We start from the raw sequence: 57,223 nt of genomic DNA, 5'->3' as shown, positions 1-57,223 counted from the left end.
TATTATAATTCAATGCCTATTATTTTCGCGTAAACACTTCCTATTCTTAACCGCCCATCATGGGCGGTTCTTATTTTTTCGCTCTTATTTGTATAGGAGGTTGGCAGTGAGTTCAGCTAAGTGACTCAAGCGAGATTCCGCTTCAGTGTACGACGAGCTGGCTGCCAAATCGGAGACTTAGTCCGTGATCGGAGCACGAATCAGAATCTGAAGCCTTCTTCAAGGATGGAAGTACAAATCTGGACGATCTCAGCGTCGTAGAGAACTCCTGCGTTCTTTTTGATCTCTTCTATCGCAGCTTCAAAGCCAAGCGCCGCCCTGTATGGCCTGTGAGAACTCATCGCCTCAATCACATCTGCAACGATAATGATTTTGGCTTCTAGCAAAATCTCGTCACTCTTCAAATGTCTAGGATAGCCTGAACCGTCCAGCCGCTCATGATGTTGGTAGACAATATCTGCAACGGGCCAGGGTAGGTCGACCTTTCGAAGGATTTCATATGCGGTTTCGGGATGCTTCTTGATCATCTCGAACTCGATATCGCTCAGTTTTCCTGGTTTGGATAGAATCTCTGTTGGAATATTTATCTTCCCAATATCGTGAACCATCGAAGCAACTCTTATAGACTCAATAGCAAACTCGTCAAGACCCATTCTTTCTGCTATTTCTAAGGCCAACTTCGCAACATTCTTCTCATGAAACTGAGTGTATGGATCCTTAAGGTTCAGCATATCAGAGAGAACACTGACTACAGAATTGAAGGCTCGCTTCAGAGCTTCGTTTGCCTTCTGGCGCTCAGTTACATCTCTTGCAATCCCCTCTATAGCGATCAGCCTTCCGTCATTATCGTAAACTGGAACATTAAGCTGTTCTGCCCAGACTACTTCGCCATTTTTTTTGATCCACCTAAGTACTACTGGAGAACGATCTACATGCTCCAGCAAATCTCTCAACTTTTCACGATCATCTGGATGAACCAACTCGAAGCCAAGATTTGGATTGGCATAGTGATCCTCTGGAGTGTAACCCGTAAGCTTTGTAGATGATGGGCTGACGTACGAAAACTTCTGTTCGGGATAAAGCTCTATTCTGTATATCAGGTCGCTGGCCTTTTCGGCGATTAGTCTGAACTTTCTTTCACTTTCTTCGAGAGCCCTTTCGGCAGAAGTTCTAAGCTCCTCTTCCTTTTTTCTTCTAATGGCGTCTTTAACAGCAAAGGGAAGCCTTGAGATGTGCTCCTTAATGACGTAATCTGTTGCACCGGCCTTCATGCATTCGACTGCAGTCTCCTCATTAATAGAACCTGTCAGGATAATTACCGGAATATTCGGAGCGTGTTCGAGCGTTAGTTCTATCACTTCCATACCACTGAAGCCGGGCATCATGAAGTCTGAGACTATCAGAGTGGGCTTAAAAGTGCTAATAGCGTCTAGAAATCCTTCCCAATTGTCCGTGGTAAGAAAACGCAGACTTAAATCCCAATCCGCCAGCCCTCTAGTTATTTCCAGCTTTGCCAGTTCGGCATCACTTACTAAATCCTCTACAAAAAGTATACTCACTACTGGAGAAGAAGGCTCTTGATCAGATATTGTTCGAACCATAGACACCTCCTGAAACCACTTGATGATAGCACGAAAGAACCTTCCTTAAGAAGTACGAACAACACTCATTGATCAGAAACCCAACAGAAATCATCGGGCATTGTCTTTCTGTGGTGCTTATTCAACAGGAGCGAAGACTATAATTCTTGTAGAAGTAATTAAGGCAGACTGGCAGGAGGATTTTCTATGGGAAGAGAAGCACTTATAGCTTTGATAAATAACGCAGCGTTACTCATAACTCTTGCGGTTGTTTATGGGCTCTTCTATGCCCGATCTTCGCCGAGCAGACAATTCTCAAGTCAAGTGATCTCAGCTTTGTTTCTCGGTATGATCACTCTTGCCGTAATGCTCAACTCATGGCAGCTAGCTCCTGGAGTAGTTTTCGATACAAGATCCGTTGTCCTTGGGCTTATAGGCCTCTACTTCGGTCTCGTGCCTTCTTTGATCGCGGCTTCCATGAGCATTGCTATGAGAATGTTCATGGGAGGAGGGGGTACGCTCGCCGGCATAAGTAGTATTATCAGCTCGGTTTCTGTCGGTCTCCTTTGGCGACACTTTTTGAAAGAGAGAAGGACACGCCACTCGATTGTTGAGTTGTACCTATTTGGAATCCTCGTACATGTTTTTATGTTGTTATGCATGCTTCTTCTCCCATCGCCAAGCCGAGAGACTTTTTACGCCGTTGCCGCACTGCCGGTTATGCTTATCTATCCAGCAGCAACTACGGTAGTTGGGTGGGCTATGACAGCGCAATCAGCCAAGCGGCGCGGAGAGATAGCGGAGAGAGTGCTGGCGGCTACAAGCAAAAGACTGGCAACAATCGTTAAGAATTCTCCGATAGCCATCGTGAGTCTTGATCTCGAATACAGAGTAAGAAGCTGGAACGAGGCGGCTGAAAAGATCTTTGGCTGGAAGAGTTCGGAGGTAATAGGCAAACCCCTGCCCTACATTCCGGAAAACATGAGAGAAGAACACGCTAGAATCAACGAAGAGACTTTGAGAGGTCTATCGGTTCACGGAAAGCGATTTGTAAGGTTCAGAAAGGATGGCAGTGAAGTTGTGGTGAAGTTATTCAGTGCTCCGATAAGGAATGAAAAGGGAGATCTCGAGGGAATGCTTGGAATCCTTGAAGACGTAACCGCACAGCACAAAGCAGAAGCCGCTCTCAAGGAAAGTGAACTCCGTTTCAGAAGGCTGTACATGAACATGAATGCTGGCATTGCCATATACAAGGTTACTAACTCAGGAGAAGATGTGGTATTTCTCGATATGAACCCCGCCGGATGCAAGATAACCGGGGTCACGAAAGAAGAGATCCTTGGAAGAAGTGTGCGGGGGGTCTTCCCGAAAGTAGTTGAACTCGGGTTGTATGACACGATGATTGAGGTTTGGAAGACCGGACGCTCCAAGCATCATCCAGTAATGAACTACCGTGACGGTAAACTGGATCTAAGAGTTGAGAACTTCGTTTACCGTAACAGGCCGGATGAAATAGTTGCTGTGTTTGAAGATGTGACGAAGCGCGAGTTAACACTTCAAGAACTTGAACGGAGAGTTTGGTGCAGAACGAAAGAGCTTGAGGAGGTAAACAAGGAGCTTGAGGCCTTTACTTACTCAATGGCCCATGATCTGAAAGCTCACCTGAGAGCAATTAATGGCTTTTCTAAGATAATCTCGGATCGTTACTCGGAACTTATTCCTGAAGAAGGCACTCGCTATCTGGGGTTCATACTCAAGGCCGGGGAGGATATGTCGGAGCTGATAACGGGCCTTCTTGAGTACTCAAAAGTAGGTAGATCTCCCCTTAACCTAGAGATCCATTCTTTGAAGGAAATAGTTGATGAATGCGTTTCTACACTGTCAAGTAGAATTGAAGAGGAGTATGCTTCGGTGCAGACCGCCTCTGAGATGCCAAATGTCTATGTAGATCGCACGCTAATGAAAAGGGCGGTTATCAACCTTCTTCAAAACTCCTTGACCTATCACAAACCAGAAGAACGAGCCGCAGTGAAGATATACTCTGAAAGAAGAGGAGAATGGGTACACCTGATTGTTGAAGATAATGGAATAGGAATAAGTCAGAAATTCCATAAGAGGATCTTCAACATATTCCAGAGGCTCCATTCTAGCGAAGACTTCCCGGGAAGCGGTATAGGTCTGGCTATTGTGAAGAAGTCGATCACTTTGATGGGTGGGGACGTTTCTGTGCAATCAGTGCCGGGAGAAGGAGCAAAGTTCATAGTGAAGATTAAGGAGGCCAGGCTTTGAAAGAAGCTTTGATACTGCTCGTCCAGGATAACCAGATGGACGTCGAACTGACACTTGACTCCTTCAGACAGGTAGGACTTACGAACCGAGTCGAGATTGTAAAGAGCGGTGAAATGGCTCTCGACTATGTGTTTGGCAGAGGGCGATACGAAGATAGAGAGGCATTCCCTGTGCCTGATCTTGTCTTGCTGGATCTCAAATTACCCGGGATTTCTGGACATGAAGTTCTTCACGAAATAAAGCATTCCGAACTCACAAGAAGGATCCCTGTCGTCGTCCTTACATCTTCTCGTGAAGAAAGAGACAGGGCAATTTGCTATGACTGCGGAGTGAACTCCTATCTTGTCAAACCGATCGATTTTGACGAATTCCTGATCGTTGCGAAAGCTATTGGAGATTACTGGCTGACGATCAATGTCGGTCCTCCAGAAACATAAGGGCCATCAAGGTACGCGGCGGGTTGAGTATTGGAAAAGAGTGAGAGTTCTTCGTTGAGCAAGGACCTGTTCTTCGTGAAGAACGGTTCTTCGTTCCGACGCTTCGCGTCCAGGTTCTTGGTTCTTCGTCTAGGATTCCGTCATTCTCGTGTATTGTCATAAGAGAGAAAGTAGAGAGTATAGAATGAGGGTAGAGGGAGTAGCAAGTCGTCATTCCAAAATGATTCAGAATCCTGCTCCTAAAAATCGCAGTACGCTTAGGAGCAAGGACCCGCTGATGGCTTTGAAGAACCGTCCTTCGTGAAGAACAGTTCTTCGTTCCGACGCTTCGCGTCCAGGTTCTTCGTTCTTCGTCTAGGATTCCGTCATTCTCGTGTATTGTCACAAGAGAGAAAGCAGAGAGTATAGAATGAGGGTAGAGGGAGTAGCCAGTCGTCATTCCAAAATGATTCAGAATCCCGCTCCTAAAAATCGCAGTACGCTTATGAGCAAGGACCCGCTGATGGCTTTGAAGAACCGTCCTTCGTGAAGAACGGTTCTTCGTTCCGACGCTTCGCGTCCAGGTTCTTCGTTCTTGGTCAAGCACATCTCGTCTGAACCTGATTCAGAATCTCGATCTAAGATCAGTTACAAGTGGAGAACCGTCCTTCGCTCAGACCCAAGCCCAGATCCTGAACAGGAGCACTTCAGGATGACGTGAAGGACTGTCATCCCGATATGAAACTGATCGGGATCTCGAATGTAAGAACCGCTGTGCGTTTAAGAACATGAACCCGCTGGTCGCTGACGAAGACAACGTTGTCCGTCAATGGTCCACCGTCCACCGAGAAGAGCATTTCAAAAGACTTATAGAGTGTATTGGCTTTTGCTCTTATAACTTGCAACTTGCAGGTTCGAAAAACCTTGAGAGCAGTATTTTGAAACAAGTTCAGCATGACGGGATGTGATGTTTTTGCTCAACAGCTTGCAACTTGGAACTGAGAACTTGCAACTGATCTTTCAGCTTACAGCGCATCATAGGACGAATAAAAGTTCCTCGCTCTGAACGAAGGGCTTCTCTTTTATTTGTCTCATACAGTCCAACCACAACCTTGCGAACATTTTGTGGCTGCTAAAGTCTCACCATGGCAGAGGGCATTAGATTCATAAATGGGCCTTTTAATCAATTTCGGTCGTTTTCTGCTGTTAGAAGTGCTCTGAAAATGTTAGAATTGTCCTGAATATCTGGAGGTGGCTTTCGTGACGAAGAATCCCCTGAATCTAAGGCTTTCAGAGATCATGTCCTTAAGAGGTTCTTTTGAGTTTTATAGAGAGAGAATTGATAGATACAACGACAAACTGAATGCATTTCTTCAGGTGAGCAACCCTTCCGATTCGCAAAAGGAAGGGTTTCCTTATGCTCTAAAGGATAATATTCTGGCGCTAGGGACTCGAACAACCTGTGCGAGTAGAATACTCGAAAACTATGAGTCTCCTTATGATGCCACTGTTACCAGCAAGCTGAACAATAAAGGCGGAATAATACTCGGCAAGACCAATATGGATGAATTCGCAATGGGTTCCTCAACTGAGAACTCCGCGTTTGGACCTTCCAGAAATCCCTGGGATCTCGACCGAATTCCTGGAGGCAGCAGTGGTGGAAGCGCAGCAGCAGTTGCTGCGGGTCTTGCCCCATTTGCATTGGGAAGTGATACCGGAGGGTCGGTAAGACAGCCGGCTTCCATGTGCGGAATCGTTGGTTTTAAACCGACTTATGGCCTTGTGTCGAGATACGGATTGGTTGCATTTGCCTCATCGCTGGATCAGATCGGGCCATTGACGCGCTGTGCACAAGACGCCGCAGAAGTGATGGCGATGATTGCAGGCCACGATCCGAAGGATTCAAATACTCTAAGGAGGAATCTAGACTTCAATGTCTCTATTGAAAGCGATGTTAAGGGGCTGAAGTTTGCTGCACCTTCAGAGATGCTTAACTACCCGGGTTTGGATTCGGGAGTCAAAGAGAGATTCCTGTCAATGATGGAAGCTATGAGGAGCGCCGGTGCAAAAGTAGAGGAGATTTCGATTCCTAGTGTCGAGTATGCTGTCGCCACATATTACTTGATCGCTCCGGCCGAGGCAAGCTCGAATCTCGCCCGTTATGACGGAATCAGATTTGGGTCGAGAAGTCCCGCAGAAGACTATGAAAGTCTCATAAACAAGAACAGAGACAGCGGTTTCGGAGAAGAAGTGAAAAGGAGGATTCTTCTTGGAACTTTCACTCTCAGCGCTACCTATTATGACGCGTACTACAGAAAAGCGTTGAAAACAAGAAGGATCATGGCCGGTGAACTCAACCGAGTACTCAATGAATATGATTACATTGTAAATCCCTCTTCGCCAGTCATTGCTCCGAGACTTGGCGAGATAACCGATCCCCTCGCCTACTATCTTATGGATATATATACTATACCCGCAAATGTAGCAGGGCTTCCGTCGATCTCAGTTCCTATAGGCCTGGTTGACGGTTTGCCTGTCGGTCTGCTTCTCACAGGGAAGAGGTTCAGTGATGTCTCACTACTGAATGCTGCCGGGGGGATTGAGGATCTCTCTCCCTCTTATGAAAACGGACTGGCGAAGATCCCTGAAAGGTGGGCGAAATAATGTATAAGACTGTGATCGGGCTGGAAATCCATGCTCAGCTCAAAACCGAGACCAAAGCATTCTGTAGCTGTCGGGCCGATGTTTTCGATCTTGAACCGAATACTGTTATTTGCCCTGTCTGCACAGGTCAACCCGGCACTTTACCGGTGTTAAACGAACGGGTAGTCGAGTTCGCCGTAATGGCCGGAATCGCTATGAACTGCACCATCAACAGGCGGTCGGTCTTTGACAGAAAGAATTACTTTTACCCGGATCTGCCGAAGGGTTATCAGATTACTCAATATTTTTTCCCGATAGCCGAGAACGGTTACCTGTATCTCGTAAACGGCGAAGAGAAGCGAAGAATTAGGATCCGCAGGATTCACATAGAAGAAGACGCGGGCAAGATGGTTCATCAGGGAACGGAATCAATAACCGGATCGTCGGGAAGTTATCTGGATCTAAATAGGTGCGGGGTTCCGCTAATTGAAATTGTTACAGAACCAGATCTAAAGAGTCCGGTCGAGGCCCGCATCTTCATGGAACTCCTCAGAGATACGCTAAGGGCCCTGGGTGTGTGTTCTGGAGACATGGAGAAGGGCGCATTGCGCTGCGATGCGAACATCTCGATGGTTGACGAGAGTGGGAGAAGCTCTAACAGGGTAGAAGTCAAGAACATCAACTCCTTCAAGTTCGTTGAGAAGGCACTGGAATTTGAACAGGAGAGGATTTCCAAGGCGTTGGCTTCAGGAGTCGATGTCGCAAAAGAAACCAGGTCCTGGAATTTCTCTTCAAAGGAAACATATTCTATGAGATCAAAGGAGGAAGAGAACGATTACCGTTATTTCCCCGAACCTGATCTCCCAGAGCTTATCATCAGCGATGATCTTATAGAGAGAATTGAGAGAAGTCTTCCGGAGCTTCCATGGGAGAAAGTAGAGAGATTCATGGAGCAATACTCGCTTCCCGGCTATGACGCCTCCGTTCTTGCTTCAGATAGTGAAATCTCTTCTTATTTTGAAGAGGTTGCGCAGGCCACCGGAAAGCCCAAAGAGAGTTCAAACTGGATTATGGGCGAGGTTATGAGGCTTATGAACGATAGGCAACTTTCCCTGGAAGAGGTGAAGGTAAGTCCGGAGAACTTCAAGGAGCTTTTCGATCTAATTGAGCAGGGCAAGATCTCAAACAAGATAGCAAAAGACATTTTTCCAGTGATCGTGGAGAACGGAAAGTCACCGACTCAATTGGTTAGAGAAAAGGGACTTCAACAGATAGACGATGACACCGTGATCGAAGATGCAGTTAGAAAGGCCATGAATGACAACCCTGCAGCCGTTCAGCAGTTTAGAGACGGTAAGGAGGGAGTCCTTGGATACTTCGTGGGAGCGGTCATGAAAGCGACCAAAGGAAAGGCAAACCCGTCCAAGGCAAATGAAATCGCAAGGAGGCTGCTTAGAGATTGAAGAAGAGACTTTGCCTGTTCTTAGTTGTTTTTCTGGGAGTTCTGATCTTCTCCGAAATTCAGATCAAGCTGAACAATGCTGGGTGGAGCGTTTCTGCGGACATACGGGCATATGAAGATATTTATCTGACACTAGCTTTGGCCTCGGGAATCCCCTACGTTGGGGTAACTTATGTGGACACTTGGGAGGAATACTCCACCGGATTTCTTAAGCTGAAGACCAAAGACGGTCTTTTCAGAGGATCGCTGCTTGCCAGCAACGAGGGGCTTTTCATGGGTGTAAGGTACGTCACCAACACAAATCAGATCCCCATCTTTTCTCACACTACTCTTGAACTCGAGCTTTCAACGGTGGGTAAGATGAAGTATCTGGCGAGGAACTGGGTACGTCTGCCGCTGGGTCAGCTCAATGGAGGCCTCAGCGTATTCCTCCATGGGGAGGACTCCTTTTCGTTCAACGATATAGGTTTGTATCTTTATGCAAAGGAATATGAGCGAAGCCTAAGGATAAAGAATGCAGAGAGTAACGTTGTCGCCACTGTGGATCTCAAGACTAACGACTCGCTCGGAGAGGTCGGTTACGGTATAGGGATAGGGATGAACTATCTTTCCTTCGATCTCGGCGTGGCTTTCGCCGGGAATTTCATAGTCCCGGCTGGCGACCTGAGACTAATGCTTTCGCCGACAGTCATGGTAAGCATGCGAGGGATCGATGCACAGATGCTTATCTCGAAGCTTGGGAGCGACGATTCGGTCTTTGCGGGTATCTCAGTCACAAACTTCAATCTTAACGGGATTTTCATGAGGCTTGTATTCTGATGGGTGTGGGAGCGTATGTGCATATTCCTTTCTGTGCTAGAAAATGCTCTTATTGCGATTTCTGCACAATCCAATTCGACAGGGAATCGGTCGAGGCCTATCATGATTCGTTGAAGAAGGAGATCGAGATGTATGAGGTCCCGGGAATCGTCGATACCTTGTACTTCGGAGGCGGATCACCTTCGCTGTATCCTATTGACCTAATGGAGGAAATCGTATCGCATATCAATCTTTCATTGGGTACAGATGTGTCCGAGGCTACCATAGAGGCCAACCCGTGGGAGCTCGATAAAGAGCATCTCCTGGCATGGAGATCTACTGGCTTCACCAGGCTTTCAGTGGGAGTCCAGTCATCCGAGCGGAGTATACTGGAGCGTTGCGATAGACCCGTTCCCGCCGATCTTATGGGCAGGTTGTTCTTGAGCAGAGATACTTTCGATAATCTGAATCTCGATTTCATTCTCGGGTTACCCGGTGAAAACAGAGAAAACGTGATTGCCAATTTAGAGCTGATCAAAGAGGTTTCCCCCGATCACATCTCATACTATATCTTTGATTCAGATCACGAAACTGAATTGATGAGGCGGGTACACGATGCTATCATTGAGTTGCCCGATTCCGAAGCAATTGCAGAACATCACGACATGGTTCTTGAATCTTTGGCCAGCATGGGATACAAGAGATATGAGATATCATCCTGGGCAAAAGATGGTAGTGAATGTCTTCATAATCTGAAGTACTGGCGAAACGAGGAGTATCTGGGTTTCGGGGTTTCTGCCGGCGGTCATCTGGATCGCAAGAGATACGTCAATACCGAAGACCTTCAACTTTACAGCAGTTTGGTCAACCAGAAGATAAAACCGATCGCCGAGTTCGCAGAAAACGATGCTGTTCAGGAGTTGTTTGAAACTCTCTTTATGGGACTGAGGTTGGCAGAAGGAGTGGATCTGTCTGATCTGGTGTACTCTCGGGAGCTTCTTTCTCTCCTGGTTTCAAAGATAAAAACCCGTATTGGAGATTATATCTCATCTGACGAAGGTACAATTAAGTTGAACGACTTCGGGATGGATGTCTCCAGAAGAGTGTTACAGCAGCTCCTGGATATAAAGGAGGAGATCGAGATTGCTTTCTCCACATGAAGTACTCGAGGTTGCATTAAGAATCGAAACTGAAGGAGAGAACTTTTACAGAGAACTGGCGGAGAGCGCGCATAACGACCGGCAGGGCTCGGTCTTTAGGTTCCTCTCTTCTCAGGAAAGAAGTCACGCCGATACCTTTCGAACTCTTCTCAGGAGATTTGAAGAGGAGGCCATAGAACTTATAAACTGGGACGATGCACGTCAGTACATGGCGGCCTTAACCGAGGCAAGTGTGTTTTCTGACGAATTGAAGGACGCGATGAGTCGCTCAGACTATAAAAAGGCTATTGAACATGCAATAGAAGTGGAAAAGAAAAGCATAGCGTTCTACGAGAGTCTTTTGAAGAACTCAAAGGCCGATACTGTCGAAGCTCTCGAAAAGGTAATCAGCGAAGAGAAGAACCATGTTGAACTTCTGGAAGGACTGAGATAATGACCGTGGAAGAGCTTTCCGACTATCTGAAGAGGTTCTCTATTCACGAACGCAGTAATGAGACCGAAAGCTGGGACTCTTACTTCATGAGACTCGCATACCAGGTTAGAGAGCGATCCAGCTGCCATCATAGAAAAGTGGGCGCTCTGATAGTGAGGGAGAATAGGATTCTTTCGACCGGCTATAATCAACCGCCTTCGGGTTTCCCTCATTGCGATGAGATAGAGTGCATAAGGGATGCTCTGGGAATACCTTCCGGCCAGAATCAGGAGATATGTTACGCCGCTCATGCTGAACAAAACGCACTGTCTCAAGCGGCGAAATTCGGAATCTCGACTAATGGATCCACTATATACGTTACTCATCGTCCTTGCTCCATCTGCGCCAGACTAATAATCAATGCGGGGATAATAAAGGTTGTCTTCTCCGAAGGTTACCCGGATCCACTTACTGAGTTTATGTTCGAAAAAACAGGTGTCACAATGACGCATTTCACAAAGTGAATGGGAGGAAATCATGGCTATCGCAAGGTTAATGAAGTACTTAAGGCAGGACAGGATGCCTCATGTTTGGTGCCCGGGTTGCGGAAACGGCGTTATTATGAAGGCTTTCATAGAAGCTGTCGATAAGGAAGAACTTGATCCCGACAGAGTTGCCGTCATCTCGGGAATCGGATGTTCTTCAAGGGTTACGGGCTACCTGAACTTCAATACGATGCACACTCTTCATGGAAGAGCAGTAGCATTCGCTACTGGAGTGAAGCTTGCCCGACCGGAATTCAATGTGGTAGTTATGGGTGGAGACGGTGATATGGTCGCCATAGGAGGGAATCACTTCATTCATGCCTGCAGGAGAAACATGGATCTCACTGCAATAATATTCAACAACAATATCTACGGTATGACCGGTGGGCAATACTCTCCTACTACTCCTTACGAGAAGATAGCATCGACTTCACCATATGGGAACGTTGAAAACTCGTTTGACATAGTTAATCTGGCAGTCTCTTCAGGCGCAACGTATGTTGCCAGAACGACAGTATTTCACTATGCTCAAATGGTTCAGTTCATTCAGAAGGCCCTCAACCATAAAGGCATGGGGATAGTAGAGATCATGACCAACTGCCATACGTACTATGGCAGGTACAACGCAATGTCGAAACCCGAAGACATGCTTGCATACTTCAAGAAAAACACGGTTCAAATAGCCAAATCAAAAACAATGACTCCCGAAGAGCTGAAAGATAAGATCGTTGCAGGTGAGTTTGTGAATATAGAAGCGGAAACATACAGCGACAGATACAAGGCAAAGAGCGAGCAGATAATCGCAGCGGAGAGAGGTGAGAAAGCATGAAGCACGCATTCTCTCAACCTCATTCGGTAAGGATTTCCGGTATTGGAGGCCAGGGAAATGTTTTGATGGGGATAATTCTCGCAGAGGCCCTTTTGATACAGGGAAGTTGGGTAGTGCAGACCCAGTCTTTCGGAGCCCAGGTGAGAGGAGGACTCTCTTACTGCGATGTTCTCTTCAACACTGAGCCCATAGATTACCCCAAGGCTCATTCCTTTGAACTGATTTACTCTATGCACCAAACCGCTGTAAATGCTCATGTCCCTCTCATTCACATGAACGGCGTCCTTATTGTCGACTCCACTCTCGTCAAGTCTATTCCAAAAGAAGGAATCAGAATGACGAGAAAGATCATATCGAAGCCAGTGACAGAACTCACTGAGAACAAGTTTGGAAGTACTCTGCCGGCCAATATGGTCGGTCTAGGGTTGATTGCCAGAGCAGGAAACTTCGTCACAACTCAGTCGTTGAAAGATGCCATGGCAAAACACATAAAAGCAAAGTACGTGGAGATGAATTCCCAGGCGATTGATTTCGGTTACTCACTAATAGAGAAATCGTATAGTATTAGAAGAGAAAGAATAGATTCTGTCGGCCGGGGATTTGAATGAAGAAGTTTGTCAAGAGTCTTGGCAACGCAACAAATGGAATCAAGCACCTTCTAAGAGAGAGAAACTTCAGAATCCAGCTTGTAATCGGGGCAGTGATCTTGACTGTCGGCGCACTGATCGGACTGGATAAGGGTGATTATTACTGGCTTCTCTTCTGTACGTTTATGGTTCTGCTTCTCGAAGGAATCAATACCCTGGTCGAGAAGATAGCAGACATATTGAGGCCCTACTATGATGAAAGAGTGCGTGTGCTTAAGGATACAGCGGCTGCTGTCGTTCTACTCGGGAGCGCGGTATCTGTTTTGATTGGGTTATCAATTATTTTACAATCAATTTTCGGTCTGCATTTTGCCGTTGGACTGCTTTTTGGTATAATAATTCTGGTTGTCTTCTTTTCTTTGGGGCTATTTGGAGGTGGCAGGGAATGAACCGTCGGGTCATTCTGTTATTCTTATTATCGTTTTTGCTATTAATGACTCGCAGTTTTGCGTATTTCCTCGTTACATACGTGGTTAGGCCGGGAGACTCGATTCATACTATTTCGAGAGATCTGAGTGTCAGCATCTCAACTATTATTGACTTCAACAATATCAAAAGTGCAAACAGCATTAAAGCAGGGGACACGCTTAAGATACCTCAACCGGACGGTTTGATCTACGAGGTTCAGTCTGGTGACACCTTCGATTACATCGCAAAGTTGTTTTTCTCTCCTGTCGATGAATTGATTGCAGCAAATAATCTCAGGCCGGATTCTGTAATCAATCCCGGTCAAAGAGTTTTTATTCCCATGTCTTTGGTCAACCTGTATCAGTACATTCCTCAGAGCACCCCTTTCAGATGGCCCATTTATGGAGTAATATCTTCTGATTACGGTTGGAGAACACATCCTGTAAGCGGGCAACCCTCATTCCATTCGGGGCTTGACATTGCGGCTCCGGAAGGAACGCCGATCTTCGCAGCTTCGAGGGGAACAGTAGTCTTTGCCGGAGTGAACGGCGGTTATGGAAATATGGTCGAAATACAGCACGACAACGGTTACGTAACCCGCTATGGCCACATGAGCAGGATCAGTGTTTATGTAGGCCAAAGAGTGGATACCGGTTCGTTGATCGGCCGGGTCGGAAGCACAGGGGTCTCGACTGGTCCTCACGTACATTTCGAAGTCAGAGATCCGAAGACCAACACGATGAATCCACTTTCAATGCTTCCAACACGTGACCTCATGTACGTCATTAGAAGAGAGGATGACGGCACCGCTGCCGGTGGTAAATGACAAAGATACTGGTTAGTGCGTGCCTGATCGGAGTTAATTGCACATATCGCGGAGATAACAACCTGTCTTTCAAGCTTCTAGAGCTGGTCGACAGGTTTGTTTTTTTGCCTGTGTGCCCCGAGCAGCTTGGCGGACTCCCCACGCCTAGGCCTCGTGCGGAGGTTACTACCTCAAAGGACTGGCTGGCAAGCAAGATAGTCCTAGATCAATTTGGAAACGATGTCACGAGCAACTATGAGAAGGGGGCCGAAGAGGTTCTGAAGATTGCAAAACTCTCAGGTTCAAGTATTGCAGTTCTCAAATCGAGAAGTCCTTCTTGTGGTTGTAGAGGTATCTACGACGGAACCTTCAGCGGAGTGATGATTGACGGAATGGGAATAACGGCAGAACTGCTCATGAAGAACGGCATCGAAGTCTATTCCGAGGAAGAAACTAGCTTCTTATACTAGGATCAAACAACTCCGTAAGAATCTGCATCTCTTCCTTCTCGTTGAGCGTAAAACCCGGACTCTTCGCAAGGATAACCCATTTACCTTTTTGCCATAGCAAGGACTGATCTTTACCTCCGAACCTGACTATTTTGGCGTAGTAGTAATCTGACTTCTTAATCCTTCCTAAATCTCTAGTCAGAACCGATCCTTCTACAAGGAAGAGCGTCTCCCATGTGTCTTTTGCAGATTCAACCGATTCCATTTTCCAGACATAGACGTTTATCACTCTTGAACTGAGATCCAGTTGCAGGCAGCGCACCGAGTTGTCATACGGAGGGTAGAACACTCTGATGCTTTCTCCGCTTTCCTGCTTAACGGAAACCCCATTCGCAAGTCCCTGATCTGGCGGAAATGGCGCTTCACCGAGAAAAGTGAAGATACTTCGATTGAAAACAAGATCGTCAAGCATAATCTCATCTCTGGGCACAACAACATCTTTCCTGTGACCAAATGCGTAGTAAGAAGCAAATGCAATCAGTCCCAACACAAAGACGACTGTGAACAACGCCCTGTTTCTATAACGCTTCACCTTAGCGCCTTTCACTTTCGCTGCTCCCATCATTCAGATAAGTTCTAGAATCTTTGCAACCTTTGCTGGATCAAGCCTGTAAGGCGACCCCTTCCCTTGATAAAAGCCATGTTCTCTAATCAGATGGATTGAAATAGGTGAGTAGTCGACTTCTTCCTTTCGAGCTATGTTCCTGACATTGATGTTGGCTTTCTTTGAAAGATGACCGTGACGAAAGGGGCAGGGTATGTAGCCACGGCTCTCCTCAACGATTACAACGAATCGGTCATCGACCTTTACAGGCGAACCGAATCCTCTCTCGCCTTGCTTCATGAACATTTCCAGTTTGTTCGCGATTATCTCGTTTGTCAAACCCAGTTCCTTTACCTTCGCCTGATCCTCACTAATAATATCTACCAGGTTTCTTTCGTCGTGACCAAGAAAACCCGGGCCGGTAATACTGCCGGCTCTCATATTTTCCTGGATCTTATCGAAGTCCGGAGTCTGTTTCACAATCTCACCTCCAAAACTATCCAAATTTGTCGTAGTAGATCTTTTCTTCAGTGATTTTGTGCTTCGTCAAAACATCTATGCAGGCGTTTATCATTCCGGGACTGCCGCAGAGATACCCTTCTCTTGCAACATCATCACCCTGTTCGGAAAGATATCTGTCGACAACATCAGTAATGAGACCTATCTCGCCTTGCCAGTTGTCTTCCTGCTGCGGATCGGACAGCGCAGGAATGAAGTGAAAATTTGGCATCTTGCTTTCGATTTCCTTCATCTCTTCAAGGTAGAAAAGATCGCTCTTACTTCTTGCTCCAAAGAAATAATACGCCTTTCTCTCAACTCCCTTTTCCATCATATCCAACAAGATTGACTTGATCGGAGCCATTCCAGAACCGCCGGCAATGAATATTATATCTGAATCGGTATCTCTTAGAAAGAAATCTCCGAATGGTCCGAGGATTTTAATCCTGTCACCCACATTGAGCAGTTTGTGGACGTAAGTGGTTACAATTCCATTTGGAACCAGTCTTATAAGGAGTTCCACTCCATTCTTCACGGACGGCTGGGAGGACATCGAGTAGGCTCTCATGGTCTCTTCTCTTGTATCCCCATAGGCAGGGACAACCAGCTGGACGTACTGACCAGCTCTGAAACTTATCTCATCTTGAATACTGAAAAAGACTTCCTTAATGTCGTGAGTAACGTCTTCTATAGAAGAGACTGTCGCCACATATTCGCGAATATTGAACAACTCTTCGGGAATCTCGATTGACATATCACCCTTAACTTTGATCTGGCACGAAAGCCTTACATTGTCCTTCTTCTCCTTAGGCGAAAGATAAGGAAGTTCAGTGGGAAGTATAGGCCCAACGTCCGTCTTCACTTTAACCTTACAGAGACCGCAGCTGCCCTTTCCCCCACAGGCAGATGGAATGAAGATCTTTTCTCCAGCAAGAGTCGAAAGAAGAGTAGATCCGCCCTTCACCTTGTGACTCTTCGAGTCGTTGATAGTGATACTTACTTCTCCATAATTGTTCACAAGAGCGTCTGCAATTGTAAGAACGGCAGCGAGTACTGCGGAGATCCCTCCAACGACCAGAGCCGTGACGATTATCTGCAAACCAAACACCACCTTACTGGACGGGCAGCATGCCCGAGAAACCCATAAAGGCCAGGGCCATGATGCCGATGATAATCATTGTTATTCCCGGGCCCACTAACTGAGGAGGCAGGTCCTTCTCTCTAAGTCTCATTCGCATTGCAGACAGAGCAACTATCGCAAGCCACCAGCCGGCTCCAGAGCCGAAACCGAAGAATAACGACTGAATCAGGCTGTACTCTCTGATAATCATGAACAGTACGCCCCCAAGGATCGCACAATTCACTGTAATTAAAGGCAGAAAGATCCCGAGATTCATGTAGAGTGTTGGAGAGAATCTGTCTATGACCATCTCCAGAAACTGAACGAATGCGGCAATGACAATAATGAACACTATGTACCTTAGATAGACTAAATTCAGCGGGACAAGAATGTAGTAATACACTATGTAATTGAGCACAGATGTCAAGGTAAGAACAAAGGTTACCGCCATGCCAAGACCATTGGCCGTCTTTATGTCCTTCGATACCGAAATGAACGAGCACATCCCCAGAAAGTTGCTAAGAACCATGTTGCTAGTAAGAGCTGCAGCGATCATTATCACAAAAGGATTAAGTGGAACTCCCATCTACATCTCCCCCCCTCACTTCTTCTTCACGATCGGAGTCCTTGCGATCCAGATTATCGCACCTAATATGAAGAAGGCACTGGGTGCCATTATCATTATTACCCATGGAGTGAAGCCTTCAGGCATGACTCTCAATCCGAACAGAGTACCGAAGCCCAGCAGTTCTCTCACAAAAGCCACGGCAAGCAGGATCAACGAATAACCTATTCCCGCAGAGATTCCATCTATGAAAGAGAGCACAGGCCCATGCGACTGTGCGAAAGCCTCTGCACGACCCATGATAATGCAGTTGGTTATTATAAGGCCCACATAAGGACCAAGTGCTTTGCTTATAGAAGGCAGATAGGCCTTCAAGACAATATCGAGAATTATGACGTAGGTGGCTATTATCAGAACCTGCACCATCATACGGACGTTCTTTGGGATATGCCTTCTCAAAGCCGAGATTGTAAACGAGGAGAAAGCGGTGGTGAAGATAAGGCCGATGCCCATTATTAGAGTGTTTGTGAGGTTGTTTGTTACAGCCAGAGCCGAGCAGATTCCCAATATCTGAACAATGACGGGGTTGTCTTTCCAGATATTTGTAAGAAAAACCGACTTTTTTGATTCAGCCATTTCTAATTCACCGCCTCAAGAACTGCAGGAAATACATCGTTGATTGCCTTATTAAGCAGAGTTTGAATCGACTCCGAAGTCCTTGTTGCTCCAGTAATCGCATCTACCTTTGAGTCGTCTTTCGAACCAGTATCCTGTCCAGACACTACGGCGATTCGGGCAGAAGAACTCGATGATATCCGTTCTCCCCTGAACTGTTCCTTGAAAGCTGTTTCGTCGATTCTCCCGCCCAGTCCTGGGGTCTCTGAGTGGTTCACAAAATCAATCCCAACTATTCTAGAACCACTCTCATCAACTGCGACAAGGGCCGTTATAGTTCCCCATAGACCTGCGCTTTGAACTGTAAATGCGATTTCTCTCTTTCCTTCATTATCAGCAATGTAGACGGTCTGCTCACCGTCGATCTCCTGTATTCTATCCAGATAGAGTTTTTGCACTTCTTCACCCGGCAGAGAACGCGCATCCTCTACAATATTGAAAACATAGATCAAAGAACGACGAAATTCAAGCTGTTCGTTCCTTTCAATAGTGTCTGAAGCAATTGCGTTGATTCCTGCAAGACAGATAACGAATACGGTTGTAAGAATGAAAGTGAATACTACAGAGTAGAGCTTTTCACTCATGCTTTCACCTTCTTTGGGGTCACCAGATAGTCAAGAAGAGATGCGAATGTGTTTGCGATAAGCACCGCAAACATCAGACCGGCACCAAAAAGTGAGAATGTGCCGATTACTATGGCTAGAGACCCGATAATAACTCCATATATCCACTTTGCTGTATCCTTCTTAGGAGCACTGATAGGATCAGTTGCCATGAACACAGCTCCGAACAGAATGCTACCCCCGATTATTGAGTAGACAGGGTTTATGCTTGAAAGTCCGAATAAGAAGAGTATTCCCGACATCGCGAAGGCCGAAACGAGAGTGGAGACTATGATCTTCCACGACGCGGTCTTGGTTAGTATCAGGTAAACGGCCGCCGCAGCAATCAGCCACTTCGCAGTCTCTCCCGCAGTGCCGGAGATGTTCCCGAAGATCATTCTCCATGCGCTAACCTCTTCTCCACTCCTGATGACATTCATAGGGGTGGCCATAGTAATAACGTCGGAGCTGATCCATCTACTGAAGCCCTGTCCCCATGACTGGACGGCCGGCGTCCAGCTCTGCTGAACTGCAGCCGGAAAACTCACGTAGACAAAGGCTCTGCCAACAAGAGCCGGATTGTACAGGTTTTTGGCAAAGCCCCCGAATGCCATTTTCGCAAAAACAATTGCAAAAGAACTGGCAACTATGACGATCCAGAACGGTACTGCAGGAGGAAGGACCAGACCCATCAAAATACCGGTGACTATAGAAGCCTCGCTCACCGATTTTCCCTTTTTCCTTTCAAAGAGCCATTCGCATAGGACTGAAACCAGAACCGAAAGCAGAACCGTGGAGAAGACTACCCAGCCGAAATTTCCAATGGAGAATACCAAGATTGGAAGTAGAGCATAGATAACCTTTCTCATCATCGGCTGTTTCTGGAAGAACTTTTTCGCCATCTCTGGCACCTCCGAAAAAAAGCTTGACTATAATTGTGGTCATACTGTATAATGGTCCCGAGGTGGTTCTCTTGTCAAAATTACACGAGCTCTCATTTTATTCTCTGGCCGAAGCAAAAGCTCACTTTTCAAAGGTTGTTGACGACTGTGAGAAAGCCGATATAATTATAACAAAAAACGGGCTTCCAAAGGCAGTTATGATGGACTACGACAAGTACGTACTCCTCAGCAGATTTCTCGAACGGGTTTACGATCTGTACTTAATGGACGCTGGCGATGAAGCTATGGATGTCGAGATAAAGGATCTTATCGTTCAGGTTGATGATGATTGACGGAGGTGCAAGATGGCAGAAGTTATCCTCGAGAAGGTAGCAAAGACTTATCCGAACGGATTCAAGGCCGTTCTCGATGCGAATCTCGAAGTACAGGACAAGGAGTTTCTGGTTCTACTCGGTCCCTCAGGCTGTGGAAAGACGACGACACTCAGAATGATCGCGGGCCTTGAGGAGATTACGGAAGGAACAATCAAGATCGGTGGAAGAGTTGTTAACGATGTCGAACCTAAGGATAGAGACATCGCCATGGTCTTTCAGAACTACGCGCTTTATCCACACATGTCTGTTTACGAAAACATGGCTTTTGGACTTAAGTTGAGAAAGACTCCAAAGCCGGAGATCGAGAAGAGGGTAACAGAAGCGGCACGTATTCTTGGAATAGAGCAGTTGCTGGATAGAAAGCCAAAGCAGCTTTCCGGTGGTCAGAGACAGAGGGTCGCAGTCGGTAGAGCGATTGTTAGAAACCCAAAAGTCTTCCTCTTCGACGAACCTCTCTCCAACCTTGACGCCAAGCTGAGGGTACAGATGAGAGCCGAACTGAAGAGGCTTCACCAGAACCTTCAAGCAACGATTATCTACGTTACTCATGACCAGGTTGAAGCAATGACAATGGCCGACAAGATCGTAATTATGAAAGACGGAATAATTCAGCAGATCGGCGATCCTTATTCAGTTTACTTCGAGCCGAAGAACAAGTTCGTTGCTGGATTCATCGGCACTCCCGCAATGAACTTCATCAGCGCGAAGCTTGTATCTGAAGGTGGAAAAGTCTGGGTAGTAAAGGAAGACATGAAGCTTCTCGTTCCTGAAGACAAGGTCGAGAGGCTCGGGCACCTTGTCGGCAAAGAAACGACTTTCGGTATAAGACCGGAAGACATCTACGACAAGATGTATGCGGTTGCGCCAAAAGACGAATTCACGGTGAAGGGCAATGTAGATGTTGTCGAACCCCTTGGAAGCGAAACTCTAATCCACGCCAATATTCACGGGGACGAAATCGTCGCAAAGGTTGATCCGAAGAGCAGAGCGTCTGCAGGCGACAAAATGGATCTGGTCTTCGATATGTCTATGATGCACCTGTTTGATCCTGAAACCGAGGAGAACGTCCTCGCCGGTACTCACCAGGAAGCTACCCCTGACAACATTTAGTTATCATGAAAAAAAGGTGGCTCAGGCCACCTTTTCTTATTTTTCGGTTCAATTAACCTCTCGCTTCGACATAAGTCTTGACTCTGGCGGTCAATCTTGCCTTTTTACGTGAAGCCGTATTCTTATGAATAGTTCCTGACTTCGCCGCCTTGTCGAGAGTAGAATATACTTCGCTAAGCATGGAAGAAACGGACTGTGGATCTTCGCCCTGTTCCATAGCCTTGTACAGCTTCTTGGAAGCATTTCTGAATTTTGTCCTGACGGCCCTGTTCATTACGGTTCTCTTGGCCGTCTGCTTTACTCTCTTCTTTGCTGATGCATTATTAGGCACTTATCACTTCTCCTCCTTTCGAGATTTACCTGTTTATTCTATCATCAATCTAATGCTTTCTTCAATTGGTCGACGGCGTTTGTTTCTTCCCACGGAAGCTCGACGTCGATCCTTCCAAAATGACCGTATGAAGCTGTCTGTCTGTAGATAGGGCGCTTCAGGTTGAGACGATCGATTATTGCTGCAGGTCTGAAATCAAAGACCTTAAGGACCGCCTTTCTGAGCTTCTCGAGGTCGACCTTCTCTGTATCGTGGGCATCGATCATGAAGGATACGGGTTTAGCAACACCTATCGCATAGGCAAGCTGAAGAGTGACTCGATCTGCAAGGCCGGCTGCCACGATATTCTTGGCAGCATATCTCGCCATGTAGTGAGCAGACCTATCTACCTTCGTAGGATCCTTTCCACTGAAGGCTCCTCCACCGTGAGGTGTCCAGCCTCCGTAAGTATCGACGATGATCTTCCTGCCAGTCAATCCCGTATCTGCAGAAGGACCTCCCCTGACGAATCTGCCCGTCGGGTTCACGAAGATTTCCACCCCTTCAAGAAGTAGCTCGTGGTCTATTTCAGGAGCAATTACGTTGTCAACTACGAGTCTTTCGATCTCCTCTGCAGTCAAGTCAGGATCATGCTGGGTCGATACAACTATCGCAGTTACGCCAACGGGCTTGCCATCCTGATACTTAACTGTGACCTGGGTCTTTCCGTCGGGTCTAAAACCACGAACAGATTGATCCTTTCTCACTTTGCTGAGCCTACGGGCCAGCCTGTGGGCAAGGACTATCGGCAACGGCATCATCTCGGCAGTTTCATTCGTTGCATAGCCGAACATCATACCCTGGTCCCCCGCGCCGATAAGCGCATATCTATCTGTATCATTCTTTTTCGCCTCAAAGGACTTATTCACTCCAAGTGCAATATCCGGCGACTGCTCATCGATACTTGTAAGAACTGCACAGGTCTCTCCGTCAAAGCCGAACTTTGCCCTGTTATAACCGATATCGAGAATTGTATCCCTTACTACCCTGGGAATATCTACGTAAGCCTTTGTGCTTACTTCTCCGGCAACTACTGCAACACCCGTTGCCAGAAGAGTCTCAACCGCGACTCTAGAATCTTCATCCTGAGTCAACATCGCATCGAGTATCGAATCTGAAATCTGATCTGCCATTTTGTCGGGATGGCCTTCGGTAACGCTTTCACTGGTGAACAACCAAGTCTTCATGACTGCCTCCTATAAACTGAATCTATTCTCCATATTCTTCCTCGGATAAGAATCTACCACCAATTATCTCGAAGGACAAGGGCCTGAATGCTCTGCTGAAATCGGCAGTGATCTGGATCTTGTTCTGACACTTGCTGCCAACAAATTCTTTATCCAGTCTATAGGCTCCCTTTCCCTTTCCGTAATTGACGCTCACATCGTAGTACTTTCTCAAGTGGCTTCTAAACTTCTCCCCGCACTTGTTGCATTCAAAATGTACGATAATTGTGTTTCCGCTGTCGTAAAACGGATTCTTGCTTATGTCACGCGGCTTCTTCTTGAAAAACATCCGAAACTACCTCCTCATGACTATTCTGAAGTCCTTCGAAGCCTCGTTGCCCCAGTGATCACGAACTACTACCCTGGCATCTCTTGGATTCGTCCAGTCTATGTCGTCCCAGATGTTTATCGGAAGCAAACTGAGAGATATCCTGGAGTTAAGGTTAAACCAGTAGTCAGACTCTGTCGATGGCGAAGAGTATATTTCGTGGACCCTGTCTGCTTCGTCCAAATCGAAAGAAACGAAGTCAATCTGATACACGAGATTGTTTTCAACATAAAGCTCGATCGTCTTCGGGCTGACCGGATGCCTCAGTTGCACCTTGGCATGGAGATCCAGAGGGGTGCTGGAGGTCATTTCAATCGTTGGCTTTCCCTGTGCGAAAGAATAGGTCTTTCCGCCTGCCCTTATGTCTAGAATCTCAACCGCAGATGTCGGATTCCCTGTGTCAAAATAGAATCCGGGATTGATTATCGTCTTCATAGTTGAATCTCTTACTTCGAGATGAAGATGAGGCGCCACATTTCCACTGTTTCCGGATTTCGCAACAACATCGCTTTTTCTAAACGGAAGCTCTCTCGGGTCGAAGGTTACTTCGATATATTGATCTCCAAACTCGGAGATCAATTGATGATAAAGATCGTTGAGTTTTCTTCCGGTGAGAGAGGAAGTGTCTCCAATCTCGTTAACGTGAGCGAATATGACATTGATTCCTTTCTCGTTTGTGAGAATGTTCGTAACCTCTGGAAGCATCAGAGCTATACCGATCCCGTATATGGGATGATTTAAGTATATCTGGTGAACATACGAGTTGTCCGGAGAAAGGAGATCTAATCCAACGATGCTTCCCGTAGAGTAATCCATTCCCATATGGAAGTGCTCGGGATAATTGATGTTTCTTGAGTTGCCACGATACTCGCCAAAGTAACCTGTTACTTCTGGAGCCCTCTTCAGCGGAAACAGCAAAGTCGCAGAAAACAGCACACCTACAAATAAGAGCACCGCTGTGACCGACAATAATCTCTTCATTTCCTTCCCTCCTCACAAATAGAAGAAATGAGCCTTTTATTTATCTCATCGGAGGACACATACTCAACCTCAATAAGATCCTTTTCGTAGTTCTCAGACAGAATTTCGACCGAACCCCTGAACCTCATGAAGCTCGAAAACTCGGTAGGTTTAAGTCTAAGTTTTCTCCGAGATCTCTTACCGTATAGCCGCGTTGATATCTCGCTCAATATACCTTCGATATTGTAACTCTTCAGAGCACTAACCATCACGGCTTCTGGAAAGATCGTCCCGAGCTCCGCAAGTCTCTCGTTCGTGCATAGATCGATCTTATTCAAGACATGGATCCTCTTGATTTCACCGGCGCCGATATCCCGCAGGGTACGATCGACGATTTCATATTTCTCTTTGACTGCCATGTCAGAGGCATCGGAAACTACAGCCAGAAGATCCGAGTATTTGACTTCATCTAACGTCGATCTGAAACTCTCCATCAATTCGTGTGGCAGTTCTCTAATGAATCCAACGGTATCTGAAATGAGAACCTGCATTCCTGCAGGTAGTCTAGCTCTCCTGACTCGAGTATCAAGAGTCGCGAACAATTTGTTCTCTACAAGAAGGTCTTCACTGCTGATTTCAGATACCAGCGACGACTTCCCAACATTCGTATATCCTACAAAGGAAACCAGCGGGATCGACGAAACGAGTCTTTTCTTCCTCGAGATCTCTCTCTGCCTGCCCATCTCTTCTATGTCTTTGCGAAGCCGAGAGATTCTCTCCTGCGCCTGCCGCCTGTCCGTTTCAAGCTTCTTCTCTCCGGGCCCTCTTGTTCCTATTCCCGCTCCAGTCTGCGAAAGTATCCTTCCGAAGCCTTTCAGCCTCGGCAACTGATACTTAAGACTGGCCATCTCAACTTCGAGTTTCCCTTCCTTGGTCGATGCGTGGTCCCCAAAGATCTTCAGGATAAGTTGCGTCCTATCCATTACGGGGACTCCAAGAAGCTTCTCCAGGTTCATTGCCTGAGATGGAGACAGCTCATGACGGGTGATAATGAGGACTGCACCAAAAGCTTCCAGTGTTCTCCTCGCAAAATCCACCTTGCCTTTGCCCAGATAGTGACGGGGATCAGGGTAATCGAGGTTCTGGACCACCGTCTCAACGATTTCGTACCCAGCAGTCCGAGCGAGCTCGTTAAGCTCGCCCAGTATTTCTGACTTGATATTCTGCTCTTCAGACGAAAAAACAGCGACAAGTAAAGTGTCTATGCTCGCTTCAGTCCTCCTTCTTGCCAGTAGTATTCGTCAATTTCACGTACTTCTGGGGAACCATCATCTTGATTGCATGCTTGTAGACCAGAGTCTGCTCCTGACCGTCCTCAAGCAGCACCGTGAAATTGTCGAACGACTTGACCAAACCCTTCGTCTGGAATCCCCCTTCAAGGTACATCTTCACTTCGATCCTGTTAACCCTAAGAAGATTCAGGAAACGATCCTGCAAATTGAACTTTTCAGCCATTCTTACCCCCCCAAATTGAGAGAACCGTATTTTCTAAAACCCGAGCAGCCTCACCTTCTAGACTGGACAGGTCAATTCTCAGAGCTTCAGAATATCTTCTAAACCATATAATCTGACGACGAGCGTATCTTCTTGTGTTCACAAGAATCCGCTCGATAGTATCCGTGAGGGATACACCACACCTAATATATTGTACCATTTCGGCGTAACCTATTGTCTTAAATGCGTTGAGCTCGGGCCCATAGCCTTTTGACAGAAGGCTCTCGGTCTCATCGGCAAGGCCTGCGCGAATCATCTCATGTAGACGACTCTCTATTCTGGCATGGAGCTCGCTCCTATCCCTTTCGAGAATGACAAGACAAAAGTCACGATTGTGATCTCTCTCGTTCTGCAACTCAGTTAGCGGTCTTCCCGTTTTGAAGAAAACCTCAAGATACCTTATAGTTCTCTTGAGATCGTTCTCGTGGAATCTTTCAAAGGCATTCTTGTCGACTCTTTCCAGGATCTTCCTCAGCGATCCTTTGTTTTCGGATTCTATCTGAAGAAGGGCCTCTCGCACCGTTTCATCTCTAGGGGGAACGTCCACCAAACCCTTCATAAGGACCTCGGCGTAAAGGCCAGTTCCACCGGCGAGAATCGGGATCTTCCCTCTAGCAGTTATGTCCGCAACACTTTCCAGAGCAAGGTTTTTGAACTCCATCACATCAAAGTCTTCATCGGGATCACGTATGTCGATCAGCCAGTGCTTAAGGACGGCTTGTTCACTCTCGGTCGGCTTGGCCGTGCCGATATTCATGAAACGGTAGATCTGACGCGAATCAACGGATACAATTTCTATCGGTAGTCTCTGAGCCAAATCCAGAAGAAGCGATGTCTTTCCCACAGCGGTCGGTCCGAGGAGAATTGGTATCATTTTTTATCAATAACCCCGTACAGGACTCCGCTCTTTTTGCTGCCCCAGAGCCTGTCGAACTCGAGATCGAGCTCTTCGAAGAGGCTGTCTCGTGTTCTGCTTTTGATAATAAACCTCTTTGATGAAATCCTGATCATTTCATCAACGTCCGATCTATTTATCCTTTCATACATCGCAAATGGCCTTAGAGGGTTAATCGAATGAGACCTCATCTGCGGGCTGTCAAACATAGGATCACAATAGACTATATCGTAGGCATTGTCTTCACAGCCTTTCACAAAGTCTCGTAAATCTCTATTGTGAAGCTCTATCCTTCTCGAAGCCTCTATTAACCATTCATCTGCATAGGGGTAGTTGCGAAGACCGTGAGAAACGATCCTGTATATGTGTTCGGACGCCTCCAGGCCTATCACTTTGCCTTCAGGCAGATAGTGCGCGATAAGAAGCGCTTCATTTCCGAGACCAAACGTTGTATCCAACACAGTTTCACTTCCGGAGAGATCCATGCTCTTTATCAAATAGTCGGAGTCCTGAATTCTCATGTTTTTGAATCTTACCTTTGACATTCCGGGGTGGAAGAAGAAAACCGTCTCCCTATTTCTAATGGTTAACTGGCCATTCTTATCGAAAACATAGTAGAAGTCGAGCGAATGCTCGCTCTCAAATTCCTTAAGCCGGCTTCTTGAAACATATTTGACACCCAGTTCTTCGGCCAGCCCTCTCGCAGAAGATACTACTTCTTTCGTCGGTTTGTATGAAGTCGTAACAACGAATTTCATCTGTTGCCTCCACCGTTGATGCCAGGAATCAACTCTCTAAGCAGATCAAGTTCAGATTCCTTGATTCTTATCTCTTTCTCGAGTGCATCATACTCTTTCTGGAGATTCTCCAGTCTTCTTTGAGCCTGTTTGTAGCTAAGGTAAGCGTTGACATTCGTTATCGCCAGGAGCGATAAGAGAAGAGCCATGAACAAGAACAACCCGAGCGGGAATCTTGACTTATCCTTCTTGCTCTTTATTTGAGACCACTCCTGGCAATTCCGGCAATGAAGTACTTCTGCGTAATCAAGAAGAGAATTACAACAGGAATTATCGAGAAAGTGGCAGCGGCCATCAAAAGGTGATAGTCGCTTCCGGTAGCCGAGCTGAAATTCTGAAGCCCGACAGGTAAAGTTCTAATCTCCGGACTTTTTGTAACAATAAGAACCCAGAGGAAAGAATTCCAGCTTCCAACGAATTTCAGTAGCGCACCAGTAATCACCGCCGGCTTTGAGAGCGGAACGAGAATCGTCCAGAGAAAACGCCACTTTGAGAGTCCATCTATCATAGCCGCATCGTAGAGTTCATTAGGAATCGTCATGAAATGCTGCCTCAGAAGGAATATCGCAAAGACGGAGACAACCCACGGAACGATTAGAGCATAGTACGAGTCCACCCAACCGAGCGCCGTAAGCGTGATATAGTTCGGGACCAACAGGACCTCGCCAGGAACCATCATCGTTGCCAAAAAGAGCGTGAACAACAGATTCTTGCCGAAGAAATCCATCTTCGCAAAGGCGAATGCGGCCATCGCCGCAAAGATTATCTCTACAAAAGTCGTAACCATCGCCACAAACACAGTGTTGAAGTAGTACCTGCCAAACGGAGCCGCATTCCAAGCCGAAACGTAATTCTGGAAGAAGTTCTTGAACGTTTCAGCAAATGTGAAATTCGCCTTGCCGGCCGGAACATCGTCTTTAAGCCAGACTGCGTGTATTCCCGCAAGCTTTATGTCAAAGGACTTCGCTCCGGAAGGAGAGATTATTCCCCTGTAATAGACCCTCTCAACCTCGACCGGCTTGATTGAAAGGTCAAGCTCGCTGAAAATGTCGGAATGTACCTTCGAGAAAGTACCGACCATAGAAGTCTCTTTCCATCTACGTCTGATGAAATCAGCGAACGGTTCTTGACCACTTATGTTCGCCTGTCTGTCAAGGTTGGCTACTATTCCTCCGACCCCTATCGTTTGACCGGCAGATGAGGCCACTTCTCTCAAAAGGGCCACAAGATCAGCATAAGTTGTGTTCTGATCCATTGCGCTTCTGACCTTCCTGTCAAGCTCCGGATTAGCGGCAACAAGTAGTGATGTCCTCAAGAAGTTCATTGCGTCGTTGACGACCTCTAGCGGTGTTTGAGTATTCGTGAAGTACTGCGAAAGGCTGTTCTTGAAATCCCTGTCGAGGTAGTCCAAAAAGATCGTAACTGCACTTCGAACATTGGATGGATTAATTGCGGAAAGCAGATAATCCTTCAGCTCCCGCTCAACATTCCAACTCTCTATGAATTGCGAAAGCAACGCATGGACCTCAGCATCGGTTCTAATTCTACCCACAATTGAAGAACCTGAAAGATTGGCGTTCTGAGATTCGTTGTAAAAGACTTTTATGTCGGAGTAAAGGTCAAGCAAATCCGACCATTGTACCAGCCCATCAGGGATGCTTTCCAATGAACGCTCCAGCTGGCGTACAGAAAGGGACATCCGAGCGTCTCCAGCAGAGACTTCTTCAGACAAAGCGATAATCTCGGAGACAGCCTTCCGAATTTCATCTGTGCTGCTTCTAAGATCGGCCACGATCCTTTTTAGTTCGCTCAGTTCGGTGACTCCTGTTGTACCGGTTCTGTAAGACTCAAGTGACTCCATTGACTTCGCAAGAGCAGCAACAGGCCCTTCAAGGAGTACAGCCGACTCTTCGCGGATTCTTGCCTTCATCTCTTTGGTTGCATCGGTATCTATTGGCAGTTCCTTCATCGCAGTCTCAACGCTTTGAGATAGCCTTTCGATCGCTCTTGAGTACTGCGCTCTTAGAGAGCTAACCAGGACTACTCTCTTCACAAACCCACCATCACTATAGACAGCTGTGTTGAAGAATCCGTCAAGAAATCTCCCTGCATCTTCTACCGGTAGATCTCTTAATGACTTTGCATGAGCATCCGGTACGTTATCCTTGATCGCGCTATATCTGTCGACCAATTCGGCAAAGAGCTGTTCATCAACTTGCGATGCGTAGTTTGCAGGAGCGCCATCTCTGCCAAGCAGCTGGATCTCTATTTCGCCTCTCCTTATGGGGTCATCGTTCAAATTAACAGAAAGGGTATCAAAACTAACTGACTCTTCCATCAACGCCGCGAAGTTCCTGAATTCGCTAAGACTCAGCGTCGCAAGATCGACAGAGGCGCTGGTGCTCTTCTGCTTAATCTGAGTCTTAAAGGTGAAGGAGTTTGCTGCATTTTTCGTGGTCCAAACAGGCGGCCAGCTAGAAACCTCGCTGGGAGCTTTGAACGACGTGGCAACCATCCATGCAAATGGAACGAGCATCAGGAATGCTCCCCCAATAATAACTACATAGAGAAGGATTTTCGAGATTATCTTAGTCGATGATGTGGTCATCTGCGCACCTCAACCCTCATAGTGAACGCGCTTCTTGCCTACGTACATCTGTACCATAGTAAGAATCAGGATTATCACGAATAGTATGTAGGCAGCTGCGCTTGCGACTCCCATTCTCTGCTGATTGTAGAAGGCATCAAATACATAGTAGACAAGTGTCAACCCACTCTTGTTGACAGGTCCGGGCAGTCCCTGGTATAGTATGAAAATCTGCGAGAAGACCTTGAATGCACCTATCATCGTTATTATCATAATGAAGAACGTCGTACCCGAAAGAAGCGGCCACGTGATGAATTTGAACTTCTGCATGCCGCTTGCTCCATCGACATCTGCAGCCTCATAATACGATCTATCTATATTCTGAAGACCGGCAAGGAAGATTACAGTGGTGTAGCCAACGTGCTGCCAAACCGAGACTATGGCGATAGTCGGAATGGTCCACACTTCTTCCTTAAGCCAGGCGATCCTCGGCAGATTGAAGATCGAGAGAACATAGTTCAGTAACCCGAACTGGTCATTGAACATCCACTGCCATACCAGAGACACGGCTACTACTGACGTGACAAAGGGTATGAAGTAGGCAGTCCTGAACAGAGAACGAAGCTTGATGTTTTTGTTGAGGAGCATCGCGATGATCAGAGCAAGACCTATCTGAGTAGGCACGGAAAGCAAGACGTAATAGACGGTGTTGTAGATAGATTTCAGAAAGTCCGAGCTCTCTTTTGCAAGAGTGAAGTACTGAACAAAGTCCGCGCTTTGCTTCAATACTACATAGGCCAGTACGTAATATAGGGCAACGAAGAGAATCATCGTAGACCACTGGCTGGACCTCATCTTAATGCTCTGAATGCTTCTTCTCCTTCGGAGAAGCACAAAGAGCCCCAAACCCATCAATCCAAGTCCAGCGAACAGTCCTGCAGCGGAAAGATCACTCGATAAGTTGCGCAGCAGGATATAGCCGATTAGCGCAACAGCGAACAACCCGTACAAAAGCGAGTGGCCTTTCTTTGTTTTTTCGTATTTGCTCATTAGCCCGAACAGATGATAGAGAATCTGAATCACCACAAGAACAATAACGACGTAGACTGCCGTGTTTATCAACGAGTTGACAAAACTCAACTGAACGGGATATGTAAGTCTGAAAAGCTCCTTATAGTTGTCAAGACCTATGAAGTACCGGGTAGTTGAAGTATAATCCCATTTGAAGAAACTCAGAACAAGAGAGAAGCCGATCGGCCAAAAGACAAACACACTCAAGATCACTATCGAAGGCAATAGAAAAAGATACGCTTGCCAAGTCTCCTTCCAATACTTCTTCGAACGCTTAGCGTAAGGCAAATCATCCCCTCCCATTTGCTATGCATGGGTTTAGCATCTTAAGTATACCAAAGATTCGACCGTGCTCCTGAACATCATGGATGCGAATTATTTCGACCCCTTTCAGATACAGGTAAGTTGAGATTGAAAGCGTCTCTTCCAATCTTTCTTCTACCTGTGTCCCCGTAATCTTGGAGATGAAACTTTTTCTTGAATGCCCTACAAGAAGAGGGAACCCCAGTTGCTTGAACTTAGAGATGTTTCTCAGTATCTCGATGCTCTGCTCCGCATTCTTGGCAAAACCTATCCCCGGATCGAGGATTATCCTCTCTCTACTTATCCCCGCTCTAATTGCGCGGTCTGCTCTTTCAACCAGCCACGCCGAAACCTCTCCGACCACATCGCGGTAATCGGTCATCGCGCTCATAGTAGCAGGGTCTCCTCTCATATGCATAATTATTACTGCCGCATTGTTCTCCGAGATGACGTGGATCATCTCCTCTGAACTAAGCCCCTTAATATCATTTACTATGTCTGCTCCTTCAGAAAGTGCGAGTCGGGCAGTTTCGCTGTTGTAAGTGTCTACAGAAATAACGGCATCCGGCCTCCTGTTGCGCAGCCGCCTTATGACCGGGACTACTCTGGAAATCTCTTCGCCGATACTTACCTTCTCCGCGCCCGGCCTTGAAGACTCTCCACCTATATCGATTATCGAAGCTCCCCAATCTAGCATCCTTATCGCGGCTTCTACGGCAGTAACTCCGCCTTGGTACCTGCTGCCCGGGAAGAAAGAATCTGGAGTCACATTGAGTACCCCCATAATAACGGGGCTGGAGAGATCGAGCTTTCTTCCACCGCAGAAGATCACTATTGATTCCTTCGCTTCTCTATGACACGCTTGACGAAGAGTTCGAACACCGGATTAGGCTTGCCCACTTTCGATCTAAACTCGGGATGATACTGAATTCCGACAAAAAAATTCTTTTCGGGAAGCTCGATGGCCTCCACGAAAGTCGCTTTTGAGGATATTGATAGTTTCTTTACATCGATTTCTCCGGGCATTCTGAAGAGCTCGGGGAAGCGATCAAGGTTGACTTCGTATCTATGCCTGTGCCTTTCATAGACTAACGGTTCGTTATAAGCTTCAAAAAGGACCGTGTTTTTCTCAATAGGAGTCTCTTGGGCACCAAGTCTCATGGTTCCGCCGAGTTTCATGATTTTCTTTTGCTCTTCCATAATGTCAATTACGGGATAAGGGGTCGACGGATCGAACTCCGTAGAATTGGCTCCCTCATATTCGGCGACGTTCCTTGCAAACTCGATAACCATAAGCTGCATCCCAAGACATATTCCAAGAATTGGAGTATCTTCTTCTCTGGCAGCCTTTATTACTGAGATCTTCCCTTCTATTCCCCTCTTTCCGAAACCGCCGGGGATGATTATCCCATCGTACTTCCTAAGCTCAGATTTTATTTGCTCTTCCGTCATGTCCTCAAAACACTGCGAGTCGATAACTTCAGGTTTGCTTGCCCCACAAAGCGTGATGCTTTCCGAAATGCTCTTGTAAGCATCATCGGTGCCCAGATATTTTCCGATCAGCGCGATTCTTGCTGGAAGGAATGATCTGGGATAATTCCAATCAAACCTTTCCTCAATTTCTATACTGAGCCAGGCGGCAATCTTTCTGTGAATCCCGTACGAGTAGACTATAAAAGGAACATCATAGACGTTTTCGGAGTCGGGCAGATTGTAGACCATCTGTCGATCAACTCCACCGAAGAGAGCGATCTTTCCAAGCTCATTCTCCTCAATAGGCTTTTCTGACCTGACAGCGATCATCTGAGGTTGAATGCCAATTCTTCTGAGAAGCTGGACAGACTGTTGAGTAGGCTTGGTCTTGAATTCGTTGGTCACTCTGAGGTAAGGAACATATGTTACATGAATAAAGAGGAAGTTCTCAGGACCTTCTTCGACCGATAGTTCGCGAACGGCTTCAAGGAAGATCTCACCTTCAATGTCACCGACGGTACCACCGATTTCTATCATTATGAGTTCACCGGGAACACTCTTGATTCGTGACTTTATTTCGTCTGTAACGTGAGGAACCATCTGTACGGTCGCCCCGAGAAATTCTCCATCTCTCTCTTTATCGATTATTGTCTTGAATACCTGGCCCGCGGTCATATTATTTTCTCTTCTCATGTTCTTTCCGAGAAATCTCTCGTAGTGTCCAAGATCGAGATCTGCCTCGTATCCGTCTTCTGTGACGAAGACTTCACCATGCTGATTAGGATTCATCGTTCCGGCGTCAAGATTTAGATAGGGATCGATCTTGAGGGTGTTAACCTCTACCCCACATTCCTTCATTACACGCGCGATGGAGGCAGAGAGTATCCCCTTGCCAATTCCGCTTATTACACCTCCGGTAACCACAACGAACTTCTTCTTCATCGATTACAGTCCTCCACTATCCGAGTAGTCTCTTAATATACTCAATTTCAGAAGCGTGATCCTCATCGTCCCCAGGCGTCTCCAGAAGCCAAGGTTTTTCCTGAATTCTCTCATTGGAAAGAAATTCTCTGAAACCATCGTTTTTTCCGATATGGCCTTCACCGATCATCTCGTGTCTGTCTTTGCCGGCACCTAGAGGAAACTTGCTATCGTTAAGATGTATCATCTTCAGTTTTTCGTAGCCCACCGTAGAATCAATCTTGTCGATTAGTCTCGAGATACCTTCCTTGTTTCTTATCTCGAAACCCGAATCAAACCCGTGACAAGTATCATACGTTATTCCGATTCTCTCTGGCTGTACGGTTCCGTCAATAATTGACTTGAGTTCCTCAAAGCTGCTGCCTATGTGATTGCCTTTCGCTGCAACGTTCTCGAGCAGCAGCATGACATCATTTTCCTGGTTCTCGCCTAGTACAATCTCTATACCTTTCAAAATCCTCGCAATTCCCTCCTCGAGACCATCTCCAAGGTGGCTCCCGGGATGGAAGTTCAAATACTTCAGACCGAGGGAAGCGGTTATTTTCATTTCAAGGGAAAGCAAAGCAACGGATTTTCCCCAAACTTCCTCGTTAGGAGAGGCGATGTTGATCAGATAACCCGAATGTACCATAGAATCAAAGGGATCCAGCGATTCCCTTTTCATTTCATCTTTAAAGCTATTCGACATCTCCTCTTTTGGAAGCGATGCTCTCCACATTCTGGGACTGTGAGGAAATATCTGGAAGGCGTTACCGCCTATCGAAACAGTTTCTTTTGGGACTCTGTCAAAGCCCTTCGATGTAGACATGTGTGCTCCAAGCTTTATCATTCGCTTCACCTCATCGCTCTTCTTCGCCAATCCTTAGAATAGCGAGGAAAGCGTTTTGCGGAATCGATACCTGCCCAATCTCTCTCATCCGCTTTTTCCCCTCTTTCTGCTTCTCAAGGAGCTTCATCTTCCTCGTCAGGTCCCCTCCATAACACTTCGCCAGCACGTCTTTTCGTAAGGCCTTTATGTCACTCCTCGCGATTATCCTACCTCTTGATTTCGCCTGTATGGGAATCTGAAACTGGTGCTGAGGTATTAATTCGCTCAGCTTGTCGACAACCTTCTTTGCAATTGGATACTCCTTATCGACATGGACGATGAACGATAGTGAGTCAACGGTTTCTCTGTTGACCAGGATTGTCACTTTCACCAGATCAGATTCTCTATAGCCGAGGATCTCGTAATCCATCGATGCATATCCCCTAGAAATAGCCTTCATCCTGTCAAAGAAATCAAACATGATTTCAGAGAGCGGGGCTTCGAATCTCAGAACGACACGGTTCTTTCCGGCATTCTCCACCGCATTGAACTCCCCTCTTTTCTCTGAAGTTATGAAACCGATGAGGTTCCCCATATACTCGGAGGGGGTGATAATAGAAAGATCTACGAACGGTTCTTCAACCTTCAGAAACTCTCCCGGCTCGGGGAAACTTGCGGGATTCGTTATCTCCTCAACATCCCCGTTCTGCATCGTAACTCTATAGACAACGTTTGGAGCGGTCAGAATGCAGGTGATGTCGAACTCTCTTTCAAGCCTCTCCCTCACTACATCCATGTGAAGCAGTCCAAGAAAGCCAACCCTAAATCCAAAACCAAGTGCCGGAGAGTTTTCTGGCTCGAAGACGAGTGCTGCATCGTTTAATTTGAACTTGTCCAGCGCCTTTCTCAGTTCATCGTAGTACTCCGGCATCCCGGGGAACATTCCGGCGTAGACCATCGGCTTCGCCTCTTTGTATCCCGGCATCGCTTTCGCGGTGGGGTTGCTGGCCGAGGTTATCGTATCGCCGATTTTCGCACTCGAAACGTCCTTTATGACGGCAATGATGTAGCCTACTTCGCCGGCATCTAGAGAGTCTGTCTTCTCCATTTGAGGCAGAAAGTATCCGACTTCTACAACTTCGAAGGTCTCTCCCGAAGACATCATCATTATCTTGTCTCCGGCCTTGACGCTTCCCTCGAAAACTCTGACATGAACTACTACTCCTCTATACTTATCGTAAATGGCATCAAAGATTAGAGCTTTCAATGGGGCTTCAAGCTTGCCGGAAGGAGGCTTGACTCTGCTGACTACCGCTTCCAGTATCTCCCTCACTCCCTGACCTGTCTTCGCGCTTGCCTGAAGGCAATCGTCCGAAGAATAGCCGATGAGGTCGATTATCTCTGCCAGCGTCTCTTCTATATTTGCGTTAGGGATATCGATTTTGTTCAAAACCGGTATGAGTTCCAGATCATTCTCGATAGCCAGGTACGTGTTCCCCACGGTCTGAGCCTCAACTCCCTGAGAAGCATCTACCAGAAGAATTGCTCCCTCGCAAGCCGCAAGGCTTCTCGAGACTTCATAGTTGAAGTCGACATGACCCGGCGTGTCGATGATATTTATCTCATAAGTAATTCCGTCATCAGCCTTATAGTTGAGCTTAACCGGCTTCGACTTAATAGTTATGCCTCTCTCCCTTTCTATGTCCATCGAATCCATGAATTGATCCTGCTTATGTCTTCTGTCCACTATATCGGTTATGTCGAGAAATCTATCGACAAGTGTCGTTTTGCCGTGGTCGATGTGAGCAATAATCGATATGTTTCTTATACGATCTCTGTTATACATTAGAACTCCCTCCTGCCGGTCAAGGATGATTCTATCACGGCGTAGGTTAAGCAAGTTGAATTGAACAGAAAAGAATGAAAACATATCCAGCAAAAAGGCTGGACGAGCCATCTCGTCTATAAATAATCTGGTTTAGTCTATCACCAAGGCCTTAACGAGTTAACACTTAAAATTGACCGGTCAGCTCTTTAAGAAACGTCGGAAGAGCAAACGAAGCCCTGTGAATCTCCGTATTGTAGTATCTCAAAGGTGCTCCGAAATCAAGCACTCTCTCTTCGTCGAAATCTTCTCTCGGATCCGCTTCCTTAGATCCAATAGTATATGTCCACATCCCTGAAGGATAAGTGGTCATGAAACTCGTATACATCTTCGAAATCGGGAAGACTGAAGAGATTCTGTTGTAGGCTATCGCCACCCATCCCTTGTCGTAGAAGGGATCCTCGGTCTCTGCACAGAAGACTCCATCCTTTCTAAGGGCTTTGTAACAATTAGCGTAGAATTCCTTTGTGAAAAGATGGCCACCCTCGCCGGCCGTGGGATCGGTTGAATCAACTATTATTACGTCGAAGTAGTCCTTGTTCCTTCTCACGAAGTCGGCTCCGTTTTCGTTTATTATTGATGCCTTGGGATTGTCAAGTTCGACCGACATCTCCTTGAGATAGAGTTTCGCCGCGTCAATTACATAGGGATCGACCTCGCAGAGAATTGCCTCCTCAACGGAAGGATGCTTCAGAACCTCCCTCAGACTTCCCCCATCGCCGCCTCCAATGATCAACACTCTTTTCGGATCGGGATGCGTGAAGAGAGGTACGTGAACCAGCATCTCATGGTACATGAATTCATCGGCTTCAGTGAACATTGTTATCCCGTCCAAAACCAGGACCATGCCAAACTCAGGGTGTTCGAAGATATCTATTCTCTGAAAGGGACTCTGGTAAGAATATACAAGTCGCTTCATTTTCATGAAAAGACCTGCATTCCCTCCCGTATAGTATTCCATGTACATTAGATGATTCAAAGTCCTCAACTCTCTATCTTCCATTCCTTCACCTCCGCGTTATCATCACAATTATCTCACCGATCTGGAACACTACAATGATTAATTCACACTATTCAAAGCTTATAGAGACTTCAAAGCTTTTGTCACAATTACTTTTCTAATTAGGCCAAATGGATTCTATCACTTTGATTAAAGCATAGTCAAACTTGCGGAATGCCTTATCTGAGGGCTCAATAAACGAAATTGCCTGTTTTCTGCACTCTTCGTCATTGGGTCGCATCCTGATGGTAGAATTAAGAGTAAAGACTTTCCCCGACAGGAGGCCTTCGAATGTTCTTAAGGCAAGACATGGGTATTGATTTGGGAACTGCCAACACCCTGGTTTATGTGAAGGGACAGGGTGTGGTAACAAATGAACCTTCGGTTGTTGCTATTGACGTGAATTCAGGCAAGATCCTTCAGGTAGGCCTGGAGGCAAAGAGAATGGTGGGAAAGACACCTGCAAGCATTGTGGCGACCCGCCCGTTGAAAGACGGAGTTATTGCCGATTATGATATCGCTCTCGCAATGTTGAAGTATTTCATGGGCAGAGCAACTGGCAGACGGCGCTTCGTCAAACCCAGAATAGTTGTCGGAGTTCCTTCGGGTGCGACCGAAGTCGAAAGAAAGGCGATCGTCGATGCCGGTATTGAAGCGGGAGCCAAGAAGGTCTTTCTCATTGAAGAGCCGATGGCAAGTTCAATAGGCGCCGGGTTGAATGTTGAAGAGCCGACAGGAAATATGATTGTCGATATCGGCGGCGGCACAACCGAAATCGCCGTAATATCTCTTGGGAGTATCGTTTTGAGCCAGTCTATAAGGGTTGCCGGAGATGAGATGGATGAGTATATTGTCCAGTATATCAAGGAGAAATACCGGCTCTTGATTGGCGAAAAGACTGCCGAGAGAATAAAGATGGAGGTTGGTAATGTTGTTGAGGCAGAAGAGGCCGATAGCTCTTATTCGGAAATCGTAGGTCTCGATCTCAATTCCGGATTGCCGAGAAAGATCTCCGTTTCAGGCGCAGAAGTACGCGAAGCCATTGTAGAACCGGTGGCGAGAATCGTCGAGGCGGTTAAACTCACTGTTGAAAACACGCCTCCAGAACTCATCTCGGATATTGTTCAGAGCGGTATAGTCATTGCGGGCGGAGGGTCGCTCCTCAATGGCATGAAGGAACTAATACAGGGTGAGACTGGAATCACGGTTGTTGTTGCCGAAGACCCCCTAACCTGTGTAGCCAGAGGCGCCGGTCAGGTTCTTGAGAGAGTCCCCATTCTTGAACGACTCGAAAAAGGCAACCTTAGATAGGAGGAGCTTCGCAGGTGAAGTTCGCCGAGGCGGCAGTAGTGATTCTTATGATCTTTCTCATCCTTCTGACACTTTCAGAAGTATCTGGAGTGAACAGAAAGATGAGTGATTTGCTTGAAACCCTTGCCATGCCGCTGATAAATATTAGAGTAGACATAGAGAACTTCTTCAGATCGGTATTTCAACTCAGGAGTATCGATCGAGTCATCAGAGACCTGAACAGGTATGCTGAATCTTTCAGCAGCAGGTTTCCTTATCCTCTGCCAATGAGAGTCGCATTCTTCAGCTTTGAGCGAAACAACACCGCCATCATGACTACTGATAGAAGCGCGGCTCAGGGAGTTCCTGTTGTTTCGGTCTTTTCTTCGACCATCTATGGTGTGGTGAAGAGCTCGCATGACGGATATGTTATGGTCTCACCATTAACGGCTCCTGGTGTGAGGATTTCCGCCGTAGTACAGAGGGATAACAGAACAGTTGAAGGAGCTGTCTACTCGAGTGGAGGTAAGCTGTACTTCTCTACTTTCGACCCCTATTATCTGGAGAGCGGTGATCAAGTAAGAATCGCTTCGACGGTCCAGGGTTATGGGTACTACAAGAACATGAAGATTGATCTAATTGGCGAAATCGCCGGACTCCACGGAAGCGACTATCTTGTAAATACTCCAAATGTTTTTGGTGATTACTTCGTCTATCTGGAGTGGCAGGAATGACCTGGTTATTACTGATAGTCCCTGCTCTGTACTTTGATCTCGGATTTGGAGATCTAATACCTCTATATCCTGCATATTTGACATTGCTCGTCTTCCTTCCAACCAGAAACATCGCTTTTGTTCTCTCTCTTGCGCTGGTCATTTCATGGATAGTGGGGATGGCTCTGTCTGGAATCAGCATGGTTATAGTGCTCTCATTGATCGTTACATTATCGGCGTTGGCGATTCACGGGAGATATCGGACGCTCAGTTTCGGAGCGCTTACATCGGCAGCTATTGGTCTTGCTGGAGTGTTTTTTTCGGGTACGAGCTTTGGTGTCCTGGTTCCTTTTCTGGCAACATTCTGCATCCTGAGGAGGTTGAGCATTGAAGACTAAGAGTGCCAAGAGGTTTGACCTCTTCTTCGTGCTTTTCCTTATAGTGATGGGATTGTTTGTATTTAAGCTCTACGATTACCAGATAGTCAACCAAGAGAAGTATGCGAAACAGGTAGAGAGTATAAGCCGTAGATCCATTTCCATCCTTCCTCCCAGAGGCATGATTATTGATCGCAACGGAATCCCTCTTGCTTGGGACGCACCTTATTACAGGATTACGAAGAAAGTCGTCTTTCTTCCTGAAGACCTGAAGAGGATGATGGTTGACGCTTCAGAAAACAGAGAGAAAATGGAAAAGCTGATTCGGCGTCTCGAGGTTTATGGCAGCGTTGAGACAGTCCTACCAGCTTCGGTCGCAGAGAGACTGAATGACTTTCCCGAGTTGGAAGTCTCGGAAAGGATCATAAGGCACTACCAGGATAATCCTGGAATCTCTCACGTAGTGGGTTACATAAAGTCTGATGGGGAACCGGTTATGGGAATAGAGAAGCAATACAACGAACTCCTCAGAGGAACTCCCGGTGAACAGCTCATTCGTGTCGATGCTTTAGGAAGACAGATTAGCCTCGAAGGTGAAATACCCCCTTTGCCGGGAGATGATCTGAAGATCACAATAGATTCTAAAATGAGTGAATATATCTATAACCTCATAAACGAAACCGGAAAGACCGGCGCAGCCGCTGTAATGAAGACCGACGGAGAGGTTCTCGCTCTCGTTTCAGTGCCAAGCTTTGAAAGCATGTTTTTCACAACGGGGATTTCAAACAGGGATTGGGACCGCCTTAATCTCGATCCTTCGAGACCTCTGGTAAATAGAGCTTTGAGCCCCTTCTCACCAGGCTCTGTGATCAAACCGTTCATTGCCATGGTGGCTCTGGCAGAAGGGAAAGACAGCACAAAGGAGATCGACTGTGGAGGGATTTTTCAGTACAAAGACAGTCGAGGCGTGGTTCAGGGAGTATACAGAGATTGGAACCTTTACGGCCATGGAAAGACCGATCTTGCCAAAGCTATAACAGTATCGTGCAACGTTTATTTCTATCAGCTCGGTCTAGAACTGGGAATCAACACGATCAACAGATACGCAGAACTGTGGGAGGTCTTTAAACCTACCGGAATCGATCTTCCCGAGGAGTCAGTCGGCTTGATGCCCTCCCCCACCTGGAAACGTGAGAGGCTTGAGGAAAGCTGGTTCCCTGGCGACACGATTCAGATATCAATAGGCCAGGGTTATCTCAGCATCACTCCGCTGCAGCTGGCAAAGTTGACAAACGAAATCGCAACTAGAGGGATCGAGATCATTCCCTTTATCGGTTCAAAGAAAGAGAGTAGCAGAGAAGCAATCAATCTGAAAGACAGCGATTGGGATCTTCTCATCAATGCAATGGGAGATGTCATAAGCAAGGGTGGAAGTGCCGCCGATGCGGGAACCGCATACTCTGCATTCAGAGGTTTTGAAGAGACGGCCGCCGGAAAGACCGGTACTGCGGAACAAGGAGGTTCGAAACCGACTCACTCCTGGTTTACAGGTTTCATGCCTCTCCATGAACCGGAGATAGTTGTTACGGTGTTCGTTCACGAAGGCGGCTACGGATCGGGTCTGGCTTCACAAATCTCAAGAAAGATCATGGATTATTATGTGACAGAATACGCCCGGTAGAATCATTCCACCGGGCTCACAAAACTCAACTCTTCTCCCATCTCGAAGTGAATCCTTCTCTCTTTGAAGAAGTAGCTGACCCTATCGATATTCTCTTTTCTGACCGCAAGCGTTGAAATAACTCTATCAGAGTAGTCTACATTTCGAACGGAGAAGTCTCTTCCTTCCACGAACAATCTGCTGAAGTCGTTCCAATGACTGTAGCTCATCTCGGCAGCTAGCTCAACACCCGGGCAAAACAGAGCTGGCTTTCCTGCCCTCAAGGCCTTCAGGGCCGTTTCACCATAGGCGTCTATCAGTCCTCGTATTCCCAGCTTAACTCCTCCGAAGTACCTTATGACTGCCACTGCAACATCGGTCAACTCGAGTCGAAAGATCGATCCAAGTATTGGCTGCCCTGCAGAACCGTGAGGCTCTCCACCGTCGGAGTAATTAGCCACTTCCCTTCCTGGAAGCGAAATACGATACGCCCAGCAACAGTGGTCGGCACCTGCGTGATCCTGTAAGACAGCCTTTATTAGTGACTTTGCTTCATCCTCGTTCTCACACCTCTTACTGAAGCCGATGAACTTTGACTTCTTGATGTTTATCTCACTGCTTCCGGTTTCGAGAAGTGATTTCGTACAATCCATTACTCTCCTCTTGAAAACTTATCTATGAAATCCATAGCAGGTCCGAGAATGTAATTGGCATCGGCAAGTGTCTCTTCGTAGACTTCCAGCCTCTTCATGAACTCGTAGAAATCCGGATCTCTGTTGTATGCATCTGCATAAATGGTGAGAGCTTGAGCGTCTCCCATCCCAATTATGATATCTGCTTCCTTCTGTGCAGTCGCCATCATTATCTGCGCTTCTTTGTCGGCCTCCGCCCTAAGCTTCTGAGCCTCTCTATTCCCTTCGGCTCTAATCAATGAAGCTTCCTGCATTCTCTCGGACTTCATTCTTTCGAAGACAGCATTTCTGTTTTCGTCGGGCAAGTCGGCCCTCTTAACACGTACAGATATTATCTCGATCCCAAAGTCCTTCATGTCATTTGCGGCAAGTTTGGTTATCTCGTCGAGAACATCTGTTCTTTGGCCGGAGATGATGTCATCGTAATCAAGTTTCCCAAAAGTATTTCTTACGTGAGAGTACACAATGTCGTCTATCCGTGTGAGTGCGATCTGTTCTGACTTCATTGTCTCTACGAAACTCCTGGGATCTACTATCCTCCATAGCGCGAAGGTGTCTGTAAGAATCGTCTTTTTATCCCTAGAGTAGATCCTCTCAGCATCAACATCGTAGATCTGAATTCGCTTGTCGAACTTCCTTACAGAGTCGATGAACGGAGTCTTGGTGTAAAGACCGGCCTCAGTAATTGACTCGCGTATTTCGCCAAATCGAAGGACCACGGCCTGTTCAGTCTCGTCAAGTATGAAGAAGAAGCTAGGCAGCACAACTGCCGCAACTATTACCACAATAGCAATCGGAATGATGAATTTGTACTTCATTATCTCTCGCTCCCTTCAAGATCAAGGAGTTTAAGAACGCTGCTCTGGTCAAGAACAACGGTCTTACTGGCCTCTCCAAGTACTTTAGCAAGCGTTTCCAGATACATCCTGGTTCGAGTAACCTCCGCAGCCTTTTCGTACTCCTGGAGAATCGCAAGGAATCTATCCGCCTCTCCTTCTGCATTGAGAATCCTCTCCTGTGCGTAGCCTTCCGCGACTCTAGTCAATTGAGCCGCCTCTCCTTCTGCCTTGGGAATGAGGTCGTTCTTGTATTTCTCGGCCTCATATATGAGTTTCTCTTTGTCCTGCTTGGCACTGTTCACATCGTCGAATGCGGCGATAACCTGTTTTGGAGGCGCCACCTCTTGCAGGAACACGTTTTTCACCAATATGCCTGTACCGAGCCTCTCAAGTTCGGCCTGGACTCTCTCTGCGGTCCGAATTGAGATTGTGTCTCTCTCGGTTGTGAGAATTGAGTCTATAGTGCTGGAAGCAACTTCCTCCCTAAGCACCGACTCTGTTGTGAACTTCACGATGTCGCCATCATCCACGATATTGAAGGCGAGTTTTGCCGGATCCCCAACATAATACTGGATAACCATTTCCACCGAGACGATGTTTCCATCTCCGGTGAGCATGAGAGACTCATTTGCCAGGGTCTGGTAAGTACCTGTTCTAACGGTTCTAAAACCGATTTCCTGCTTTCTCAAATTCGAAGTATCTACAACGACTACGCTCTCAAACGGAAATGGCAGATGGTATCCAAGTCCTGGACCGACGGTATTTGTATACTTTCCGAATCTCTTGATCAGTCCGACCTGATCGGGCCCAACCAGGAAAAACCCGCTCAAGAAATACACGGCAACGATTGCGACAATAACCAGCAGCACAAAAAGCCCGGACCATAAAAAGCTTTTCTTAGGGCCTCCACCGCCTGTGAAATTATCTTCAGGTTCTTCAATTTTTACGTCAACCATTATCCAACCTCCTTCCAGATTTCTATCTCTGTTCCAAGATCGACGCCAGCAGCCTCTCTTACTTTTCGCTTGATCACTTCAATTAAACTCAAAACGTCTTCCTGGCTGGCGTCTCCTTTATTAACTATAAACCCTGCGTGCTTTTCCGATACTTCAGCGTCCCCGACCCTAAAACCCTTCAAACCTAACTTTTCGATGAAGGAACCTACATAGAAGTCAGGCCTTGGTCTCATAAAAACGCTCCCTGCACTGGGATACTGAAGCGGCTGCTTCTCAAGCCTTTTCGCCAGGATCTCAGACATCCTTCTACTGATTTCAAGCTTCTCTCCTCTTCTAAGAGCGAACTCGGCTCCGAGGATGATTTCCTTGCTGGATCTGAAAATACTGCTTCTGTAAGAAAAACCAGCGGCCTTCCCGTCGATTTCTCTTGCCCTGTTGCTTTCATCTAGATAAGTCACTCTGGCAACGCGATTTCCAAGTTCACCACCGAAGGCACCCGCGTTCATGAGAATCGCCCCCCCAACAGAACCGGGCAGTCCAGTGAGAAACTCAAGGCCAGTCAACCCCTCAGATAAACAGTGCCAGATTAGAGTATTGACACTGGTCCCGGCCTGAACGAAGACCCTCTCTCCTTCGGACTTCATCAAGTTCAGATTCTTGGTCGAGACTACAACTCCTTCAAAGCGGGCGGGACAGATGATATTTGAACCTCCTCCGATGATTCTGAATTCAATCGCCTCAGATTTCAGAAAGCTCACGATTTCCGCAAGCGACTCAACAGAATACGGCTGAACAAAGACTCTTGCAGGACCTCCTACCCTGATCGTCGTATGCCACTTCAGAGGCTCATTAAGCCTTACATCCGCCCCCAAAGAATAGAGGATATCAAAACAGTCTGTCAGTTCTCTTTTTGCCATTGATAAAGCCTTTCAGTGATCTCCCTACCATTGTGAAGGCTTTGGAGATAGTTCTTCAATTCATACCTCCTTGAGAGAATTGAGTGAATTGCTTCAAGAATGAAGGCCTTCGTAGACTTGTCGGTCGTCTCTCTCCCATACAACTCAGCAAGCGCCTTGACAGCCATTGAGGAATTAGTGCTGCTTAGAGCCATTATGACTTGGTCCCGGAGTTCGGAGTCATTGTTCTCACTAAGCATCAAAGAGAGAACACCCACTACCTTCTCTCCTTCACCCAGGCGCGCAAGAGCCTCGTAGATAACGACTTGAGACCTCTCGTCACTGAAATCTTTCAGCATCTCATAAAGGTTTGTAACGGTTCTCCTGTTGCCTATTTCACCTGCGAGGTCCGCAAGGTACAGCCTGGAGACGGGGTCGATATTCGTTATTCGCATCTTCTCTATGAGAAGCGGAACAACTGCCTCTCCCATCTGCAAGAGCGCATCAAAGCAAATGTGCGCAGTTTCGCTGTCTTCATTGACCAGAAGGTCAAGAAGAGCAGGAATCGCCTCCGTTCCCTTTTCTTCAACTATCCTGTTTATTAGCTCTTCTCTATTCACTAGACGCACCTCATTTCTCAATCTGGAATCTGGCCGCTCATTTCCTCGATCTCTCTTTCTTTAGAGCAGCCATGAAGCTCTTCTATACTCGAAATGGTGTTGGAACCGAACTGCTCTTTTCTGACGACAAAGTGCTTGTCTGCATTCTGAGCGATTTGGGGAAGATGGGTTATAACTATAGTCTGTATCTCCTGCGAGATCTCTCGCAGTTTGTCCGCCACTACCGCTCCCAGCCTCTGCCCAACACCAGAGTCAACCTCGTCAAACACAATCGTTCTAAGATCCAGCTGCTCTCTCAAAGCAGACTCAAGCGCCAGTAAAAACCTTGAGAGCTCTCCTCCGGAGGCCACCTTACCTATCTCCATAAATTCCATTCCGGGATTTGTCTTCACAATCATCGTCACTCTGGAAGTACCGTAGTTTCTCGGTATCTCTTCCTGGCGCAAATGAAACTTCAGTTCTGCACCTTTCATCCTAAGGCTTTCAAGATGAACTCTTATTTGCTCTTCTATCTCCCTGGCCCTGGCCAATCTCTTTTGGTCGAGAATCTCTCCGGTCTTCTTCAATTTGTCAAGCAGATCCTCTTCACGCCTCTTCAGCCTCTCTTTTCTCTCCTCAAGCTCTTGCAGAGACCTCAACTCTTCTTTGAACGTCTCGAGCTTAGAGAGTACTGCATCTGCAGAATCACCGTATTTTCTCTTCAGCCCCTGGATTAAGGTCATTCTGTTCTCAATCGATGTAAACTCTTCATCGTCGATGTCAAGGGAACCTCTCTCCTCTTCGACCTTCGAGTACAGAGAGTCGAGCTCTTCTAGTGCAACCTGGAGATTTTCTCGCCACTCACCATATCCAAAGCTTTCAATTCTCTCGACTATAGTAAGTGCATCGTTAAGCGAGTTATAAACAGACAAATCGCCGTCCTTAAGAAGCTCTCGCAGCTCATGAAACGTATCTAAGAGGGCTTGTGCGTTTCTATATCTTGTATACTTCATCTCTACGATTTCATCCTCGCCCGGCTGCAGTCCAGCCTCTTCTATCTCGCTAATCTGGAAACTCAAGAAGTCCTTCTCTCTCTCTATGTGAGCAGGGTCTACACTGAACGATTCGAACTCGCGCTTGACCTTTAAAAACTCGCCATATAGCTCTCTGTAATTTGTAAGGCTCTCTTCGCCTTTCAGCGCATGATCCAGAATCTCGTGGTGCTTAGACTCGTCCAGAAGACTAACACTGCTGTGCTGAGAGTGAACCTCTACCCTGTCGCTGAAGGCAGTTTGAACAATCTGCCTTGGCACCATCCTCCCGTTTATCCTGTAAATCGTCCGTTGCCCTGTGAAACTTACCGTTACAAGGAGGTGGTCTTCTTCAATCTCGATTCCCGTTTCTCTCAGTTTCGAGCTCAAAGAATCGTCGACCACAAAGTTTCCTTCAATACTTCCGGCATTAACGTTATCCCATTGGGGAGGGAATCCTAACACTGTCAAGAGCGCCTTAAGAAAGATCGTCTTCCCTGCCCCGGATTCACCGGTTATTGCGTTCATTCCTTCAGAGAACTCAACATAGAACTCCCTGAATGTAAGAAAATCCCTTCCTGCCAGCGACAGCAGCATATTTTCCTCCAAGTTAGTGTATAGTCCAAGTGGAACTCATACATCAATCTATTATACTATCGATCAACAGTACCTTCAGTGACTCTGCTTTCGGTCCGGCAAGACACCGGCATATCGGCGCCTTGACAGTCCCTGCCGCACTCCGTATAATGTTCACTGTGACGAATTCACTGGAGGTTGTTTATAATGAAAAGAACATACCAACCATCAAGAGTTAAGAGGAACAGAACACATGGTTTTCTTGTTAGATCCCGAACGGTTGGCGGCCGAAAAGTGCTGGCAAATAGACGAAGAAAGGGAAGAAAGAGACTGTCTGTGTGAATCTGAAAGATCAGTCCCTTAGTAAAACAGAAAGACTAAGAAGAAAGGCAGACTTCGACAGAGTCTTCAAAGAGGGAAAGTCAATTGTTGACCCTTTTTTTGTTGTATTGTATGTTAAGAATAGTCTGCCTTTTTCTCGTATTGGAATATCGATAAAACGGAAATTCGGCAAGGCACACGTGAGAAACCGACTCAGAAGATTGGTGAAAGAGGTTTACAGGACTAATAAATCAGTCTTCCCCGCGGGGTATGATATACTTTTCATTGCTAGAAAGGATTTATCTGACCTGTTTAAAGAGAGAGAAGTTGGGTACTCTGGCATTATGCTCGTTATCAAACGAATCGCTGAGAAAATTGGAGAAACGTCCGATGAAAAAGATACTATTGTTTCTAATAGATTTCTACAGAAGAAAGATCTCACCTAGAACCCGCCCAAGATGCAGGTTTTATCCCACGTGTTCAACATACACATATGAAGCTATAGAGAGATTTGGAGCTTTCAAGGGGCTCGTTCTCGGAACATGGAGAATACTCCGATGCAATCCCTTCAATCCAGGGGGCTTCGATGAAGTACCAGATCACTTCACGCTACTGAGGAGGCACGGAAAATGAGAAGAGCGATACTTCTTACTTTGATCTTCATGACACTTTGCACGCTCACTGTATCGAGCAAAGAACTCGTTACTCAGGAAGGAACCAGTACACTCATAGTCTCAGGTAAAACGCTCAAGGTTACTCTCGACACAGTGAGAGGGTTGACTCTTGGAGTTACGAGTTATGCCGATAACAAAACAGTCGAGTTCTATGTCTACAACGAAAGTCTTGGCAAAGACGGCTTTAACGTATTCGATGCTGAAGGAAACGAGCTTCTTCCAACTTCATTTTCATACAGGGAGGATATCGACGGAAACATAGTTGTGACATTTAATTACGAGCAGGGCAGTAAGTCTTTCATTATTCTCAACAGTCCTTACTATGATTTCAAAGTTCAGTTCGATTTCAACCAGAGAGTAGAGGTCGCTTTGCCGTTCATATCTTACCAAAATCAAACGTTGGGACCCGATTCCTCTTACTATATGACATATGACAAGTTCAGCGGCCAGAAGACGCTGTTTGCAGTAGCGTCGAACCAGGGGACATTTAAGTTCCAAAGATACGAGCTTGAAAGTGGAAGAGGGGTTCTGGAATCTTTTGCAGGCCCAATGAGATTAATACATATTAAGCAGGCCCTTCCAGAACACTACGAAGCGATAGTCAAAGATCTCCAAAACTTTGGCGGGGTGACCATTTTCTCATGGATCTACCATGGGATAGTCTACTTCCTCTTCTGGCTTTACCAGTGGTCTGGGAACTTCGGATGGGCGCTGATTATCTTCACTATTGTAACGCGATTCATCCTCTATCCCCTTTATCATATTCAGACGAAATCAATGCTGATGATGAGGATGCTGCAACCGGATGTTGATAGAATAAAAAAGAAGTACAAGGACCCGAGAAAGCAGCAGGAAGCAATGATGGCACTCTACAAGGAAAAGGGATACAATCCCGCTTCCGGTTGTCTCCCGATACTTCTTCAGTTACCCGTGCTGATTCTCCTCTACAACGCGATTCGGTACTTCAGTGAAGCGATGGCATATTCTCCGGGTTTCTTGATCTGGAAGGATCTATCCGTTGGCAACTTTGTCATGAACATTCCCTTCATAATCATCACGGTCGTTGTGGGAATATATAGTTCGTTGCTGACCGCTCAAGATGCGCGATCTGCAAGATCCGGAGTAATTATGCAGATCATTTTCCCGATTCTATTTGCAACGTTCCCATCAGGGTTGTTGCTCTACTGGACAACCCAGAGTGTGCTACAGCTAATGATTAGCTGGGTTGTTTACAGACGTCACGGAATAAAGGGGCTGACTTTGAGGCAGATGCTCAGTCTGCCAGAAAAACCTGCGAAGTAGACAGAGATGAGCTCAGGAGGTGTTAGTTCGAGATGAAACCAATTGAATACAGAGCCGAGACCGTTGAAGAGGCGATAAGACTGTCTCAGGCTGATCTCGGTGCCTACGAAGACGAAATGGAAGTTACTATCAAGGAGAAAGGCTCAAAGGGTTTTCTAGGAATTTTCGGATCAAAGGAATCGGTAATAGAAGTCTCTCTTCTTGACAAACACTGGGAAAGGAAACTTCACGACTTCCTTAAGGGAATACTCAAAAGCTTTGACGAAGAGACTTTTTCCGAAGTGAAGCTCGTCGGAAGAACTTACAGAGTTCGAATAGAAGGCGAAGAAGTGGCAAGGCTCATTGGAAAACACGGAAAGACAGTAGCCGCATTGCAGCATATTATGAATATCTATGCAAACAGGATGGCTCCTACCAAAGTTAATGTAACTGTCGACATAGGGGACTACAGACTTGAAAGGAAGAGACTGGTTGAAGAAATCGCTCACAGGACAGCAAAGTCGGCTCTTTCCAAGAGAAACAAGATCATAATGGAGCCAATGTTAGCCTTTGAGCGCAGACTCGTTCACGAAGTTATCTCGCAGTATGAAGAGCTCAAGAGTTATTCCGTAGGATTCGAGCCATACAGGAAAGTTGTTGTCGAATACAGCGAGAGAAAACACTCTTACGATAGAAAATCTGATCCAAAGAGGAGGCGCTACGAAAGTGTCAGACCGAATTCTGATAGGCAAAGCGCATGAAGTTGAACCACAGCTGTTCGACAATGAAAGTGTAAGGAAGGTCTCCAAGAGAGTATTGATTGGAAAGGCTAAAGGCGCCGAGAACTTCGTCATGAGGTTGTTCACCGTTGGAGAAGGAGGTCATAGTCCTCATCACAGTCATTTGTGGGAACATGAAGTCTTCATTGTATCGGGTGAAGCGACAGTTGTTACGAATCAGGGCGAGGTCCAGGCATCTGCCGGGAGCTACGTCTTCGTTCCTTCAGGAGTGAAGCATCAGTTCAAGAACACAGGAAAGGGAGATCTCGAATTCATCTGTGTGATTCCATCTTCGGCAGATGAGGAATAGAATAGATACAGTTGATAAATAGAATTTGATGCGAAGGAGGGACTGACATGCCGTTTTACAGATATGAGTGTGAAGACTGTGGAGAAGAAACCGAAGCCTTCCAGAAAATGTCCGATGAACCCCTTACGGTTTGCCCAGCATGCGGGGGCAATCTGAAGAAACTGGTGAACAGCGTGGGAGTTGTTTTTAAGGGTGGAGGTTACTACAGCACAGATTCAAAGAAGTCTCCGACTGCTGATAGCAGCAAGAAGCCTTCAACTTCTACTAGCAAATCAGAATAATTAAAAGACATCTAAGCTTAGGTAAGGCACTGCGTTTGTTGAAAGAGGGGAGAACAATCCCCTCTTAGCTTTTTCATACGCAACCATCGCGATCATTGCCGCGTTATCCGTGCATAGATTAACCGGTGGGAAGAAAGCTCTTATCTTCGACTCTTCCGACAGATCATTCGCTCTCTCTCTCAAGAGAGAATTCGATGCAACCCCACCGGCAAAGGCGACTTCTTTCAGACCCTTACTTTCGGCCGCGCCGAATGTCTTCGTAACCAACGAATCGACTATAGCTTCCTGAGCAGATGCCGCGACATCATAAGCCGAGGCCGACGGGTTCTTCTTCAAGAAGTACAGGACAGAAGTTTTGATGCCACTGAATGAAAAGTCGAAATTACCCTTCTCTTGAAGCGGCCTTGGAAAGTGATATTTGACTTCTCCTTTCTGTGCTGCCTCCTGTATTGCAGGACCGCCCGGATAACCAAGCCCAAGCAGCCGCGCAATCTTATCAAGGGCCTCACCTGCGGCATCGTCTCTTGTCCTTCCTACAAGCTCAATTCTATTCCAGTCTTCAAGCACGAGAATTTCGGTGTGACCTCCCGATACCAAAAGCACCATGAAGGGCGGTCTCAGTTGAGGGTACTCCAGGAAATTCGCATAGACATGACCAAACAAGTGATTCACACCGATGAACTTTTTGTTCATTGCAAGGGCCATCCCTTTTGCAAAAGACAACCCGACCAGCAGAGATCCCACAAGCCCGGGACCCATAGTCGAGGCGAAGACATCTATTTCTTCCAAACTCAAATTCGCCTCATCGAGTGAAGCGGACACAATCTTGTCAACTATTTCTAGATGCTTTCTCGCGGCGATTTCCGGCACAACCCCGCCGAATTTCCTGTGAACATCTATCTGAGAAGAGACTACAGAAGAGAGAAGATGGCCATCTTCAATGATGGCCACCGCTGTTTCATCACACGAACTTTCAAGAGCAAGAACCTTCATCAGGCAGATTCTCTTGAAGTTATCTCCGGAGAAGAGTTATGGACTATTACGTCTTCATTGATGACAACCTTCTCCACGTTGTTCATTGTTGGAATATCATACATTATATCAAGCATTACCTGCTCCATCACGCTCTTAAGAGCTCTGGCGCCAGTTCCTCTCTTCATAGCTCTTTCAGCGATCGCAGTCAATGCACCTTCGGAGAATTCCAGCTCGACACCATCAAGCCCAAGCAGTTTCTGGTATTGCTTAATGATAGCGTTTCTCGGCTCGCTCATTATCCTCTTCAGATCCTCAACATCGAGATCATTCAAAGCGGCCAATACGGGGAACCTACCCACAAACTCAGGAATCAAGCCGTATTGAATCAAGTCATCGGGAACGACCTGCTGGAGAACCTCACCAAGCCTAAGTTGATTCTTCCCCTTGACTTTTGCCCCGAACCCCATGGAGGAGTCTAGAACCCTTTGCTTAATTATGCTGTCTAGACCGTCGAAAGCACCACCTACAATAAACAGAATGTTGCTCGTATCTACTTTTATGAATTCCTGGTAAGGATGCTTTCTTCCGCCTTGCGGCGGGACATTCGCAACGGTCCCTTCGACGATTTTCAATAGAGCCTGCTGTACTCCCTCTCCAGAAACATCTCTAGTTATCGATGGATTGGGAGATTTTCTTGCTATCTTGTCGATCTCGTCTATGTATATTATCCCGAGTTGTGCCTTCTCCACATCATAGTTCGAAGACTGGAGCAGCCTTAGGACTATGTTTTCAACATCTTCTCCAACGTATCCAGCTTCGGTAAGAGGTGTCGCATCTGCAATCGCAAACGGCACATCGAGAATACGTGCAAGGATCCTTGCTATGAGGGTTTTCCCCGAGCCAGTCGGGCCAACTAGCATAATGTTCGACTTCTCAATCTCGACATCATCTACATCATTGAAGACTCTCTTGTAATGGTTGTAAACGGAGACTGAGATTGTCTTCTTCGCGTTCTCCTGGCCTATCACATAGCAATCCAACTCCTTCTTGATATCTGCAGGAGTTGGGAGCTTCTTACCGGGCGCCTTTCTTGCTTTCTGATCCTGCTGAATTATGTCATGAAATAGTTCGACACATTCATTGCATATGTACCCTTCCGTTCCAGATATTAACTTTTTTACCTGCGGTTCTGGTCTTCCACAGAACGAACAATATCTCTCAAACGGCAAAACTTTCCCTCCCATTAATCGGTGCTTTTATTATACACTGTAATAGGATAGCACGCACATAGCACGCACATGGAGGTAATTGATGAAGGCTCTCATTATAGACGGATACACCGATGAACCGGCGGCCTTCGGAGTACCGCCGTACATATCGCCAAGAATCAGAGCTTTGGCCGGCGCCTTTCTGCTTAAGAGATTTGAGACAGACTACCTTACTATAGATCAGGTAAGAAGTGGCAACCATTGGAACCGACCAAACGACTACGATTTTCTTCTAGTATATGGGGGGGTTACGACCTCAGGCAGGTACTTAGGAGGAACCCCGGTATCCAGCTCCGAAATATCGAGACTTCTTGAAGCGAATAAGGACCCGGTGAAAATCGTCAGCGGTCCCTTAGTGTCTGTTGGCTATACTCTGAGAGGAGGTACAACCGCCTTTGCTCCTCGCTTTCTAGGAGCAGATCATCTCTTCAGGGACGAATTCGAGCTCGCTGAGCTGCTTGGCATAGATTACGACGGTTCGCGTTATTCGCTGCTGAACAAGCTGTACGAGGCCGGAGCGAATATTATCGTACTTCATCCCTCTTATCCAGATGTAATAGCTGAAATCGACATATCCTCAGGCTGCGAGAGAAGTGACGGCTATTGCTCTTTCTGCACTGAATCTATTCTCTACGGAGGTTTTGAGTGGAGAAACCTAAAGGGGATTATCTCGGAATTTGAAGCGCTGAGGAGGCTCGGCGTAAAGGCAGTTAGGTTCGGAAGGAGTGCAAACGTGATCGCGTACGGTTACCACAAGAATAGCGACAAACTCGATACACGTTTAATTGAAGAACTTTTCAAATCAGCCAGACACATACTGGAACCCGAAGTGCTTCACATTGACAACGGAAATCCGATTTTCATTGCCAACCATCCCGTCGAATCGAGATCCGTGCTTGAATCGATAGTCAGGTATAATTCCGCAGGAGACACGATTTCTTTCGGCGTGGAGAGCTTCGACAACGAAGTTCGGGAGAGGAATAACCTCGGAGGAAGCGTGGAAGACATAATGTTCGCCATTGATCTGGTCAATGAAGTAGGTGGTACAAGAGTTGATGGTGTCCCGAAACTGCTTCCGGGTATCAACTTGCTTTATGGTCTTCCAGGACATAGCAGAAACAGTTACGAAGTGGACTACGAAAACCTGGTCTGCATAAGAGACAAGGGGCTACTTGTACGAAGAATAAATATAAGGCAGGTAATGGTCTTTCAGGGGACAGCGATTGCCAAGATGAAGAGGCCGAAAATCGATCATAGATTGTTCGAAAATCACAAGCGACGTATAAGAGAATCAGTAGACACTTCGATGCTAAGGGCAGTCTTCCCTGTTGGAGCAGTTATACGAGGCGTCCTTCCGGAATACAGCGATGGAATGGTTCACTTTGGCAGACCTCTGGGTACTTATCCAATTCTGGTCGGTACTCCTCTAAGCTTTAAAGAGAAGACCGACTTTGTGGTTATTGACCACGGCATGAGATCTGTAACCGGCCTTCCCGTTGGAACTGAACTGAATGAGCTTGGTGAGAGAGAGCTCGAATATCTGCCCGGAATAGGAAAAGATAGGGCAAGATCGCTAGTTATGAAGAGGCCCAAGACGGTAGAAGAACTGGTAGAGATTGTGGGACCCGAAACGCACAAGACACTATCGTTGGTTAGGACAAAACTAGGAGGAAAGCAAATATGAAGCAGAGAGTCGTTTTAGTTACTACAGGCGGCACTATCGCTATGGTAACCGACCCTGTTACAAGGGCTTCGATTCCGGCTCAGGGGTTAAACAAACACGTGGCCAATGTCGAGGGGCTTAAAGAAGTAGCTCTTGTTGAGCACCATGAGTTTTCAAACATCCCAAGCCCTTATATCAACCCGGAGACCATGTGGAACCTCTCAAAGAGGGTGCAGGGACTCTTAGACAGGGAGGAAGTTTGCGGAGTAGTCATTACTCACGGAACGGACACTCTCGAGGAGACGGCCTACTTCCTCGATCTAACAATAAGGAGCGAGAAACCCGTGATTTGCACAGCAGCAATGAGGAACATCGACGAAATGGGAACCGATGGCCCAAGAAATGTGCTCTCATCTGTCAGAGTTGCTGTCAATCCGCTCGCAGTTGGAATGGGAACCATGGTCTGCCTGAACGACGAAATCCACGCAGCCAGAGAGGTAACAAAGACCTACACCAGTAACGTTGCGACCTTTGACTCTCCTGGTCATGGCCCGCTTGGAATAGTTGACGAAGATTCAGTTATCTTTTTCAGAAAGCCTTTGCTTAGAGCGGTTTTTAACGTTGATAAGATTGAACCGAAAGTCGCCCTTGTCAAGACCTTCACTGGCGATGACGGCTCGATCCTCAGAATTCTGCCCGAGCTGGGCTTCAGAGGATTGGTTCTTGAGACATTTGGGAGAGGCAACGTACCCGTTGAAGTCTATCACGTAGTAGAATACCTAATAAGAGCGAAAGAGTTTCCTGTTATCATTACTTCAAGGTGTTTCAAGGGAAGGGTTCTTGGAGTTTATGGATATGTTGGTGGAGGAAAGAGTCTGGCCGATTTAGGCGCGATCTTTGCTCAGGAGTTGTCCTCAATAAAAGCAAGAATCAAACTGATAGTTATAATGGGGATCACAAGCGAAATGGCGGAAATCGAGAGACTCTTTAAACTCCCTTTGAAGGGGGCATGACGTGGGACGTGAAGTACTGAAGAAACCTCGTTTTCAAGCAGCGGTATTCACATTATTCTATCTTGCAATTTGCTTTGTGGTATTCTCGGTTTCACTAAGAACTGCCGTTATTCTCTTTGCGACTTTCACAGTTGTTCTTTTACTTGAACCCTGGGCAAGGTTCGCACAGAAGTATTTTAGAATCAAGCGTTCAATCTCTTTGGGAATTGGACTGACTATTATGTTCGCAGGAATAACTCTTTTGATTGTCTTCCTGACGACTCCTGTCGCAAAGGAGGCCTCGAAATTCTACAATATTGTCAGAGATTTCTTCCCTTCCGTTCAGGAGGCTGAAATTACCTCTTTCGAAGTGAATGCGAACATCGACAGATTTCTTTCGGACGAAGACCTCCTCGCACAGCTTTCTCATGAAGAGATCGACTCGCTCGATCTACTGTCTAAAGATCTGAAGAACTATTTCGTTGACGTAATGAGGACCATACCTGCAAACCCGGAGGGGTTGGAACAGGATCTCGCTCTGCTCGAAGAGACTCTCAAAGAGCGCAGTGACTATCTTGTGATTGTCAGCAGTAGCAAGCATAAGCAAGCTTCATTTGACGAGATTCATGGCATCGTGGCAAACTATCTGAATCCCGAAGTGGCCGAGTCGCTTTCTGCCATCGTAATGGAGAATGCAATGATAGTTCAGTCACAGGAACTGTGGAAAGATGTAGTGGAATACTTCATGCCGAAGAACATCGATCCGGCAAAACGCAGGGCAACTTACGAAAGCGTAAGAAATTTTCTCATTCAGGTGCAGAACAGCCTTATGAAATTCCTTCCGGGAATACTGGAAAAGGTACCCAGTTTCGTAACCACCACGGGGTTCGTTCTTTTCTTCACGATAGTGGGCGCGATCTACCTAAGCTACTACTTTCTGACAGTTAAGGAGTTCGCTCCAAAACTCTATCCGAAGAGGATTCGCGATATTGCTCTCAACTTCCTTTCAGACACGTACAAGAACCTTGAGAGGTACGTGATCTCGGTAGTTCTGATATCATTGATTGTGGGGGTCGTAGTCGGCATTGTGGTTCAGTCGATGGGATTGAAATACAGCCTCCTAATGGGGCTCTGGGCTGCTTTTACTAATCTCATACCCATAGTGGGAGTACCACTTGAAATTGTGCCCCTCGTTCTTCTAGCCGTATCCACACAGAATCTCGTTCTTGTCCTGATACTCCTTGTCGTTTTAGTAATAGTTCACGCGGCGGCCTTCATCCTTTTCCTGGTATTCATGAAGGGCTACAACAGAATCAATCCAGTAATAGTCATTTTGATGATTGTGGTGGCAGGACAGTTGCTCGGGCTTTTTGGCGCGATTGTTGCCGTTCCGTTTGGCATTATATTGAAGATGATGTGGATCCATTTCTTCTCACCGATGCTCGAAGAAGAGGAACAGGGTCAACTCGGCGAGTAAGAGATAGCTACGAACGCCGACTGTCATGATCTACCCGAAGCTCACATAATAAAACATGCATCTCCAAAGGAGAAGAATCTGTATTTCATAGAGATAGCCTGTTTATAAGCAGAGAAAATCAATTCTCTCCCTGCAAAAGCAGCAACGAGCATAAGGAGAGTCGATTTCGGGAGATGGAAGTTTGTGACAAGCGAGTCGATTATCCGGAATCTGTAAGGTGGAAAGATGAATATATCCGTCTGGCCGCTGTCTCCCACGAGTTCCCCGTGTCGTGTCGCAATGCTTTCAAGAGTTCTAACTGTTGTGGTACCCACAGCGACAATTCTCCTGCGTTCTGCTCTCGCGTCATTTATCGTCTTTGCCGTTTCCGATGATACCGTGAAGTACTCGCTATGCATTTTGTGCTCATTCAAGACCTCTGATTTCACCGGCCTGAATGTTC

At 46.6% G+C, this 57,223-nt stretch carries 62 protein-coding genes; 29 read left to right on the top strand and 33 right to left on the bottom strand.

Annotation, left to right across the window (positions count from 1 at the left end; translation table 11 throughout):
- Positions 1–200: 200 nt before the first annotated feature.
- Positions 201–1,601 carry an HD domain-containing phosphohydrolase gene (locus V512_RS00860; RefSeq protein WP_099828578.1) on the bottom strand — a complete coding sequence of 467 codons (1,401 nt, stop codon included), beginning with the start codon at positions 1,599–1,601 and terminating at the stop codon, positions 201–203.
- A 186-nt stretch (positions 1,602–1,787) separates the two neighbouring features.
- On the opposite strand from V512_RS00860, the gene V512_RS00855 reads away from it, so the two are divergent.
- The 13 genes from V512_RS00855 to V512_RS00785 all read left to right on the top strand — a co-directional run bounded on the left by V512_RS00855 (position 1,788) and on the right by V512_RS00785 (position 14,464).
- A complete protein-coding gene (locus V512_RS00855; RefSeq protein WP_099828577.1) occupies positions 1,788–3,869 on the top strand; it encodes a PAS domain S-box protein in 2,082 nt (693 codons plus the stop codon).
- A complete protein-coding gene (locus V512_RS00850; RefSeq protein WP_099828576.1) occupies positions 3,866–4,306 on the top strand; it encodes a response regulator in 441 nt (146 codons plus the stop codon). The genes V512_RS00855 and V512_RS00850 overlap by 4 nt, the downstream gene beginning before the upstream one ends.
- Positions 4,307–5,545: 1,239 nt before the next feature.
- Positions 5,546–6,949, top strand: coding sequence for an Asp-tRNA(Asn)/Glu-tRNA(Gln) amidotransferase subunit GatA (gene gatA / locus V512_RS00835; protein ID WP_099828573.1), 1,404 nt, complete (start codon positions 5,546–5,548; stop codon positions 6,947–6,949).
- Positions 6,946–8,391, top strand: a complete 1,446-nt coding sequence (gene gatB, locus V512_RS00830) for an Asp-tRNA(Asn)/Glu-tRNA(Gln) amidotransferase subunit GatB (RefSeq protein ID WP_165775314.1) — start codon at positions 6,946–6,948, stop codon at positions 8,389–8,391. Before gatA ends, gatB begins: the two co-directional genes overlap by 4 nt.
- On the top strand, positions 8,388–9,209 hold the full coding sequence (locus V512_RS00825; protein WP_099828571.1) for a hypothetical protein: 822 nt from the start codon (positions 8,388–8,390) through the stop codon (positions 9,207–9,209). The genes gatB and V512_RS00825 overlap by 4 nt, the downstream gene beginning before the upstream one ends.
- Positions 9,209–10,348, top strand: a complete 1,140-nt coding sequence (gene hemW, locus V512_RS00820) for a radical SAM family heme chaperone HemW (RefSeq protein WP_099828570.1) — start codon at positions 9,209–9,211, stop codon at positions 10,346–10,348. Before V512_RS00825 ends, hemW begins: the two co-directional genes overlap by 1 nt.
- A complete protein-coding gene (locus V512_RS00815; protein ID WP_099828569.1) occupies positions 10,332–10,781 on the top strand; it encodes a ferritin family protein in 450 nt (149 codons plus the stop codon). Before hemW ends, V512_RS00815 begins: the two co-directional genes overlap by 17 nt.
- Positions 10,781–11,284, top strand: a complete 504-nt coding sequence (locus V512_RS00810) for a dCMP deaminase family protein (RefSeq protein ID WP_099828568.1) — start codon at positions 10,781–10,783, stop codon at positions 11,282–11,284. The genes V512_RS00815 and V512_RS00810 overlap by 1 nt, the downstream gene beginning before the upstream one ends.
- Before the next feature lie 13 nt (positions 11,285–11,297).
- Positions 11,298–12,134, top strand: a complete 837-nt coding sequence (locus V512_RS00805) for a 2-oxoacid:ferredoxin oxidoreductase subunit beta (RefSeq protein ID WP_099828567.1) — start codon at positions 11,298–11,300, stop codon at positions 12,132–12,134.
- Positions 12,131–12,742: a 2-oxoacid:acceptor oxidoreductase family protein gene (locus V512_RS00800; RefSeq protein WP_099828566.1), complete on the top strand. Its 612-nt coding sequence runs from the start codon at positions 12,131–12,133 to the stop codon at positions 12,740–12,742. Before V512_RS00805 ends, V512_RS00800 begins: the two co-directional genes overlap by 4 nt.
- Entirely contained in the window at positions 12,739–13,170 is a 432-nt protein-coding gene (locus V512_RS00795) for a diacylglycerol kinase family protein (RefSeq protein ID WP_099828565.1), read from the top strand. The genes V512_RS00800 and V512_RS00795 overlap by 4 nt, the downstream gene beginning before the upstream one ends.
- The gene (locus V512_RS00790) at positions 13,167–14,015 is read left to right on the top strand and encodes a M23 family metallopeptidase (RefSeq protein WP_099828564.1); all 849 of its coding nucleotides are present in this window, start codon (positions 13,167–13,169) and stop codon (positions 14,013–14,015) included. Before V512_RS00795 ends, V512_RS00790 begins: the two co-directional genes overlap by 4 nt.
- Positions 14,012–14,464 carry a DUF523 domain-containing protein gene (locus tag V512_RS00785; RefSeq protein WP_099828563.1) on the top strand — a complete coding sequence of 151 codons (453 nt, stop codon included), beginning with the start codon at positions 14,012–14,014 and terminating at the stop codon, positions 14,462–14,464. The genes V512_RS00790 and V512_RS00785 overlap by 4 nt, the downstream gene beginning before the upstream one ends.
- Here the strand turns inward: V512_RS00785 and V512_RS00780 are convergent.
- The 7 genes from V512_RS00780 to V512_RS00750 are packed head-to-tail and all read right to left on the bottom strand — an operon-like array spanning position 14,448 to position 19,409.
- Complete coding sequence (locus V512_RS00780) at positions 14,448–15,050, bottom strand: hypothetical protein (protein ID WP_243392179.1); 603 nt, start codon at positions 15,048–15,050, stop codon at positions 14,448–14,450. The genes V512_RS00785 and V512_RS00780 overlap by 17 nt on opposite strands.
- 18 nt (positions 15,051–15,068) lie before the next feature.
- Entirely contained in the window at positions 15,069–15,527 is a 459-nt protein-coding gene (locus V512_RS00775; protein WP_099828562.1) for a hypothetical protein, read from the bottom strand.
- Positions 15,528–15,543: 16 nt separating this feature from the next.
- The gene (locus tag V512_RS00770; RefSeq protein ID WP_099828561.1) at positions 15,544–16,644 is read right to left on the bottom strand and encodes an FAD-binding oxidoreductase; all 1,101 of its coding nucleotides are present in this window, start codon (positions 16,642–16,644) and stop codon (positions 15,544–15,546) included.
- 13 nt (positions 16,645–16,657) lie between these two features.
- On the bottom strand, positions 16,658–17,251 hold the full coding sequence (locus V512_RS00765; protein ID WP_099828560.1) for an Rnf-Nqr domain containing protein: 594 nt from the start codon (positions 17,249–17,251) through the stop codon (positions 16,658–16,660).
- A gap of 15 nt (positions 17,252–17,266) precedes the next feature.
- Positions 17,267–17,866 (bottom strand): NADH:ubiquinone reductase (Na(+)-transporting) subunit D, encoded by a 600-nt coding sequence (locus tag V512_RS00760; RefSeq protein WP_099828559.1) that lies wholly within the window; start codon positions 17,864–17,866, stop codon positions 17,267–17,269.
- A 2-nt stretch (positions 17,867–17,868) separates the two neighbouring features.
- Positions 17,869–18,489 (bottom strand): FMN-binding protein, encoded by a 621-nt coding sequence (locus V512_RS00755; RefSeq protein ID WP_099828558.1) that lies wholly within the window; start codon positions 18,487–18,489, stop codon positions 17,869–17,871.
- Complete coding sequence (locus V512_RS00750) at positions 18,486–19,409, bottom strand: RnfABCDGE type electron transport complex subunit D (RefSeq protein WP_099828557.1); 924 nt, start codon at positions 19,407–19,409, stop codon at positions 18,486–18,488. The genes V512_RS00755 and V512_RS00750 overlap by 4 nt, the downstream gene beginning before the upstream one ends.
- Before the next feature lie 71 nt (positions 19,410–19,480).
- Here V512_RS00750 and V512_RS00745 point away from each other — a divergent pair, with 71 nt between their 5' ends.
- Both V512_RS00745 and ugpC read left to right on the top strand, forming a co-directional pair.
- The gene (locus V512_RS00745) at positions 19,481–19,741 is read left to right on the top strand and encodes a type II toxin-antitoxin system Phd/YefM family antitoxin (RefSeq protein ID WP_099828556.1); all 261 of its coding nucleotides are present in this window, start codon (positions 19,481–19,483) and stop codon (positions 19,739–19,741) included.
- A gap of 12 nt (positions 19,742–19,753) precedes the next feature.
- On the top strand, positions 19,754–20,893 hold the full coding sequence (gene ugpC, locus V512_RS00740; RefSeq protein ID WP_099828555.1) for a sn-glycerol-3-phosphate ABC transporter ATP-binding protein UgpC: 1,140 nt from the start codon (positions 19,754–19,756) through the stop codon (positions 20,891–20,893).
- A gap of 52 nt (positions 20,894–20,945) precedes the next feature.
- Here ugpC and rpsT read toward each other — a convergent pair whose 3' ends face one another.
- The 16 genes from rpsT to speE form a co-directional block, all read right to left on the bottom strand.
- Positions 20,946–21,224 carry a 30S ribosomal protein S20 gene (gene rpsT, locus V512_RS00735; RefSeq protein WP_099828554.1) on the bottom strand — a complete coding sequence of 93 codons (279 nt, stop codon included), beginning with the start codon at positions 21,222–21,224 and terminating at the stop codon, positions 20,946–20,948.
- A gap of 44 nt (positions 21,225–21,268) precedes the next feature.
- Positions 21,269–22,450, bottom strand: coding sequence for a methionine adenosyltransferase (gene metK / locus V512_RS00730; RefSeq protein WP_099828553.1), 1,182 nt, complete (start codon positions 22,448–22,450; stop codon positions 21,269–21,271).
- 22 nt (positions 22,451–22,472) lie between these two features.
- Positions 22,473–22,778, bottom strand: coding sequence for a hypothetical protein (locus tag V512_RS00725; RefSeq protein WP_099828552.1), 306 nt, complete (start codon positions 22,776–22,778; stop codon positions 22,473–22,475).
- Between the two features lie 6 nt (positions 22,779–22,784).
- Entirely contained in the window at positions 22,785–23,798 is a 1,014-nt protein-coding gene (locus V512_RS00720) for a hypothetical protein (RefSeq protein ID WP_099828551.1), read from the bottom strand.
- The gene (gene hflX, locus V512_RS00715; protein ID WP_099828550.1) at positions 23,795–25,042 is read right to left on the bottom strand and encodes a GTPase HflX; all 1,248 of its coding nucleotides are present in this window, start codon (positions 25,040–25,042) and stop codon (positions 23,795–23,797) included. Before hflX ends, V512_RS00720 begins: the two co-directional genes overlap by 4 nt.
- A gap of 7 nt (positions 25,043–25,049) precedes the next feature.
- Positions 25,050–25,292, bottom strand: a complete 243-nt coding sequence (gene hfq / locus V512_RS00710) for an RNA chaperone Hfq (RefSeq protein WP_099828549.1) — start codon at positions 25,290–25,292, stop codon at positions 25,050–25,052.
- A complete protein-coding gene (gene miaA, locus V512_RS00705; protein ID WP_099828548.1) occupies positions 25,285–26,205 on the bottom strand; it encodes a tRNA (adenosine(37)-N6)-dimethylallyltransferase MiaA in 921 nt (306 codons plus the stop codon). Before miaA ends, hfq begins: the two co-directional genes overlap by 8 nt.
- On the bottom strand, positions 26,202–26,984 hold the full coding sequence (locus tag V512_RS00700; RefSeq protein WP_099828547.1) for a class I SAM-dependent methyltransferase: 783 nt from the start codon (positions 26,982–26,984) through the stop codon (positions 26,202–26,204). Before V512_RS00700 ends, miaA begins: the two co-directional genes overlap by 4 nt.
- A complete protein-coding gene (locus V512_RS00695; RefSeq protein WP_243392177.1) occupies positions 26,981–27,172 on the bottom strand; it encodes a hypothetical protein in 192 nt (63 codons plus the stop codon). The genes V512_RS00700 and V512_RS00695 overlap by 4 nt, the downstream gene beginning before the upstream one ends.
- Before the next feature lie 47 nt (positions 27,173–27,219).
- The gene (locus V512_RS00690) at positions 27,220–29,631 is read right to left on the bottom strand and encodes a carbohydrate ABC transporter permease (protein WP_099828545.1); all 2,412 of its coding nucleotides are present in this window, start codon (positions 29,629–29,631) and stop codon (positions 27,220–27,222) included.
- Between the two features lie 9 nt (positions 29,632–29,640).
- The gene (locus tag V512_RS00685; RefSeq protein ID WP_099828544.1) at positions 29,641–30,969 is read right to left on the bottom strand and encodes a sugar ABC transporter permease; all 1,329 of its coding nucleotides are present in this window, start codon (positions 30,967–30,969) and stop codon (positions 29,641–29,643) included.
- Position 30,970: 1 nt separating this feature from the next.
- Positions 30,971–31,816 carry a dihydropteroate synthase gene (gene folP / locus V512_RS00680; RefSeq protein WP_099828543.1) on the bottom strand — a complete coding sequence of 282 codons (846 nt, stop codon included), beginning with the start codon at positions 31,814–31,816 and terminating at the stop codon, positions 30,971–30,973.
- Complete coding sequence (locus V512_RS00675; RefSeq protein WP_099828542.1) at positions 31,816–33,399, bottom strand: CTP synthase; 1,584 nt, start codon at positions 33,397–33,399, stop codon at positions 31,816–31,818. The genes folP and V512_RS00675 overlap by 1 nt, the downstream gene beginning before the upstream one ends.
- Before the next feature lie 16 nt (positions 33,400–33,415).
- On the bottom strand, positions 33,416–34,267 hold the full coding sequence (locus V512_RS00670; RefSeq protein ID WP_099828541.1) for a deoxyribonuclease IV: 852 nt from the start codon (positions 34,265–34,267) through the stop codon (positions 33,416–33,418).
- 10 nt (positions 34,268–34,277) lie between these two features.
- The gene (gene lepA / locus V512_RS00665) at positions 34,278–36,092 is read right to left on the bottom strand and encodes a translation elongation factor 4 (protein ID WP_099828540.1); all 1,815 of its coding nucleotides are present in this window, start codon (positions 36,090–36,092) and stop codon (positions 34,278–34,280) included.
- Between the two features lie 166 nt (positions 36,093–36,258).
- Positions 36,259–37,134 carry a polyamine aminopropyltransferase gene (speE, locus tag V512_RS00660; RefSeq protein ID WP_099828539.1) on the bottom strand — a complete coding sequence of 292 codons (876 nt, stop codon included), beginning with the start codon at positions 37,132–37,134 and terminating at the stop codon, positions 36,259–36,261.
- A gap of 288 nt (positions 37,135–37,422) precedes the next feature.
- Here speE and V512_RS00655 point away from each other — a divergent pair, with 288 nt between their 5' ends.
- From V512_RS00655 to V512_RS00640, 4 genes are read left to right on the top strand one after another with little or no spacing between them, the layout of a single operon-like run.
- Complete coding sequence (locus V512_RS00655; protein WP_099828538.1) at positions 37,423–38,442, top strand: rod shape-determining protein; 1,020 nt, start codon at positions 37,423–37,425, stop codon at positions 38,440–38,442.
- A gap of 14 nt (positions 38,443–38,456) precedes the next feature.
- Positions 38,457–39,155, top strand: a complete 699-nt coding sequence (locus tag V512_RS00650) for a hypothetical protein (RefSeq protein ID WP_099828537.1) — start codon at positions 38,457–38,459, stop codon at positions 39,153–39,155.
- A complete protein-coding gene (locus tag V512_RS00645) occupies positions 39,152–39,532 on the top strand; it encodes a hypothetical protein (RefSeq protein WP_099828536.1) in 381 nt (126 codons plus the stop codon). Before V512_RS00650 ends, V512_RS00645 begins: the two co-directional genes overlap by 4 nt.
- The gene (locus V512_RS00640; RefSeq protein WP_243392176.1) at positions 39,522–41,192 is read left to right on the top strand and encodes a penicillin-binding transpeptidase domain-containing protein; all 1,671 of its coding nucleotides are present in this window, start codon (positions 39,522–39,524) and stop codon (positions 41,190–41,192) included. Before V512_RS00645 ends, V512_RS00640 begins: the two co-directional genes overlap by 11 nt.
- 2 nt (positions 41,193–41,194) lie before the next feature.
- Here V512_RS00640 and V512_RS00635 read toward each other — a convergent pair whose 3' ends face one another.
- The 6 genes from V512_RS00635 to V512_RS00610 are packed head-to-tail and all read right to left on the bottom strand — an operon-like array spanning position 41,195 to position 46,781.
- Positions 41,195–41,824 carry a YigZ family protein gene (locus tag V512_RS00635; protein ID WP_099828535.1) on the bottom strand — a complete coding sequence of 210 codons (630 nt, stop codon included), beginning with the start codon at positions 41,822–41,824 and terminating at the stop codon, positions 41,195–41,197.
- Positions 41,824–42,681, bottom strand: a complete 858-nt coding sequence (locus V512_RS00630; protein ID WP_099828534.1) for a protease modulator HflC — start codon at positions 42,679–42,681, stop codon at positions 41,824–41,826. Before V512_RS00630 ends, V512_RS00635 begins: the two co-directional genes overlap by 1 nt.
- The gene (hflK, locus tag V512_RS00625) at positions 42,681–43,658 is read right to left on the bottom strand and encodes an FtsH protease activity modulator HflK (protein ID WP_099828533.1); all 978 of its coding nucleotides are present in this window, start codon (positions 43,656–43,658) and stop codon (positions 42,681–42,683) included. Before hflK ends, V512_RS00630 begins: the two co-directional genes overlap by 1 nt.
- Complete coding sequence (gene murB / locus V512_RS00620) at positions 43,658–44,575, bottom strand: UDP-N-acetylmuramate dehydrogenase (protein WP_099828532.1); 918 nt, start codon at positions 44,573–44,575, stop codon at positions 43,658–43,660. The genes hflK and murB overlap by 1 nt, the downstream gene beginning before the upstream one ends.
- A complete protein-coding gene (locus V512_RS00615) occupies positions 44,557–45,174 on the bottom strand; it encodes a HEAT repeat domain-containing protein (RefSeq protein WP_099828531.1) in 618 nt (205 codons plus the stop codon). Before V512_RS00615 ends, murB begins: the two co-directional genes overlap by 19 nt.
- A gap of 17 nt (positions 45,175–45,191) precedes the next feature.
- Positions 45,192–46,781 (bottom strand): AAA family ATPase, encoded by a 1,590-nt coding sequence (locus tag V512_RS00610; protein WP_099828530.1) that lies wholly within the window; start codon positions 46,779–46,781, stop codon positions 45,192–45,194.
- 186 nt (positions 46,782–46,967) lie between these two features.
- On the opposite strand from V512_RS00610, the gene rpmH reads away from it, so the two are divergent.
- Genes rpmH through V512_RS00575 form a run of 7 tightly spaced genes read left to right on the top strand, consistent with a single transcriptional unit; the run spans position 46,968 to position 50,406 of the window.
- Positions 46,968–47,102 (top strand): 50S ribosomal protein L34, encoded by a 135-nt coding sequence (gene rpmH / locus V512_RS00605; protein ID WP_099828529.1) that lies wholly within the window; start codon positions 46,968–46,970, stop codon positions 47,100–47,102.
- Positions 47,099–47,527 (top strand): ribonuclease P protein component, encoded by a 429-nt coding sequence (gene rnpA / locus V512_RS00600; RefSeq protein WP_099828528.1) that lies wholly within the window; start codon positions 47,099–47,101, stop codon positions 47,525–47,527. The genes rpmH and rnpA overlap by 4 nt, the downstream gene beginning before the upstream one ends.
- The gene (gene yidD, locus V512_RS00595; RefSeq protein ID WP_099828527.1) at positions 47,472–47,714 is read left to right on the top strand and encodes a membrane protein insertion efficiency factor YidD; all 243 of its coding nucleotides are present in this window, start codon (positions 47,472–47,474) and stop codon (positions 47,712–47,714) included. The genes rnpA and yidD overlap by 56 nt, the downstream gene beginning before the upstream one ends.
- The gene (locus V512_RS00590; protein ID WP_099828526.1) at positions 47,711–49,057 is read left to right on the top strand and encodes a YidC/Oxa1 family membrane protein insertase; all 1,347 of its coding nucleotides are present in this window, start codon (positions 47,711–47,713) and stop codon (positions 49,055–49,057) included. Before yidD ends, V512_RS00590 begins: the two co-directional genes overlap by 4 nt.
- Before the next feature lie 32 nt (positions 49,058–49,089).
- Entirely contained in the window at positions 49,090–49,797 is a 708-nt protein-coding gene (jag, locus tag V512_RS00585; RefSeq protein ID WP_099828525.1) for an RNA-binding cell elongation regulator Jag/EloR, read from the top strand.
- On the top strand, positions 49,763–50,125 hold the full coding sequence (locus tag V512_RS00580; RefSeq protein ID WP_099828524.1) for a cupin domain-containing protein: 363 nt from the start codon (positions 49,763–49,765) through the stop codon (positions 50,123–50,125). The genes jag and V512_RS00580 overlap by 35 nt, the downstream gene beginning before the upstream one ends.
- A 47-nt stretch (positions 50,126–50,172) precedes the next feature.
- Positions 50,173–50,406, top strand: a complete 234-nt coding sequence (locus tag V512_RS00575) for an FmdB family zinc ribbon protein (RefSeq protein ID WP_099828523.1) — start codon at positions 50,173–50,175, stop codon at positions 50,404–50,406.
- Here V512_RS00575 and tsaD read toward each other — a convergent pair whose 3' ends face one another.
- Together tsaD and clpX are read right to left on the bottom strand one after the other, a co-directional pair.
- Positions 50,407–51,399: a tRNA (adenosine(37)-N6)-threonylcarbamoyltransferase complex transferase subunit TsaD gene (gene tsaD / locus V512_RS00570; protein ID WP_099828522.1), complete on the bottom strand. Its 993-nt coding sequence runs from the start codon at positions 51,397–51,399 to the stop codon at positions 50,407–50,409.
- The gene (gene clpX, locus V512_RS00565; RefSeq protein ID WP_165775312.1) at positions 51,399–52,625 is read right to left on the bottom strand and encodes an ATP-dependent Clp protease ATP-binding subunit ClpX; all 1,227 of its coding nucleotides are present in this window, start codon (positions 52,623–52,625) and stop codon (positions 51,399–51,401) included. The genes tsaD and clpX overlap by 1 nt, the downstream gene beginning before the upstream one ends.
- 67 nt (positions 52,626–52,692) lie before the next feature.
- Between clpX and V512_RS00560 the strand changes: the two genes are divergently transcribed.
- Genes V512_RS00560 through V512_RS00550 form a run of 3 tightly spaced genes read left to right on the top strand, consistent with a single transcriptional unit; the run spans position 52,693 to position 56,781 of the window.
- Complete coding sequence (locus V512_RS00560) at positions 52,693–54,333, top strand: radical SAM protein (protein WP_099828520.1); 1,641 nt, start codon at positions 52,693–52,695, stop codon at positions 54,331–54,333.
- Complete coding sequence (locus V512_RS00555) at positions 54,330–55,325, top strand: asparaginase (RefSeq protein WP_099828519.1); 996 nt, start codon at positions 54,330–54,332, stop codon at positions 55,323–55,325. Before V512_RS00560 ends, V512_RS00555 begins: the two co-directional genes overlap by 4 nt.
- Before the next feature lies 1 nt (position 55,326).
- A complete protein-coding gene (locus V512_RS00550; protein ID WP_099828518.1) occupies positions 55,327–56,781 on the top strand; it encodes an AI-2E family transporter in 1,455 nt (484 codons plus the stop codon).
- 41 nt (positions 56,782–56,822) lie between these two features.
- On the opposite strand, the gene V512_RS00545 is transcribed toward V512_RS00550, so the two are convergent.
- Positions 56,823–57,223, bottom strand: a 401-nt coding sequence (locus V512_RS00545) for an S-adenosylmethionine:tRNA ribosyltransferase-isomerase (protein WP_165775311.1), incomplete at its 5' end; no start/stop codon positions are given.

It is taken from the genome of Mesotoga sp. Brook.08.105.5.1, assembly GCF_002752635.1.
Taxonomy (GTDB): domain Bacteria; phylum Thermotogota; class Thermotogae; order Petrotogales; family Kosmotogaceae; genus Mesotoga.
The sequence above is the reverse complement of the archived record's forward strand: the minus strand, read 5'-3'. Positions and strand labels throughout refer to the sequence as shown.

Excerpts from the sequence above, each read along its gene's own strand:
- V512_RS00670 (WP_099828541.1), bottom strand. The coding sequence starts at position 34,267 with ATGATAAAGCTTGGAGCACACATGTCTACATCGAAGGGCTTTGACAGA.
- V512_RS00750 (WP_099828557.1), bottom strand. The coding sequence starts at position 19,409 with ATGGCGAAAAAGTTCTTCCAGAAACAGCCGATGATGAGAAAGGTTATC.
- V512_RS00610 (WP_099828530.1), bottom strand. The coding sequence starts at position 46,781 with ATGCTGCTGTCGCTGGCAGGAAGGGATTTTCTTACATTCAGGGAGTTC.
- hemW (WP_099828570.1), top strand. The coding sequence starts at position 9,209 with ATGGGTGTGGGAGCGTATGTGCATATTCCTTTCTGTGCTAGAAAATGC.
- clpX (WP_165775312.1), bottom strand. The coding sequence starts at position 52,625 with ATGGGAGGGAAAGTTTTGCCGTTTGAGAGATATTGTTCGTTCTGTGGA.
- speE (WP_099828539.1), bottom strand. The coding sequence starts at position 37,134 with ATGGAAGATAGAGAGTTGAGGACTTTGAATCATCTAATGTACATGGAA.
- jag (WP_099828525.1), top strand. The coding sequence starts at position 49,090 with ATGAAACCAATTGAATACAGAGCCGAGACCGTTGAAGAGGCGATAAGA.
- rpmH (WP_099828529.1), top strand. The coding sequence starts at position 46,968 with ATGAAAAGAACATACCAACCATCAAGAGTTAAGAGGAACAGAACACAT.
- tsaD (WP_099828522.1), bottom strand. The coding sequence starts at position 51,399 with ATGAAGGTTCTTGCTCTTGAAAGTTCGTGTGATGAAACAGCGGTGGCC.
- V512_RS00700 (WP_099828547.1), bottom strand. The coding sequence starts at position 26,984 with ATGAAATTCGTTGTTACGACTTCATACAAACCGACGAAAGAAGTAGTA.
- V512_RS00590 (WP_099828526.1), top strand. The coding sequence starts at position 47,711 with ATGAGAAGAGCGATACTTCTTACTTTGATCTTCATGACACTTTGCACG.
- V512_RS00855 (WP_099828577.1), top strand. The coding sequence starts at position 1,788 with ATGGGAAGAGAAGCACTTATAGCTTTGATAAATAACGCAGCGTTACTC.
- V512_RS00790 (WP_099828564.1), top strand. The coding sequence starts at position 13,167 with ATGAACCGTCGGGTCATTCTGTTATTCTTATTATCGTTTTTGCTATTA.
- V512_RS00635 (WP_099828535.1), bottom strand. The coding sequence starts at position 41,824 with ATGGATTGTACGAAATCACTTCTCGAAACCGGAAGCAGTGAGATAAAC.
- miaA (WP_099828548.1), bottom strand. The coding sequence starts at position 26,205 with ATGATACCAATTCTCCTCGGACCGACCGCTGTGGGAAAGACATCGCTT.
- V512_RS00675 (WP_099828542.1), bottom strand. The coding sequence starts at position 33,399 with ATGAAGAAGAAGTTCGTTGTGGTTACCGGAGGTGTAATAAGCGGAATT.
- hflK (WP_099828533.1), bottom strand. The coding sequence starts at position 43,658 with ATGGTTGACGTAAAAATTGAAGAACCTGAAGATAATTTCACAGGCGGT.
- V512_RS00860 (WP_099828578.1), bottom strand. The coding sequence starts at position 1,601 with ATGGTTCGAACAATATCTGATCAAGAGCCTTCTTCTCCAGTAGTGAGT.
- V512_RS00765 (WP_099828560.1), bottom strand. The coding sequence starts at position 17,251 with ATGGGAGTTCCACTTAATCCTTTTGTGATAATGATCGCTGCAGCTCTT.
- V512_RS00805 (WP_099828567.1), top strand. The coding sequence starts at position 11,298 with ATGGCTATCGCAAGGTTAATGAAGTACTTAAGGCAGGACAGGATGCCT.
- V512_RS00655 (WP_099828538.1), top strand. The coding sequence starts at position 37,423 with ATGTTCTTAAGGCAAGACATGGGTATTGATTTGGGAACTGCCAACACC.
- V512_RS00810 (WP_099828568.1), top strand. The coding sequence starts at position 10,781 with ATGACCGTGGAAGAGCTTTCCGACTATCTGAAGAGGTTCTCTATTCAC.
- lepA (WP_099828540.1), bottom strand. The coding sequence starts at position 36,092 with ATGTATAACAGAGATCGTATAAGAAACATATCGATTATTGCTCACATC.
- yidD (WP_099828527.1), top strand. The coding sequence starts at position 47,472 with ATGAAAAAGATACTATTGTTTCTAATAGATTTCTACAGAAGAAAGATC.
- V512_RS00725 (WP_099828552.1), bottom strand. The coding sequence starts at position 22,778 with ATGTTTTTCAAGAAGAAGCCGCGTGACATAAGCAAGAATCCGTTTTAC.
- V512_RS00575 (WP_099828523.1), top strand. The coding sequence starts at position 50,173 with ATGCCGTTTTACAGATATGAGTGTGAAGACTGTGGAGAAGAAACCGAA.
- V512_RS00760 (WP_099828559.1), bottom strand. The coding sequence starts at position 17,866 with ATGGCTGAATCAAAAAAGTCGGTTTTTCTTACAAATATCTGGAAAGAC.
- V512_RS00755 (WP_099828558.1), bottom strand. The coding sequence starts at position 18,489 with ATGAGTGAAAAGCTCTACTCTGTAGTATTCACTTTCATTCTTACAACC.
- metK (WP_099828553.1), bottom strand. The coding sequence starts at position 22,450 with ATGAAGACTTGGTTGTTCACCAGTGAAAGCGTTACCGAAGGCCATCCC.
- V512_RS00630 (WP_099828534.1), bottom strand. The coding sequence starts at position 42,681 with ATGAAGTACAAATTCATCATTCCGATTGCTATTGTGGTAATAGTTGCG.
- hfq (WP_099828549.1), bottom strand. The coding sequence starts at position 25,292 with ATGGCTGAAAAGTTCAATTTGCAGGATCGTTTCCTGAATCTTCTTAGG.
- V512_RS00785 (WP_099828563.1), top strand. The coding sequence starts at position 14,012 with ATGACAAAGATACTGGTTAGTGCGTGCCTGATCGGAGTTAATTGCACA.
- V512_RS00695 (WP_243392177.1), bottom strand. The coding sequence starts at position 27,172 with ATGGCTCTTCTCTTATCGCTCCTGGCGATAACGAATGTCAACGCTTAC.
- V512_RS00795 (WP_099828565.1), top strand. The coding sequence starts at position 12,739 with ATGAAGAAGTTTGTCAAGAGTCTTGGCAACGCAACAAATGGAATCAAG.
- V512_RS00720 (WP_099828551.1), bottom strand. The coding sequence starts at position 23,798 with ATGAAGAGATTATTGTCGGTCACAGCGGTGCTCTTATTTGTAGGTGTG.
- V512_RS00560 (WP_099828520.1), top strand. The coding sequence starts at position 52,693 with ATGAAGGCTCTCATTATAGACGGATACACCGATGAACCGGCGGCCTTC.
- V512_RS00555 (WP_099828519.1), top strand. The coding sequence starts at position 54,330 with ATGAAGCAGAGAGTCGTTTTAGTTACTACAGGCGGCACTATCGCTATG.
- ugpC (WP_099828555.1), top strand. The coding sequence starts at position 19,754 with ATGGCAGAAGTTATCCTCGAGAAGGTAGCAAAGACTTATCCGAACGGA.
- V512_RS00690 (WP_099828545.1), bottom strand. The coding sequence starts at position 29,631 with ATGACCACATCATCGACTAAGATAATCTCGAAAATCCTTCTCTATGTA.
- murB (WP_099828532.1), bottom strand. The coding sequence starts at position 44,575 with ATGGCAAAAAGAGAACTGACAGACTGTTTTGATATCCTCTATTCTTTG.
- V512_RS00800 (WP_099828566.1), top strand. The coding sequence starts at position 12,131 with ATGAAGCACGCATTCTCTCAACCTCATTCGGTAAGGATTTCCGGTATT.
- V512_RS00645 (WP_099828536.1), top strand. The coding sequence starts at position 39,152 with ATGACCTGGTTATTACTGATAGTCCCTGCTCTGTACTTTGATCTCGGA.